Here is a 57,671-nt window from a genome sequence, read left to right on the forward strand (position 1 = left end):
CTCGGACGCCCGTCCGGTGCCGCACGTCGTGCGGCGCGGGGCGGGCGTCCCGCTGCTCCTCGTCCACGGCAACGGCGTCGACCACCGGATCCTGCTCGAGCTCGACGAGGTCCTCGCCGACGGCTGGGAGCGGCTCTACGTCGACCTGCCCGGCTTCGGGCGTACCCCCGGGCTGCCCGGGCGCGGGGGCCTGTCGGACCTGCTCGACTGGCTCGACGGGTGGGTCGAGGACGTGGTCGGCCGGGCCCCCTTCGCCGTCGTCGGCAACTCGATGGGCGGTCTGCTGGCCGCCCACCTCGCCGCTCGCCGTGGCGCCCAGTGTCTGGGCGCGGCGCTCCTGGCGCCCGTCGTGCAGACCCGGCACGACGTGCGCACCCTGCCGACGGCGGAGGTCACGCGCGACCCGGAGCTGCTGGCCGGGCTCGACCCGGCTGACGCCGACGAGTACGCGGCCGTTGCCGTGGACCAGGGGCCCGAGTCGTGGGCGCGCTTTCGCCGGGCCGTGCTGCCCGGCCTGCGCGCCGGTGACCCGCAGGCGATGCGACGGCTCGGTGCCGCCTACGAGCTGCCGGCTCCGGACGCGGCGGGACTCACCGGGCCGACCCTCGTGGTCACCGGACGCCAGGACACGATCGTCGGGTTCGCCGACCAGTGGGCGTGGGCCGACGGCCTCGCGCGCGGGACCTTCGCCGCCCTGGACCGGGCGGGACACAATGTCCACCTCGACCAGCCAGCGACCGTCGCGGCGCTGCTCACGGCCTGGGCTGAGCGGGTGCGAGCGCGCTGACGGACCCCCTCGTTACCTTGGACCCCGTGCGCGTCGCCCAGGTCCTCGTCGACTCGGGGCTGGTCCATCTCGACCGGCCCTTCGAGTACCTCGTGCCCGAGGAGCTCGACGCGAGCGCGCAGCCCGGCGTGCGCGTCAAGGCGCGCTTCGCAGGGCGCGACCTCGCCGGGTACGTCGTCGAGCGCAGCGACGTCGCCGAGCACACTGGCCGCCTCGCCCCGATCCGCACCGTCGTCTCGCCGGAGAGGGTGCTCACCCCCCAGGTCCTCGAGCTGGCCCGTCGGATCTCGCGCCACCAGGCCGGCACGGTCATGGACGTGCTCCGGCTCGCCGTCCCGCCGCGCCACGCCCGGGCGGAGAAGGCGCTGCCGTTGGACCCGCCCGAGCCGAGCGAGCAGGCGGCTCAGGTCGGGTCGGGCCAGGACGAAGGGGAGAGCCCGCCTGCATCGGCGGACGCGCCGGACGCGCCTGCCCAGCCGGACGCGCCGGACGTGTGGTCCGGCTACCGGGCCGGGTCCGCCTGGTGGTCCCGCGTCGCCGCCGGTGAGTCACCGCGGGCCGCCTGGCTGGCGGCACCCTCACGACCCGTCGAGCAGGACTGGCCACGGGCGTTGGCCGAGGCCGCACGGGGCGCGTTGCTGTCCGGGCGGGGCAGCGTCCTGGTCGTGCCCGACCAGCGGGACGTCGGCCGCGTCGATGCCGCGCTCACCGAGGTGCTCGGTCCGGGGCAGCACGTGCGGCTGACGGCCGACCAGGGTCCGCAGGCCCGATACACCGCCTGGCTCAAGGTGCTGCGCGGTCACGTCCGGGTCGTCGTGGGGACCCGGGCCGCCGCCTACGCCCCGGTCCGCGATCTCGGGCTCGTCGCCTGGTGGGACGACGGCGACGACCTGCACGAGGAGCCACGCGCTCCGTACGCGCACGTGCGCGAGGTCCTCGCCACCCGCGCCGACATCGAGGACGCCGCCCTGCTCGTCGGCGGGCTCGCGATGTCCACCGACGTCGGCGCCCTCGTTGACGCCGGGCGCGTGCACCTCGTCGGCGGAGGTGCCTCCCGGCGCGAGGCCCCCCGCGTGCTCATCGCCGGCGAGGGCACCGACGAGGAACGCGACGGACCGGGGGCCCGGGCGCACATCCCTTCGTCCGCCCACCGGGCCGCCTCCGCAGCGCTGCGCGACGGCCCGGTCCTGCTGCAGGTGCCCCGCCGCGGCTACCTGCCCGCGATGTCGTGTGCGTCCTGCCGTGCCCCCGCCCGGTGCCCCGAGTGCCGTGGGCCGCTCGCGCTGCCCGCTCCCGACCGGGCTCCCGAGTGCGGCTGGTGCGGCCGCTCGCCCCGTGGGTTCGCCTGCCCCCACTGCGACGGGGACCGGCTGCGCGCCGGGATCATCGGCGCCCGCCGCACCGCGGAGGAGATCGGCCGGTCCTTCCCCGGCACCCAGGTCATCACCTCGGGTGCCGGCGAGGTCCGTGAGCGGGTCGGCCCCGACCCGGCGATCGTCGTCGCGACCCCGGGCGCCGAGCCGGTGGCCGAAGGGGGCTACGCCGCCGTCCTGCTGCTCGACGCCTGGGCGAGCCTGGACCGCCCCGACCTGAGGGCGGCGGAGGAGGCCGTGCGGCGGTGGTTCGCCGCAGCCGGGCTCGGCCGCACGTGGACCGACGGGGGAGTGGTCGTGCTCTGCGGCGCGCCCTCGCACGTGACGATCCCTGCCGTCGAGGCGCTCGTGAGGTGGGACCCCGAGTGGTTCGCCGCTCGGGAGCTCGCGGAGCGCGCCGAACTGGCCCTGCCCCCGACGACCTGGACGGCCGAGGTCGTCACGGACCGACGCCGGGTGGAGGCCATCGACCACGCGGTCCGGGCGGCTGCACCCAGCGCCCAGCTGCTCGGCCCACTGCCCGTCACCGGGGCCGAGGACCGGCGGCGGGTCGTGGTGACGGCTCCCTTCGCCGACGGCCCGCTCGTCGCTGCGGCACTCAAGGACGTGCGTGCCGGGGAGAGCGCGCGCAAGGTCCGCGACCTGACCTCCGTCGTGGTGGGGCGCCTGAGCGTCGGGTGATCGGCATCTAGACTCGCGCAGGTGCGACTGATCTTTGCCGGGACCCCACAGGTCGCCGTCCCCTCCCTGCGTGCCCTGCTCGACTCCGACCACGAGGTCGTCGCCGTCGTGACCCGACCCGACGCCCGCGTCGGACGCGGACGCCACCTCGAGCCGTCGCCGGTCAAGGTCGTCGCCGAGGAGGCCGGCCTGGAGGTGCTGACTCCGGCCAGTCCCAAGGCCCCTGACTTCGTCGCCCGGATCACCGAGCTGGCGCCGGACTGCTGCCCGGTCGTCGCCTACGGAGCACTCCTGCCGGCAGAGGTCCTCGACATCCCGGTCCACGGGTGGGTCAACCTGCACTTCTCGCTGCTGCCGGCGTGGCGCGGCGCCGCCCCCGCGCAGCGGGCACTGATGGCCGGGGACGAGATCACCGGCGCGAGCACCTTCGTCATCGAGACGGGCCTCGACACCGGTCCGGTCCTCGGCACGATGACCGAGAGGATCCGACCCGACGACACCTCGGGCACGCTGCTCGACCGGCTCGCCGATGCCGGCGCACCGCTGCTCGTCGCGACGATGGACGGCCTCGCCGGCGGCGACCTCGAGCCGCAGCCGCAGCCGAGTGACGGGGTCAGCCACGCGCCCAAGATCACCGTCGACGACGCGCGCGTGGAGTGGGCCCACCCGGCGCTGGCCGTCGACCGGCTCGTCCGCGGCTGCACCCCGGCTCCGGGCGCGTGGACGACCTTCCGCGGGGAGCGGCTCAAGCTGGGCCCGGTGACGATCACCGACGAAGCGCTGCCCGCCGGGATGATCGACGCCCGCAAGCGCGAGGTGCTCGTCGGCACGGCCGACCGGGCCGTGCGGCTGGGCGACGTGACGCCACTGGGCAAGCGGCCCATGCCGGCCTCCGACTGGGCCCGCGGCGTGCGCATCGGCGACGGCGAGCAGCTGGGAGAGGAGAGCGCGTGAGCGAGCAGCGACGAGGCGACGGCGGACACCGAGGACAGGGTGGGCAGGGCGGACACCGGGGCCCGCGGCAGCGCTCCCGCACCGCTCCCTCCGCGCGCGCCCGCCGGGCCGACGTGCCCCGGTCGACCGCGCACCAGGTGCTGCGGGCGGTCTCGCAGGACGGTGCCTACGCCAACCTCGAGCTGCCCCGCGCGCTGCGCCGGGCGCGGCTCAGCGGGCGCGACGCCGCCTTCGCCACCGAGCTGACCTACGGGACCCTGCGCATGCAGGGCCTCTATGACGCGATCATCGCCGAGGCCGCCCAGCGACCCGTGGGGCGCCTCGACGGGGGAGTGCTCGACGTGCTGCGCATGGGGGCCCACCAGGTCCTCGGCATGCGGGTGCCCGAGCACGCGGCCGCCGACCAGTCGGTGGCGCTCGCCCGATCCGCCGCCGGCCAGGGTGCCGCCGGCCTCGTCAATGCCGTCATGCGGCGCATCGGCGAGCGCAGCCGCGAGGAGTGGCTCGACCTCGTCACCCCCGGTGAGCCGGTCGTCGAGCGACTGGCCGTCTCTCGCTCGCACCCCGTGTGGGTCGTCAAGGCGCTGCGGCAGGCGCTGCTCGGCCACGGGGCCGCGACCAAGGACGACGTCGACACCGTGCTCGAGCAGCTGCTCGAGGCCCACAACGTGCCGGCAGAGGTCTCGCTCGTCGCCCGACCGGGTCTCGCGGAGGTCGACGAGCTCCTCGAGGCCGGTGCGCAGCCCGGGCGGTGGTCCCCCTTCGCTGCGGAACTCGCCGGAGGCGACCCCGGCAGCATCGACGCCGTCCGCGACGGTCGGGCCGCGGTCCAGGACGAAGGGAGCCAGCTGCTCGCCCTGGCGCTCGCCGCCGTACCGGTGGACGGTCGAGGCGTCGGTGCACCCGAGCGATGGTTGGACCTGTGTGCCGGACCCGGCGGCAAGGCCGGTCTGCTCGCGGCCCTCGCGCTGCGTCATGGCGCCGACCTCGTGGCCAACGAGGTGAGCGAGCACCGCACCGAGCTCGTCCGGCAGAGCCTGCGCGCCGCCAGTGAGGCGGCGGGCGCGGCCGGACGGGAGATCGTCGTGCGGCAGGGCGACGGGCGTGAGGTCGGTGACGAGGAGCCCGCGACCTACGACCGGGTGCTCGTCGACGCCCCGTGCACGGGTCTGGGAGCGCTGCGGCGCCGGCCGGAGGCCCGGTGGCGCCGTCAGCCCGGCGACCTCGTCGGACTCGGTCCGCTGCAGCGGGACCTGCTCGCCTCCGGCATCGACGCCACCCGCCCGGGCGGCGTCATCGCTTACGCGACGTGCAGCCCGCACCTGCCGGAGACGACCTTCGTCGTGCGCGACGTGCTCAAGAAGCGCGAGGACGTCGAGGTGCTCGACGCCCGCGAGCTGCTGGCAGGCAGCGCCACCGCGACCCTCGACGGCCTGGGCGACGGGCCGCACGCCCAGCTGTGGCCGCACCTGCACGGGACCGACGGCATGTTCCTCGCCCTGCTGAGGAAGAAGGACTGAGATGCGCGTCATCGTCACCGGGGTACACGTCACCGACCCGCACCGCGCCCACGCCTTCTACACCGAGGTCCTCGGGATGCGGGACGTCGTCGTCGTGCCCGAGCACGAGCTCTTCATCGTCGGCCCGAGCACCGGCTGGGAGCAGGGCTGCCAGATCGTGCTCGAGCGCATCGAGGACCCCGTCGTGCAGGCGTACTGCGAGCGTCAGCACCGTGAGGGCAACTCGACGCTCATGCTCGGTGTGCCCGACGCGGAGCTCGAGTACCGCCGGCTCAAGGAGCGCGGCGACATCGTCTTCCACGAGGAGCTGACCAAGGACATCCTCGGTCTGCACTTCCAGATCGACGACACCGTCGGCAACATCCTGTCCATCCACACCGCCTGAACCCGACTCTCCCGCAAGGATCCCCGTGCAGATCTCCCCGAGCATCCTGTCCGCAGACTTCGCCAACCTCCAGTCCGAGCTCGACGCGATCGCCACGGCCGACTGGGCGCACGTCGACGTCATGGACGCCCACTTCGTCCCCAACCTCACGCTCGGTCTGCCGATCGTCGAGTCCCTGCTCAAGGTCAGTCCGATACCGATCGACTGCCACCTGATGATCGAGGACCCCGACCGCTGGGCGCCGCCCTACGCGGAGGCCGGGGCCAAGAGCGTGACCTTCCACATCGAGGCGGCCAAGGATCCGGTGACGCTCGCCCGCGACATCCGTGCCCAGGGCGCCCGGGCGAGCATGGCGATCAAGCCCGGTACCCCCTTCGCTCCCTACGAGGAGCTGCTGCCCGAGCTCGACATGGTGCTCGTCATGACCGTCGAGCCCGGCTTCGGCGGGCAGTCCTTCATGGCCGACCAGATGCCCAAGGTCGCCCAGGTGCGCGAGGCCGTGAAGAAGCACGGCGGCGACATCTGGGTCCAGGTCGACGGCGGCGTCTCGGCGAAGACGATCGAGCAGTGCGCTGAGGCCGGTGCCGATGTCTTCGTCGCCGGGTCGGCGGTCTACGGGGCCGAGTCGGCGGCCGCGGCCGTCGACGAGCTGCGGGAGCTCGCGCTGCGGCACCGCCACTGAGGCCGGGATCGCCACCGCGGGCCGGGAAACCTGCCGCGGGCCGGGAAGGCCACGGCGGGCCGGGTCGTGAGCCGGTCATCCCGGGGTTTCCCGGCCCGGACCAGGCAACCTGGTCCCCGTGGGCGGGACGAACTGGACTGGTCCCCGTGGGCGGGGACCAACTGGTGCCCGTGTCGCGCATCACGGGACCGCCGAATTGCCGCGCGGTCCCTCCCTTCGCACAATGTCCGTGCACGTGCCACGTGACGCGGTGGAACTCCGCACCGGCGGTGAGAGCCCGCGACCCGGACGCCTCGGCGGACGGTGAACTCCGGTCCAGACTCCGGGGCCGACGGTGACAGTCCGGACGGGAGAGGCACGCGCGGACGGGACCACGCATGTCCATCATCGAATGGATCTACGGGGCCGGTGTCGAGATCGCCGGTCACCGACTCTCGCTCATGGAGGTCATCGGGATCTCCTTCGGGCTGGCCTCCGCGGTCGGCGGGATGCTCCGCAAGGTCTGGGCCTGGCCCATCGGGATCGTCGGCAACGCGATCCTCTTCCTCGTCTACATCGGGGTGACCCTCGGGGTCGACGACAAGGCGCCGCTCTTCGGCCAGTCGGCGCGCCAGATCTTCTTCATCGCGACCTCGCTGTACGGCTGGTACCGCTGGCGCCAGGTCAAGCAGACGCGTCACGCCGGGGACGAGCACGCGATCACCCCGCGCTGGGCGAAGGGGGGAGAGCGCCTCGGCCTGGCCGTCACCGCGGTCATCGGCGTGGTCGTCGTCCAGCAGGTCTTCGCCACGCTCGGGGCCGGCTGGCCCGCGCCGCGGTGGTACTTCTGGGCGGACGCGTGGATCTTCATGGGCTCGCTGCTCGCGACCTACGCGATGGCGCGGGGGTGGAACGAGTTCTGGCTGGTGTGGATCGGGGTCGACCTCGTCGGGGTGCCCCTGCTGTGGCACAGCGGGTATCTGCCCACGGCCGTCCTGTACGCCGTCTACGCCGGGTTCGTCCTGTACGGGTTCTTCGTGTGGCTGCGGGCCTCGCGCACCGAGCGTCCGGACGATGAACCCGCGGACGGTGTGACAGCGGTCGCGAACTAGGCTGGTCCCTCGTGAAGACCTTCGAGACCCTCTTCGACGAACTCTCGCGCAAGGCCGCCGAGCGGCCCGAGGGGTCGGGCACCGTGGCGCAGCTCGACGCGGGGACCCATGCCATCGGCAAGAAGATCGTCGAGGAGGCCGCCGAGGTCTGGATGGCGGCCGAGTACCAGAGCAAGGAGGAGCTGGCCGAGGAGATCAGCCAGCTGCTCTACCACCTGCAGGTGCTGATGATCGACGGTGGCCTGACCGTCGAGGACGTCTACACCCACCTCTGAGAGGACCGCTGTGCGCATCGCCGTGCCCAACAAGGGCTCCCTGTCCGAACCCGCCGTCGAGATGCTCCGCGAGGCGGGCTACCGCGTCCGCCGCGACAGCAAGGAGCTGATCGTCGCCGACCCCGACAACGACGTCGAGTTCTTCTACCTGCGTCCCCGTGACGTCGCCGTCTACGTCGGCAAGGGCCAGGTCGACGCCGGCATCACCGGCCGCGACCTGCTGCTCGACTCCGGCTCGGCCGCCACCGAGGTCATGGGCCTGGGCTTCGCGCGGTCGACCTTCCGCTTCGCCGGCCGGCCCGGTGAGGCGAGCGGCGCCGCCGACCTCGACGGTCGCCGGGTCGCCACCTCCTACGCCGGCCTCGTGCGCTCGCACCTGGAGGCGAAGGGGGTCACCGCCGACGTCGTCCGCCTGGACGGCGCCGTCGAGACCGCCATCACGCTCGGCGTCGCCGACGCGATCGCCGACGTCGTCGAGACCGGGACGACCCTGCGCCAGCAGGGTCTCGAGGTCTTCGGCGAGCCGATCCTGCGCAGCGAGGCCGTGCTGATCCGCCGCGCTGACGCCAGCGAGGCGGGCGTCGACGTGCTGCACCGCCGGCTGACCGGAGTGGTGACCGCGCGGGAGTACGTGCTGCTCGACTACGACTGCCCCGCCGAGCTCGTCGAGCGCGCGGTGCAGCTGACGCCGGGCCTGGAGTCGCCGACCGTCAGCACCCTGCACGACGAGACGTGGTGCGCCGTGCGTGCGATGGTCCCGCGCGGCCGGACCAATCGGATCATGGACGAGCTCTACGACCTCGGGGCCCGGGCCATCCTCGTCACCGAGATCTCCGCGTGCCGGCTGTGAGCGCCCCCGACCGTGCCGACGCCGCCGTCTTCCGCCCCCGGCGGGGGAGGGTGGTCTCCACGGTCATCGGTGCCGCGATCCTCGTCGGGTCGATCGTGCTGGCGATCGCGCTGCCCGAGCGCTTCGAGATCATGGACCGGCTCACGTGTGCGGGCATCGGCGTCGCGGTCGCGGTCTTCATGTCCCGGTACGCGACCATCCACGCCGCGCCGAGGGCCGACGGGCTGTGGGTGCGCAACCTCGGCCCGGGCGAGCTCGTCCCGTGGGAGGAGATGACCGCGCTGCGCTTCTCCCAAGGGATGCCGTGGCCGCGCATCGACCTCGCCGACGGCATGGACGTGGCGGTCATGGCGATCCAGCGCTCGGACGGGCCGCGGTCTCTCGAGGAGGCGCAGCGGCTCGCCGACCTCATCGGTCGGTAGGCCGGGACGCCTCCCCGGATCTCTCAGGCCGGGCCCTCCGCCTCGGCCATCCCGAAGGTCAGGTGTGCCCGCTCACGGGTGCGGTCCGCGGCGAAGACCGCGGCCTCCTGCTCGGCCCACATCTCCCAGTGCTCCTCGAAGACGGCCCCGTCGCGCGCGATCGCGCGCTGCCGGCGCAGGTCGGCCGGGCCGTCGAGCCAGACCCGGGTGCCCGCAAGCCCGCCCGCCTGCCCGGCCGTCGCGCCGCACCCCTCGACGACGAGCCGGTCGTCGACCGCCAGGGGCAGGACCGGGCCGGGGCGCTCCGCCAGCCAGTCCCACGTCGGGACGGCCGGTTGGTCGCCACGCGCGAGTGGGTGCAGGACGTGCTCGAGCAAGAGCCCCGGGGCCGCCGCGAGCCCGGACCAGCCGGGGTAGATCGAGTCCATGGACACCAGGGGCGAGTCCCAGGCGTGCGCGACCTCGCGGGCCAGTGACGTCTTGCCCGACCCACTCCGCCCGTCGATGGCGATGACCCGCACGCTGCCGCACGACGGCGGCGCCGTGGCGGCGTGGGCGAGGACCTGCTCGAGGGGCGACATCGCGCCGAAGCGTAACCGGCGGCTGGGTAGGCTGCCCGCGTGTCTCTCGCCGTGCGTGTCATCCCCTGCCTCGACGTCGACGCCGGACGGGTCGTCAAGGGCGTCAACTTCGAGAACCTGCGCGACGCCGGTGACCCGGTCGAGCTCGCCCGCCGGTACGGGCGCGAGGGCGCCGACGAGCTGACCTTCCTCGACGTCACCGCGAGCAGCTCCGACCGGGCGACGACCTATGACGTCGTGACCCGCACCGCCGAGCAGGTCTTCATCCCGCTCACCGTCGGCGGGGGAGTGCGCAGCGTCGACGACGTCGACCGGTTGCTGCGGTGCGGCGCCGACAAGGTCGGCGTCAACACCGCGGCGATCAACCGTCCCGAGCTCATCAGCGAGGTCGCGGACCGCTTCGGGGCGCAGGTCCTCGTGCTGTCCGCGGACGTGCGCCGGCGCACGGGCGAGGACGGGAGCCCTACGGGAGGCTTCGAGGTGACGACGCACGGCGGTCGCACCCGCACGGGCATCGACGCGATCGAGTGGTGTGCCCGGGCCGCCGAGCTGGGCGCCGGGGAGATCCTGCTCAACTCGATGGACGCCGACGGGACCAAGGCCGGCTTCGACCTCGAGCTCATCCGGGCGGTGCGCGCCGAGGTGAGCATCCCGGTCATCGCCAGCGGTGGGGCCGGCGCCGCCGCCCACATGCCCCCGGCCGTGGAGGCCGGAGCCGACGCCGTGCTGGCGGCGAGCATCTTCCACTTCGGTGAGGTCTCGATCGGCGAGGTCAAGGATGCGCTCGACGGTGCCGGGCTGCCCGTCCGGCGCGGTCGCGCCGACTGAGGCCACTCGCCCGGCACCTCATCCCGAGGTGTCCCCGGTGACCGGACGAGCAGCCGGCGAAGGGGGAGTCAGAGCCCGTAGGCGGTGGTGCGCACGGTCTCCACGGCGTCGGGAGGACCGATGAGCTCGACCTCGGCCACGGCCTGACGACCGAACCCGAAGAGCAGGATCTCGCCCGGACGGCCGTGGATCTCCACGACCGGACCCTTGCCGGAGGAGACGCGCGTGCGCCGCTTGGCGGTGACGAGCTCGATGTCCGCGTCGGCCACGCGGCGGAAGAGGAGCTTGGCCATGACGGCCAGGCGGTCACCCAGCGCGGAGATCATCGCCGGGTCGAGGGATCGGCGCGGTGCGCCGAGCCCGGCACGCAGCACGTCCTCGTGGTGGACGAACATCTCGACGAGGTTGGTCTGCTCGTCGACGAAGGGCACGGATGCCGGGTGCCACCGGGCAGGACCCCGGCGCAGCCGCTCCACGAGCGTCTCGAAGTCGTTGTCCTCCAGCAGCCCGGCCATCGCCTTCTCGGTGCGTCCTGCCAGCTTCGGGGTGAGGATGCCGGCCGCCCGGTCGGGGCGCCCCTCCCGCACGATGAGGTGGGCCAGCAGCTGGGCCGTCGTCCAGTCGCCGCAGAGGGTCGGTGCATCCGGTCCCACCTGCAGGAAGGTGTCGCACAGCGAGGCTCGCTCGGCGCGGGCGTGGCGGATCATGGGGCCTCCGGGGCGGTGGGCGGAATCGTGCGTATGACGCGCCAGCGTAACCCCGGGCACGCCGGTCGGCGATGTGGCGTAGCGCGGTCGCACCGTGGGCGGTGCGTCGGCCGGGGCCGCCCGGGTGCCAGAATGCGAAGGGTGTCCACCCCTTCGTCCTCGCCCCTGCCCGACGACCTCGCCGCCCGGCTGCGCCGCGACCCGGCGGGCCTGGTCGCCGCGATCGTCCAGCAGCACGACACCGGTGAGGTGCTCATGCTCGGCTGGATGGACGACGAGGCGCTGCACCGCACGCTGACGTCAGGCCGGGTGACCTTCTGGTCCCGCAGCCGGCAGGAGTACTGGCGCAAGGGGGACACGTCCGGCCACGTGCAGCACGTGCGCTCCGTCGCCGTGGACTGCGACGGTGACGCACTGCTCGTGCGGGTCGACCAGGTCGGCGCGGCGTGCCACACCGGGGACCACACGTGCTTCGACGCCGGTGACCTCGGGGCGGTCGTGGGGGAGACCCGATGACGGCGCCGGCGGCGGTGCCGGACCTGACCCCCGGCCGCACGTGGCCGGAGCTCGACACCTTCCAGGTGCTCGCCCGTGACCGCCGCGTCGTGCCCGTCGTGCGGCGCCTGGTCGCCGACGGCGAGACCCCGGTGGGCGTCTACCGCAAGCTGGCCGGGGACGCTCCCGGCACCTTCCTGCTCGAGTCCGCCGAGCACGGCGGCGTCTGGTCGCGCTGGTCGATCATCGGCGCGCAGAGCCGGGCCACGCTCACCGAGCAGGACGGGCAGGCGCACTGGATCGGGCAGCCGCCGGTGGGTGTCCCGACCGACGGCGACCCCACGGCGGCGCTGCGGGCGACCCTCGAGGCGCTCTCGACCGAGCCCATCGACGGACTGCCGCCGCTCACGGGCGGCATGGTCGGCGCGATCACCTACGACGCCGTGCGCCGCTGGGAAAAGGTCCCGAGCGTCCTGCCGGACGTCCTCGGTGTCCCGGAGATCGGGATGGTGCTCGCCACCGACGTCGCGGTCCTCGACCACAGCGACGGGTCCCTGCTGCTCGTCGCCAACGCGATCAACTACGACGACACCGACGAGCGGGTCGAGGAGGCCTGGCAGGACGCCGTCGCGCGGCTGGACGCCATGGCCGAACGCCTCGCCGCGCCCGCGCCGAGCACGGTCGCGACCGTCGACCCCGAGGTGGCGGCAGCCGCGCGAGCCGACGTGACCAGCGACGTGACCGTGGAGCGCTTCGAGGAGATCGTCGAGCAGGCGAAGGAGGACATCCGCGCCGGTGAGGTCTTCCAGGTCGTGCTCTCCCAGCGCTTCTCGACGCCCTGCCCCGTCGATGCCCTCGAGGTCTACCGGGCCCTGCGCCGCAGCAACCCCAGCCCGTACATGTACTTCGTCCGGCTGCCGCACCCCGACGGGTCGGTGTACGAGGTCGTCGGCTCCTCGCCGGAGGCGCTGGTCAAGGTGACCGGCCGCCGAGCCATCACCCACCCGATCGCCGGCACGCGACCGCGCGGCAAGACGCCCGAGCAGGACCTGCAGCTCGAGGAGGACCTCATCGGCGACCCCAAGGAGCGCGCCGAGCACCTCATGCTCGTCGACCTGGGCCGCAACGACCTCCAGCGGGTCTGCACCGCCGGCACCGTGGACTGCGTCGAGTTCATGAACCTGCGGCGCTACAGCCACGTCATCCACCTCGAGTCGACGGTCGTCGGCGAGATGGCGAAGGGGGCCGACGCGTTCGACGTGCTCGTCGCCACCTTCCCCGCCGGGACCCTCTCCGGGGCACCGAAGCCCCGGGCCCTGCAGCTCATCGAGCAGTACGAGCGCAGCCGGCGCGGCGTGTACGGCGGCGTCGTCGGCTATCTCGACTTCCACGGGGACATGGACATGGCGATCGCCATCCGCACCGCACTCGTCAAGGACGGTGTCGCCCACGTGCAGGCCGGCGCAGGCATCGTCGCCGACTCCGTGCCGAGCCTCGAGCAGGAGGAGACGGTGCACAAGGCCGGCAGCGCCCTCGCGGCCGTCGCGGCCGCGCGGGCCGTCCGACCCGTCGGTGGTGCGCGATGAGGGTGCTCGGACGCAAGGTCGTCGTCGTCCTGCTCGCGATCCTCGCGGGCATCATCATGCTCGCCGCCGGCCGCGCGGAGTGGATCACCGGCACGGTCAACGACGTGGCCGGACCCGTGCGCACCGCCGCGGTGGGCACGGAGGCCGCTCCGGGGTTGGCCGGTCTCGCCCTGGTGGCGATGGCCGCGGCGATCGCGGCCACCACCTCGGGGCGGATCGCCCGGTGGATCTGCCTCACGGTGCTCGGCCTCGTGGCCGCCGGCGTCGCGGCCCTGTCCGTGCGCGCCATCGTCGATGCGCCCCAGGTGCTCGGGTCCGTCGCAGCGACGCACTCCGGCGGAACGGCGACCCTCGAGGCCACCGGGTCCGCGACCATCTGGCCGTGGGTCGCCATCGCGGCCTGCCTCGTGCTGCTCGTGGCGCTCGTCGGCGGCATCATCGGGGGCCGTGGCTGGGGAGGCCTCGGCCGCAAGTACGAGCGACCCGGCGGCGACCCCGAGGCCGGGTCGGTGAGCGGGTCCCGGGGTGAGCGGGTCGACTCCGACTGGGACCGGGTCACGCTCGGGGACGACCCGAGCGTCGACTAGCCTGTGGCCATGCCAAGCGTCCTCGACCAGATCATCGACGGAGTCCGTGAGGACCTCGCCGGACGCGAGGCCATCACCTCGCTCGAGCGGCTCCAGCGCCGGTGCGACGGGATGCCCGCGCCCCGCGACGCGGAGGCCGTCCTCCGTCGCCCCGGCCTGTCGGTCATCGCCGAGGTCAAGCGCACGAGCCCCAGCAAGGGCGCGCTCGCCGAGATCCCCGACCCCGCCGCGCTCGCGGCCGCCTACGCCGAGGGCGGCGCCAGCGCGATCTCCGTGCTCACCGAGCAGCGCCGCTTCGACGGCAGCCTCGACGACCTCGACGCCGTGCGTGCAGCAGTCGACCTCCCGGTGCTGCGCAAGGACTTCATGGTGAGCGAGTACCAGGTGTGGGAGGCGCGCGCTCACGGCGCCGACATCATCCTGCTCATCGTCGCCGCCCTCGACGACCGCCGGCTGGCCGACCTCATGGCCCTCGCCGGCTCGCTCGGCCTCACCTGCCTCGTCGAGGTCCACGACGAGGCCGAGACCACTCGCGCGGTCGACCTGGGCGCGACGGTCATCGGCGTCAACAACCGCAACCTGCGCACGCTCGACGTCGACATCGACACTTTTGCCCGGCTCGCTCCGCTCATCCCGCCGGAGTGCGTGCGGGTCGCCGAGTCCGGCGTGCGCGGCCCCGACGAGGCGGCCCTCTTCACCCGGGCCGGAGCCGACGCGATCCTCGTCGGTGAGGCACTCGTCGTCGGCGGGGACCCCGCGGCCGGCGTCCGCTCGATGATCGAGGCGGCGAGCCGGGCATGAGCGACGAGGACCTCACGACCGACCGTGACGACGACGCCACACCGCCCACCCCGGGCCGGTTCGGCGCCTTCGGTGGGCGGTACGTGCCCGAGGCGCTCGTGCCGGCGCTCGAGGAGCTCGACGAGGCCCGGCAGAAGGCGCTCGTCGACCCGGAGTTCATCGACGAGCTCGCCGCGCTGCACCGCACGTACACGGGCCGCCCGAGCATCATCACCGAGGTGCCCCGGTTCGCCGAGCACGCCGGCGGCGCCCGGATCATCCTCAAGCGCGAGGACCTCAACCACACGGGCAGCCACAAGATCAACAACGTGCTCGCGCAGGCCCTGCTCACCAAGCGGATGGGCAAGAGCCGGGTCATCGCCGAGACGGGTGCCGGCCAGCACGGCGTGGCCACGGCCACCGCGGCCGCGCTCATGGGGCTGGAGTGCACCGTCTACATGGGGCGGGTCGACACCGAGCGCCAGGCCCTCAACGTCGCCCGGATGAAGATCCTCGGTGCCGAGGTCGTCGCGGTCGAGCACGGCAGCGCGACCCTCAAGGACGCCATCAACGAGGCCATGCGCGACTGGGTGACCAATGTCGAGCACACGCACTACGTGCTCGGCACGGTGACCGGGCCGCACCCCTTCCCGGAGATGGTCCGTGACTTCCACAAGATCATCGGCGAGGAGGCCCGCGCCCAGGTCCTCGAGCTGACCGGACGCCTGCCCGATGCCGTCATCGCCTGCGTCGGTGGTGGGTCCAATGCCATGGGCATCTTCCACCGCTTCGTCCCCGACACCGGCGTCCGGCTGATCGGCGTCGAGGCCGGCGGCGAAGGGGTCGAGACCGGTCGTCACGCCGCGCGCTTTGCCACGGCCGAGCCGGGCGTGCTCCACGGCGCGATGAGCTACCTCATGCAAGACGACCAGGGCCAGACCCTCGAGACGCACTCGATCTCTGCGGGTCTGGACTACCCGAGCGTCGGTCCCGAGCACTCGTACCTGCGCGACACCGGGCGGGCGGAGTACCGCTACGCCACCGACGAGCAGGTCATGCACGCCTTCCAGCTGCTCTGCCGCACCGAGGGGATCATCCCCGCGCTGGAGTCCTCGCACGCCCTGGCCGCCGCGCTGGACGTGGGCCGCGAGGTCGGGCCCGACGGGCTCGTCCTGGTCAACCTCTCCGGGCGCGGCGACAAGGACATGCACACGGCCGCCGCGTGGTTCGGTCTGGTCGACGACGAGGACGGTCAGGCATGAGCCGGTTGGACGAGGTCTTCGCCCGCTGCCGCGCCGAGGGGCGCGCCGCGCTCATCGGCTACCTGCCCGTCGGGTTCCCCGACGTCGAGGGGTCGCTCGCGGCCATGACCGCGCTCGCCGAGGCGGGCGCCGACATCGTCGAGGTCGGCATGCCCTACAGCGACCCGGTGATGGACGGTCCCGTCATCCAGCGCGCCGCCACCGAGGCCCTGGCGAAGGGGGTGCACGTCGACGACGTCTTCCGCGCCACCGCAGCGGTCAGCGACGCGGGCGCGGTGCCCGTCGTCATGTCCTACTGGAACCTCGTGCTGCGTCGCGGTGTCGACCGGTACGCCGCCGACCTCGCCGCGGCGGGAGGCGCCGGGATGATCACGCCCGACCTCATCCCGGAGGAGGCGGGGGAGTGGCGCGAGGCGAGCGAGCGGCACGGTCTCGATCGGATCTTCCTCGTGGCCCCCAGCTCGACCCCGGAGCGCATCTCCGTCGTCACGCAGGCCTGCACCGGGTTCGTCTACACCGCCTCGACGATGGGCGTGACCGGCACGCGCGGCAGCGTGGGCAGCAGCGCGCCGGAGCTGGTCTCCCGGGTCCGCGAGGCCACCGACCTGCCCCTGTGCGTGGGGCTCGGTGTGAGCGATGGCGCCCAGGCCGCCGAGGTCGCGACCTTCGCCGACGGCGTCATCGTGGGCTCGGCCCTCGTGGCCACGCTCCTCGACCGGGGCCGCGACGAGGGTCTCACCGCGCTGCGTGAGCTCACCGCTGCGCTCGCGGAGGGCGTGCGGGGGAGGGCGTGAGCCCGCGCGTGCGGGACCACGTCGGCCTGCTCGCCCGGCTCGTCCTGGGTGTCGTGCTCGTCGTCGCAGGAGCGCTCAAGATCGGCAATCCCCTCGGGGCAGCCCGGGCGGTCCAGGCCTACGAGGTCATGCCCTTCGAGGTCGCACGCTGGGTCGGCTACGCCCTGCCGTGGATCGAGATCGTCGTCGGCGTGCTCCTGGTCCTCGGACTCTTCACCCGGACCTCGGCCCTGCTGGGCACCGTGCTCATGCTCGCCTTCGTCATCGGCATCGCCCAGGCCTGGGCCCGCGGGCTGACGATCGACTGCGGCTGCTTCGGTGGCGGCGGCCAGGTCGACGCCGACCAGACCCGGTACGGCAGCGAGATCCTGCGCGACCTCGGGCTGGCGCTGTGCGGCGCCTGGCTCGTCGCGCGCCCTTCGTCCACCCTCAGCCTCGACCGCGCCCTCTTCGGAGCCGACAAGGAGCGTCCATGAGCACCAACGACCGCAAGGCCAAGGCCCAGGCCGCCGCCAAGGGCGCGAAAGGCGGCGCCAACACCATCGTCGTCGCCGGCATCGTCGTCGTGCTGGCCATGGCCCTGATCATCGGTGGCGTCATCTGGGCCTCCCGCGACACCGGCAGCGCGGGTGGTGCCAGCCAGCTGCCCGACGGCGTGACCAAGGGCGCCCCCCTCGAACCCTTCGCCGATGCGGAGCCCGCGGCCGACGCCCCCGTCGTCGACGTCTACGAGGACTTCCGGTGCCCCGTCTGCACGACCTTCGAGCAGACGATGGGCGACACGGTCGAGCAGCTGGCCAAGGACGGCAAGATCCGCCTGCGGGTGCACCTGAAGACGGTCATCGACAGCATGACCGGAGGCGAGTCCTCGGCCGTGGCCGGTTCCAGCGCGGTCTGCGCGGCCGACCAGGGCGTGTGGTCCGAGTACCACTCGGCCCTCTTCGCCCTCCAGCCCGCGACCGAGACGCGGGACGGGTTCGCCGAGGAGGCCTACACGCAGGCGGCCAAGGACGCCGGCCTGTCCGGTGACGCGCTCGACGCCTGGCAGCAGTGCACCGACGACGGGACCTATGTCGACTACGTCAAGAGCGTCGACGACGCGAGCACCAAGGACGGGATCAAGGGCACCCCGACCGTCGTGGTCGACGACACCCAGCTGAACTGGGGCGGGCTGTTGAACCCCCAGACGCGAGAGGCCGACACCGCTCGGCTCGAGGAGATCCTCACCACGGGCGAGGTCCCCCAGGACCTGGTGTCGACCCAGTGATGCCGACCGTCCTCCCTTCGCCCACCGTCGGGGTCCTCGAGATCGGACCCCTGACGATCCACGCCTACGCCCTGTGCATCCTCGCGGGGATCTTCGTCGCCGTCTGGATGGGCGACCGGCGCCTGCGTGACCGCGGGGGAGACGAGGGGGTCGTGCTCGACGTGGCCATGTGGGCCGTGCCCTTCGGCATCGTCGGCGGCCGGCTCTACCACGTCATCACCACCCCCCAGCCGTACTTCGGCGAGGGCGGGTCGCCCATCGACGCCCTGAAGATCTGGCAGGGCGGTCTCGGGATCTGGGGTGCGGTGGCCCTCGGCGCGCTCGGCGCGTGGATCGCCTGCCGGCGCTACGAGGTGTCCTTTCTCACCTTCGCCGACGCGGTCGTCCCGGGCATCCTCGTCGCCCAGGCCATCGGGCGCTGGGGCAACTGGTTCAACAACGAGATCTACGGACCGGCCACCGACCTGCCGTGGGGCCTGGAGATCCACGAGTGGGACAGCGGTGCCGGTCGGGCCGCGGTCGACGCGGCCGGTGACCCGATCGTGCTCGGCACCTTCCACCCGACCTTCCTCTACGAGTCCCTCTTCCTCCTCGCGCTCGCGGTGCTGCTGCTCGTCCTCGACCGACGCGTGCGGTTCGCCCCGGGCCAGGTCATGGCGCTGTACATCGCGGGCTACCCCGTGGGGCGCATCGTCATCGAGTCGATCCGCACCGACGCGGCCAACACCATCCTCGGACTGCGCGTCAACATCTGGACAAGCGTCGTCGTCTTCGTCCTCGGTGTGGTTCTCTACATCTCCCTGGGTCGCCGAGCGGCCCGGTCGAAGGAGACGTACGTCTCAGATGGTGAGAACTCAACTCTCACTAGGTAAGACAGGGCGCTGTTATACTTCAGCGCACCGCGGCCGTCGACGTCCGCACCCCCCTGACGAAGTACCCGGTGCCATCTGATGGTGTCGGGTACTTTTCCGAATCCACCCACCGAGGACGGTGACCCGACGTGACCCATGTGTCCTTCTCCCCCTACGAGCGCTGGTCGGCCCTTCCTCCTGACACCGGTCTGTACCGCCGTGACACCGAAAAGGACGCCTGCGGCGTCGCGATGGTGGCCACGATGCGCGGTCACGCCGGTCACGACATCGTCGACCACGCCCTTCTCGCCCTGACCAACCTCGAGCACCGCGGCGCCACGGGCGCCGACCCGCTCGTCGGCGACGGGGCCGGCATCCTCTCGCAGGTGCCCGACCGTTTCTTCCGCGAGGTCGTCGACTTCACCCTGCCCGAGGCGGGGCACTACGCCGTCGGCACCGCCTACGTGCCGACCGACGCCGCCGAGCGCGAGGCGATGACCCAGCGCATCGAGGAGATTGCCAAGGAGGAGGGCCTGCAGGTCCTCGGCTGGCGGCAGGTCCCCGTGGAGCGGCAGATCGTCGGCCAGATGGCCCGCGACTGCATGCCGGACTTCTGGCAGCTCTTCGTCGCCGCCCCCGGTGGCGAGGTCTCGGGCATGACCCTGGAGCGGCTCGCCTTCGTCACCCGCAAGCGCGCCGAGCGCGAGACCGGGGTGTACTTCGCCTCGCTGTCGGCCCGCACCATCGCGTACAAGGGCATGCTGACGACCGCGCAGCTGGAGCCGTTCTACCCGGACCTGTCCGACGAGCGCTTCGAGAGCGAGCTGGCCCTGGTCCACTCGCGCTTCTCCACCAACACCTTCCCGAGCTGGCCGCTCAGCCACCCCTTCCGCTTCATCGCCCACAACGGCGAGATCAACACGGTCAAGGGCAACCGCAACTGGATGCGGGCGCGCGAGTCCCTGCTCTCCAGCGACATCATCCCCGGCGACCTCCAGCGCGTCATGCCGATCTGCACGCCCGAGGCGTCGGACTCCGCGTCCTTCGACGAGGTGCTCGAGCTGCTGCACCTGGGCGGTCGCTCCCTCCCGCACTCGGTGCTGATGATGATCCCCGAGGCGTGGGAGAACCACGCGACGATGCCCCAGGAGCTCAAGGACTTCTACGAGTTCCACTCCATGTTCATGGAGCCCTGGGACGGGCCCGCCTGCGTCACCTTCACCGACGGCAGCCTCGTCGGCGCGGTCCTCGACCGCAACGGCCTGCGTCCCGGTCGCTACTGGGTCACCGACGATGGCCTCGTGGTCCTCGCCTCCGAGTCCGGGGTCCTCGACCTCGAGCCGGAGCACGTGGTGCAGAAGGGCCGCCTGACCCCCGGTCGGATGTTCCTCGTGGACACGGCGGCGGGTCGGATCGTCGAGGACGAGGAGATCAAGGGCAGCCTCGCCGCCGAGCACCCCTACGGTGAGTGGCTCGACGAGGGCCGGATCATGCTCGGCGACCTGCCCCCGCGCGAGCACATCATGCACACGCCCGCCTCCGTGGCCCGGCGCCAGCAGACCTTCGGCTACACGCAGGAGGAGCTGAAGATCTTGCTGACGCCGATGGCGACCAAGGCGATGGAGGCCCTCGGCTCGATGGGCACCGACACCCCGGTGGCGGTCCTGTCGGAGAAGCCGCGCCTGGTCTTCGACTACTTCACCCAGATGTTCGCCCAGGTGACCAACCCGCCCCTGGACGCCATCCGCGAGGAGCTCGTCACCGCGCTCGGGACGGCCATCGGCCCCGAGGGCAATGTCCTGGCCGCCGACCCCGAGCACGCTCGCCAGGTCGTCCTGCCCTTCCCCGTCATCGACAACGACGAGCTGGCCAAGATCGTGCACATCGACGCCGACCGCGCCAGCGCGGGGCGCGTGAGTCACGTCGTGCGTGGTCTCTACGACGTCACCGGTGGCGAGGAGGCCCTCCGTGCGCGGCTGAGCCTCATCTGCTCCGAGGTGTCCGAGGCGATCGCGGCCGGAGCCCGGTTCATCGTGCTGTCCGACCGTGACTCGGGCCGCGACCTGGCGCCGATCCCGTCGCTGCTGCTCACCTCCGCGGTGCACCACCACCTCATCCGGGAGAAGACCCGGACCCAGGTCGGGCTCATCGTCGAGGCCGGCGACGTCCGCGAGGTCCACCACGTGGCCCTGCTCATCGGCTACGGCGCCGCGGCGGTCAACCCGTACCTCGCCATGGAGTCGGTCGAGGACATGGTCCGCCGTGAGGTCATCACCGAGGTCGACGAGGAGACCGCGGTCCGCAACCTCATCAAGGCCCTCGGCAAGGGCGTGCTCAAGGTGATGTCCAAGATGGGCATCTCCACGGTCGCCTCGTACCGCGGGGCCCAGGTCTTCGAGGCCCTCGGCCTGAGCCAGGAGCTCGTGGACGAGTACTTCACGGGCACCGTCAGCCAGCTCGGCGGCGTCGGGCTGGACGTCATCGCTGCCGAGACGGCCGCACGGCACGCCACGGCGTACCCGCCTGCCGGGATGCGTCCGCCGCACCGCAACCTCGAGGTCGGTGGCGAGTACAAGTGGCGAAGGGAGGGGGAGCCGCACCTCTTCGACCCGGAGACGGTCTTCCGTCTCCAGCACTCCACGCGGGCTCGGCGCTACGACATCTTCAAGCAGTACACCGCCCGGGTCAACGAGCAGTCCGAGCGGCTGATGACGCTGCGTGGGCTCTTCGCCCTCGCCGACGGCGAGGAGCGGCCCTCGGTCCCGCTGGAGGAGGTCGAGCCGGTCAGCGAGATCGTCAAGCGGTTCTCCACCGGCGCGATGAGCTACGGCTCGATCAGCCAGGAGGCGCACGAGACGCTCGCCGTCGCGATGAACCGACTCGGCGCCCGCTCCAACACGGGTGAGGGCGGCGAGGACCTCGACCGCCTCATGGACCCCGTGCGTCGCAGCTCGATCAAGCAGGTGGCCTCGGGACGCTTCGGCGTCACGTCGACCTACCTGACGAACAGCGACGACATCCAGATCAAGATGGCCCAGGGCGCCAAGCCCGGCGAAGGGGGGCAGCTGCCCGGCCCGAAGGTCTACCCCTGGGTGGCCCGCACCCGGCACTCGACGCCGGGCGTCGGCCTCATCAGCCCGCCGCCGCACCACGACATCTACTCGATCGAGGACCTGGCGCAGCTGATCCACGACCTGAAGAACGCCAACCCGCAGGCGCGCGTGCACGTCAAGCTCGTCAGCGAGGTCGGAGTCGGCACGGTCGCGGCGGGCGTGAGCAAGGCGCACGCCGACGTGGTGCTCATCTCCGGGCACGACGGCGGCACGGGCGCCTCGCCGCTCACCTCGCTCAAGCACGCGGGCGGTCCCTGGGAGCTCGGTCTGGCCTCGACCCAGCAGACCCTCGTGCTCAACGGGCTGCGCGACCGGATCGTCGTGCAGGTCGACGGCCAGATCAAGACCGGTCGCGACGTGATCATCGGTGCGCTGCTCGGTGCCGAGGAGTTCGGCTTCGCCACGGCCCCGCTCGTCGTGAGCGGCTGCATCCTCATGCGCGTGTGCCACCTGGACACCTGCCCGGTCGGCATCGCGACGCAGAACCCCGAGCTGCGCTCGCGCTACTCGGGCCAGCCGGAGTTCGTCGAGACCTTCTTCGAGTACATCGCCGAGGAGGTGCGTGAGCTGCTCGCCGAGCTCGGCTTCCGCACCCTCGACGAGGCGGTCGGGCGGGTCGACCTGCTCGACACCCGCAAGGCGATCGACCACTGGAAGGCCTCCGGCCTCGACCTCGGGCCGATCTTCGCCCGGGTCAGCTCCTTCGACGGGTCCGGTGTCCGGCACGCCAAGGCGCAGGAGCACGGGCTCGAGGCGGCGCTCGACCACCAGCTCATCGAGTTGGCGGCTCCGGCGCTCGAGGACGGCAGCCACGTCACGGGCGAGTTCCCGGTGCGCAACGTCAACCGGACCCTGGGCACGATGCTCGGCCACGAGGTGACCAAGCGTCACCCCGAGGGGCTGCCGGACGGCACGATCGAGCTGACGCTCACCGGTTCGGCGGGGCAGAGCCTCGGGGCCTTCCTGCCCCGCGGGATCACCCTGACGATGGTCGGTGACGCCAACGACTACGTCGGCAAGGGCCTGTCCGGAGGACGGGTCGTCGTCCGCCCGCCGGAGGACGCTCCCTTCGTCGCCGAGGACAACGTCATCGCCGGCAACGTCATCGGCTACGGCGCGACCTCGGGCCAGCTCTTCCTGCGCGGTGTCGTCGGTGAGCGCTTCTGCGTGCGCAACTCCGGCGCCTCCGCGGTCGTCGAGGGGGTGGGTGACCACGGGTGCGAGTACATGACCGGTGGCACCGTCCTCGTCCTCGGACCCACCGGGCGCAACTTCGCCGCCGGCATGTCCGGTGGCAACGCCTTCGTCCTCGACCTCGACGAGTCGCTCGTCAACCGCGAGCTCGTCGACGTCACCCCCCTTCGCACCGGCGACCGCGAGGTCGTGCGCGAGCTGCTGACCCAGCACCTCGAGCACACCGGCTCCGCGGTGGCCCGGCGCCTGCTCGACGAGGGGGACGCGGCGTACGACCGCATCTCGCTCGTCCTGCCCCGCGACTACCAGCGCGTCCTCGACGTGCGTGCCGACGCCGAGGCCGAGGGTCTCGACCTCGACGGCGCGCAGGTCTGGGACCGGATCATGGAGGCCTCCCGTGGCTGACCCGCATGGATTCCTGACCACCCGCGAGCGCGAGCTGCCCGCCCGTCGACCCGTCGACGTGCGCATCCGTGACTGGAAGGAGGTGTACGAGGAGCAGCAGGCAGGCCAGCTGCAGCGTCAGGCCGGCCGGTGCATGGACTGCGGCATCCCGTTCTGCCACTCCGGCTGCCCCCTCGGCAACCTCATCCCCGAGTGGAACGACCTCGCCTGGCGCGGTCACTGGCACGACGCCATCGAGCGGCTGCACGCGACGAACAACTTCCCGGAGTTCACCGGTCGGCTCTGCCCGGCCCCCTGCGAGACCGCGTGCGTGCTCGGCATCAACCAGCCGGCCGTGACGATCAAGCAGGTCGAGGTGACGACGATCGAGGAGGCCTTCGGCCGCGGCGACGTCCCGCCGCAGATCCCGGACCGCCTGACCGGCAAGACCGTCGCGGTCGTCGGCTCCGGCCCGGCCGGCCTCGCCGCCGCCCAGCAGCTGACCCGTGCCGGTCACACCGTGGCCGTCTACGAGCGCGCGGACAAGCCCGGTGGGCTGCTGCGGTACGGCATCCCCGAGTTCAAGATGGAGAAGCGGATCGTCGACCGCCGCATCCAGCAGATGAAGGCCGAGGGCACCCGCTTCCGCTCCGGCGTCGACATCGGCACCGAGATCACCGGCCAGCAGCTGCGCGACCGGTACGACGCGGTCGTCCTCGCCGTCGGCGCCACCGTGCCCCGGGACCTGCCGGTGCCGGGCCGCGAGCTCGACGGCATCGTCCAGGCGATGGACTTCCTCCCGCCGGCCAACCGGGTCGCGCTCGGCGAGGAGGTCGAGGACCAGGTCACCGCGGAGGGCAAGGACGTCATCATCATCGGTGGTGGTGACACCGGCGCCGACTGCATCGGTACCTCGATCCGGCAGGGCGCGAAGTCGGTGACCAGCCTCGAGATCATGCCGCAGCCCGGCAACGAGCGACCGGGCAACCAGCCCTGGCCGACCTACCCGATGCTCTTCCGCGTCGCCTCCGCGCACGAGGAGGGTGGCGACCGGGTCTACGCGGTCTCCACCACCGAGATCCTCGGTGACGAGGACGGCAAGGTGAGCGGGCTGCGCCTCACCGAGGTCGAGCGGACCGACGCCGGCTTCGAGCCGGTCGAGGGCACCGAGCGGGTCCTGCCGGCGCAGCTCGTGCTGCTCGCCATGGGCTTCCTCGGCCCGGAGCCGGACGGCGTTGTCGCCCAGCTCGGCCTCGAGACCGACGAGCGCTCCAACATCGTGCGCGGCCGCGACTACCAGACCTCCGTGCCGGGCGTCTTCGTCGCCGGCGACGCCGGTCGCGGGCAGTCGCTCATCGTCTGGGCCATCGCGGAGGGTCGCGCGGCCGCCCATGGGGTCGACGCGCACCTCATGGGCAGCTCGCAGCTGCCCCGGCCGATCAACCCGACCGATCGTCCGCTCGTGGTCTGACGGACCACCCACGACGAAGGGGGGATCGCCACACGGTGGCGATCCCCCTTCGTCGGCGTCATAGGGTGGAGCCATGCGTCGCGCCAAGATCGTCTCGACCCTCGGCCCGTCAACCTCCACCCCCGAGCGCATACGTGAGCTCGTCCAGGCCGGCATGGACGTGGCCAGGCTCAACCTCTCCCACGGCGAGTACGCCGTCCACGAGGCCAACTACCGCAGCGTCCGGGAGGCGAGCGACGCGACCGGCCACGCGGTCGGCGTGCTCGTCGACCTGCAGGGCCCCAAGATCCGGACCGGACGTTTCGCGGACGGCCCGATCGTCCTCACGGCCGGTGAGCACTTCACGATCACCACCCGTGACGTCCCGGGCGACCAGCAGGTCGTCGGGACGACCTACCCGGGGCTCGCCGGTGACGTGCAGGCGGGCGACACGATCCTCGTCGACGACGGCAAGATCACCCTCGCCGTCCACGACGTCGACGAGACCGACGTGCGCTGTGTGGTCGTCTACGGCGGTCCGCTCTCGGACAACAAGGGGATCAACCTGCCCGGCGCCGCCGTGAGCGCGCCCGCCCTGTCGGACAAGGACGAGCAGGACCTGCGGTGGGCCCTCGGGCTGCGGGCGGACTACATCGCCCTGAGCTTCGTGCGGTCCGCGCGGGACATCGCGCGCGTCCACGAGATCATGGACGAGGCCGGGGTACGCCTGCCGGTCATCGCCAAGATCGAGAAGCCCCAGGCCGTCGACGCCCTCGAGGAGATCATCGACGCCTTCGACGGGATCATGGTCGCGCGGGGCGACCTCGGCGTCGAGCTGCCCCTGGAGCAGGTGCCGCTCGTGCAGAAGCGGGCCGTCGAGCTGTGCCGGCAGAAGGCCAAGCCGGTGATCGTCGCCACGCAGGTGCTCGAGTCGATGATCGACAACTCCCGACCCACCCGCGCCGAGGCCAGCGACGCCGCCAACGCCGTCCTCGACGGCGCCGACGCGCTCATGCTCTCCGGCGAGACCGCCGTCGGGAAGTTCCCCATCGAGGTCGTCAAGACGATGTCGAAGATCATCGAGGCGACCGAGGAGCAGGGCCTGAGTCGCATGCGCGACCTCATGGGGCCGCCGACGACCCAGGGCGGGGTCATCGCGGCAGCCGCGGCGGAGACGGGGGAGGCCCTCGGGGTCAAGTACCTCATCGCGTTCACCCAGCTCGGCGGATCGGCACGGCGACTGGCCCAGGTGCGCTCCGGTCTGCCGATGCTCGCCTTCTCTCCCGTGCAGGACACCCGCTCGCAGCTCTCGCTCGTGTGGGGGATGCAGACCTTCCTCACACCCCCGGTGACCCACACCGACCAGTACGCCCTGATGGTCGACGAGCAACTGCTCGAGCTCGGCTGGGTCGAGGAGGGGGACCGGGTGGTCATCGTGGCCGGCTCACCCCCGGGCGTGCCCGGGTCGACCAATGCCCTGCGGGTGCACCGCATCGGTGACGCACGCAACAAGACGACCGTCGCCTACGGCGAGGGCGCGGGCGAGGTGCCCGACGGTTCGACCGGGGCGCTGCCCGGAGGGATGGGCTGAGTCGGGGGCACCCCCCTTCGGTCGGTATGCTTGCGGCGCACTCCGGCCGGGGTGGTGGAATGGCAGACACGGAGCACTCAAAATGCTTTGCCCGCAAGGGCGTGCGGGTTCAAGTCCCGCCCTCGGCACCCCACACACCAACGACGGAGGATGGACCATGACGGCGGAGACCGAGAGCCAGCAGGGCCTGCGGGTGCTGCTCGCCGAGGACGAGGCGCTCATCCGCCTCGACCTGGCGGAGATGCTCACCGACGCCGGTTACGAGGTGGTCGGACAGGCCAGCAACGGTGAAGAGGCCGTCTCGCTCGCCGACTCGCTGCGTCCCGACCTGATCATCATGGACGTCAAGATGCCCGTGATGGACGGACTGACGGCGGCGGAGACCATCGGCGAGAAGCGGATCTGCCCGGTCATCATGCTCACGGCCTTCTCCCAGAAGGAGCTCGTCGAGCGGGCCCGCGATGCCGGTGTCATGGCCTACATCGTCAAGCCCTTCACCGTCTCCGACGTCACGCCCGCCATCGAGGTCGCGACCTCGCGCTGGGCCGAGCTCAAGGCACTCGAGTCCGAGGTGGCCGACCTCGGCGAGCGGCTCGAGACGCGCAAGGCCGTCGAAAAGGCCAAGGGCGTGCTGATGAAGAAGCTGAAGATCACCGAGGCCGAGGCCTTCCGCTGGATCCAGAAGACGGCGATGGACCGTCGTCTGGGCATGCGCGAGGTCGCCGACGCCGTCGTCGCCGGGATGGACAAGGCCTGAGGCCGGCGCAGCCGGTCGTCAACCCAGCGCGACGACCAGCTGGGTGAGCAGGGGAGCGACGACCAGGGCGGGCAGCATGTCCCCGACGGGGATCTGACGGATCTGCAGCAACCGCAACGCGATCCCCACGAGGATCAGCCCGCCTGTGGCGGTCAGGGCGGCGATGTGCGCCTCGGGCAGCACGGCGCCCAGCCCCACGCCCACGAGGGTCAGCGTCCCCTGCACGACCGCCACGGTCACCGCGGAGAGCAGCACCCCGACGCCGAAGGTCGAGGCGAAGGCCAGGGCGGCGAAGCCGTCGAGAACGGACTTGAGCGCCAGCTTGTCGATGCCGCGTCCGAGCCCGTCGTCGAGGGACCCGAGGATCGTCAGCGGGCCGACGCAGAAGAGCAGGCTGGCGGTGAGCCATCCCTCGATGAACCGCTCGCGGCCCGCGGAGTCGTCGCGGCGGCCGACGACGGCCTGGACGCGACCGGCGAGGGTGCCCAGCCAGCGCTCGATGCCCAGGAGCGAGCCGACGATGCTGCCGACGAGCAGTGACCCCAGGACGATGAGCACGGGCGCGCCGGAACCGACCGCGCCGGTGAGGGCCGGCGAGGTGACGTCGATGACCGACAGTGCGGCCATGAGCAGCGTGACCAGCCCGAGGCAGTCGGTGACCACATCACGCGTGTGCTGCGGCAGGCGGCCACCGATGGCCATGCCGAGGAGCGCGCCCGCGACCACCGTGAGCACGTTGAGCACGGTCCCCGCCCCGATGAAGTCCACTCATCGCTCCCTTCGTCAGTCGGCGAGGTCACGATAGACGCCGAGCTCGCCCTCGCGGTGCTGCATGGGGATCGTGCCGACGTGCTGGGCCGACGCGGAGATGTCCTTGATGAGCTCCGGCTGCGTGCTGTCGGTGACGTAGAGCCGGTCCGAGCCCTCGGGAGCCGTCTCGATCCACAGGTGCTCGGCGTCCTCCGGGAAGGGCCAGGTCGTGAGCACGTGGGGCTGCCATCCCTGCCGGTGGGCCTGCCACGCGATCGCCGGCGCCGCGCCCAGGGTCGGGGTGAACCCGAGACCGTTGACCTGGACGTGGCGCCCGTCGCCGGGGCCGAGGTCGTCACCGGTCGTGCGGGCGACCTGCGTCATCGAGTCGATCTCGCTCCATGCGGGAGGCAGGGCCAGGGTCGCCGCGGCCGCGCCACCGGCGAGCAGCCCGCCACCGAGGGGCAGGGCGACCCCGGCGGGCAGGTGCGGGCTGGCGTTCTCGAGGTAGGCCAGCCCGCGCCAGATCAGGGCGGCCCAGGTGAAGGCCGCGACCGGCAGCCAGGTGATGACCCAGTACGGCGCCAGTGGCCACTCCGGCAGTCGGGATGCGGTGAGCAGCATCCCCAGGTTGGCGACGAGGGCCACCCGCGCGGGCCAGGCGCTGCTGGCGCGTCCCCGCGGCACCCGGTAGCCCGTCGCGATCGCCGCGAGCAGGAGCAGGATGAGGACGCCGAGGACGGTGGCCGGGCCGGTGCCGGCGACGAGGAGATCCTCCGTGGAGCGGCGGAACCCACCCGGGCCGGGGGCGATGAGGTTGAGGTAGGTCGCCCCCTTCGCAAAGCCGATCGGGTCGCCGGTCCCGGACGTCGCCCACCTGACGAGCTGGGTCAGGTTGTTGGGCTGGTGGACGAAGAGCTCCGCGATGCTCGGCAGCCAGACGAGCCCACCGACCCCGAGCGCCCACCGCTCCGCTCGGGTGTCGTGGCGGGCACGCACCCGCCGGGTCCGGGTGAGCCGTGGCCACAGCAGCAGGACGGTGGCCATGACGGCCAGCGCGGCCGCGAGCGGGAGGAAGGCCAGGTTGGACTGGGCGATGAGCGAGACCGCCACGACGAAGGGGGGCAGTGCCCGGCGGTCGTCCCGGGCCAGCGCCCAGAGCAGGACGAGCGACAGGTAGGTCGGCAGCAGCGGGGCGAAGGGGTTGAACGGGCGGAACAGCGCGTCGGTCCCGATCGCCCACTGCGTGAGCAGCGCCCCGCCCGTGAAGACCACGACCGCCAGGGCACCTCCGAGACGGCGGGACCACACGACGCTCAGGACGGATGCGACGGAGGCGATGAGGGTCCCGCCGACGGCGATACCCGCCGCGGAGCCGCCGGCGAGCGCCAACGGGATGACGAGCAGGTAGAACTGCAGCGGCCCCAGGTGGTGGGTCGAGAGGTCCTGGTCCACGCCGTCACCCGAGGTGCTGCGCATCCCGGTGACCGGCAGGTGCCCGTCGAGGATGCCGGCGGTCCGCAGCGCGATCGTCGCGTCGTCGCCGTTCGGCTGCCAGCCGTGGGCTAGGGCCTGGACGAGCGCCACCACGGGGGCGATGAGGACCGCGAGGACCGCGAGGGCGACCAAGCGGTCGGTCGTCGTCCAGTCGCGGGGGTCTGCTCGTCGGAGCAGCGAGGGCAGGTCAGGGCGTCGTGCGGTGCGTCCCACTCAGGCGCCGGGAGGCTGCTCGCGCAGGATGCAGGTGATGCGGGAGGTGCAGGTGCGACGGCCTTCGTCGTCGGCGATCGTCACCTCGTAGCAGGCGACGCTGCCGCCGAGGGTGACGGGCACCGCGGTGCCGGTGACCCAACCCGACCGCGCTCCGCGGTGGTGCGTCGCGTTGATGTCGAGGCCGACGGCGATCTTGCCGATCGACTGCGCGTGCATGGCCGAGCCGATCGACCCGAGGGTCTCGGCGAGGACGACGCTCGCGCCTCCGTGGAGCAGTCCGTACGGCTGGGTGTTGCCCTCGACGGGCATGCGCGCCACGACCCGGTCGGTGCTCGCCTCGAGCAGCTCGATGCCCATGCGCTCCGCGAGCGCGCCCCGGAAGGCGTTGAGCTGGTCCAGCGACGCGGTGGTCGGGTCGGTCATGAGGTCTCCTGCGGGTGTGGTTCGGTCAGGGCCAGCCTGCCACGACGAGGTGCTGTCGGCACGAACGCCTAGGCTGTCGCGCGTGAGTCGACTACTGCTGCTGGACGGACACTCCCTGGCCTACCGGGCCTTCTTCGCGCTCCCTGCGGAGAACTTCTCGACGAGCACGGGGCAGCACACCAATGGCGTCTACGGCTTCGTCGCGATGCTCATCAACGTCCTGCGCGACGAGGACCCGACCCACGTCGCGGTGGCCTTCGACGTGTCGCGCGCGACCTTCCGCAGCGAGGAGTACGCGGAGTACAAGGCGGGGCGCAGTGCCACCCCCGATGCCTTCGCCGGGCAGATCCCGCTGCTCCAGGAGGTCCTCGACGCGCTGAACATCACCCACGTCCAGCTCGAGGGCTACGAGGCCGACGACATCATCGCCACCCTCGCCACCCAGGGGCGGGAGGCCGGCATGGAGGTGCTCATCTGCTCCGGCGACCGGGACACCCTGCAGCTCGTGGGGGAGCGCACGACCGTCCTCTACCCCAAGAAGGGGGTCTCCGACCTCGCGCGCATGACGCCCGATGCCGTCATGGACAAGTACGGCGTGGGTCCCGAGCGCTACAGCGACCTCGCCGCGCTCGTGGGCGAGCAGAGCGACAACCTCCCCGGCGTCCCCGGCGTCGGGCCCAAGACCGCGGCCAAGTGGATCACCGCGCACGGTGACCTGCAGGGCATCGTCGCCGCCGTCGACCAGATCGGCGGCAAGGCCGGTCAGTCCCTGCGTGACCACCTCGACCAGGTGCTGCGCAACCGGCGACTCAACGCGCTCGTCGTCGACGCGCCCGTCCCCGTGGGGCTCGACGACGTCGCGCGACGTGAGTGGGACCGCGAAAAGGTCCACACGCTCTTCGACAGCCTCGAGTTCCGGGTCCTGCGCGAGCGACTCTTCACCACCTTCGACACCGCGGAGTCCGAGGTGACCGGTGGCCTCGAGGTCGACGGGCGTCCGCTCGGTGCCGACGAGGTGGGTCCCTGGCTCGCCGAGCACGCCACGGGGCGGCTGGGCGTCGACGTCGTCGGCGACTGGGGGAGGGGCCGCGGGGAGGTCACCGGTCTGGGGCTGGCGACCGCCGAGGGCGAGGCGGCCTACGTCGACCTCGCATCCCTCGCGGGCGACGACGAGGCCGCGTTGCGCACCTGGCTGGCCGACCCGGACCGCGGCAAGGTGCTGCACGACGCCAAGGGACCGATGCTCGCGCTCGCCTCGTCCGGGCTGCCGCTCGAGGGGCTCGTCGTCGACACGGCGATCGCGGCCTACCTCGTGCGCCCTGACCAGCGCTCCTACGACCTGGCGGATCTCGCCGTGCGCCACCTGGGGCGTGACCTGTCCGGTGGTGACGAGCCGGCCGACCAGGGGATGCTCGACTTCTCCGCGGACGACTCGGAGGTCGGCCGTGCCGCGATGATCCGGGCAGCCGCGACCGCCGAGCTCGCGCCGGTCCTCGAGGGCCTGGTCGAGGAGACGGGGGGCAGCACCCTCATGCGCGAGGTGGAGCTGCCGGTCGTCCGGGTCCTGGCCCAGATGGAGACGGCGGGCATCGCCGTCGACACCGAGGCCCTGACCGGGCTCGAGGCCGACTTCGCCGACAAGGTGGCGACCGCCCAGGCCGATGCGTGGGCGGCGATCGGTGACGAGCAGATCAACCTCGGCTCGCCCAAGCAGCTCCAGACGGTGCTCTTCGACACCCTCGGCCTGCCCAAGACGCGCAAGACCAAGACGGGGTACACGACCGACGCCGACGCGCTGGCCGACCTCTACGCCAAGACCGAGCACCCCTTCCTCGAGGCGCTGCTGCGGCACCGTGACGCCACCCGTCTGCGGGTCACCGTCGAGGGGCTCATCAAGTCGGTCGCGGACGACGGCCGGATCCACACGACCTACCAGCAGACGATCGCCGCGACGGGACGCCTGTCCTCGACCGACCCCAACCTGCAGAACATCCCGATCCGCACCGAGGAGGGGCGCCGCATCCGCGAGGTCTTCGTCGTCGGGTCCGGGTACGAGTCGCTCATGTCGGCCGACTACAGCCAGATCGAGATGCGCGTCATGGCCCACCTGTCGGGCGACGAGGGACTCATCGAGGCCTTCCGCACGGGTGAGGACCTGCACCGGTTCGTCGGTGCACGTGTCTTCGGGGTCGAGCCCGAGGGGGTCACGGCGGAGATGCGCAGCAAGGTCAAGGCGATGTCCTACGGCCTGGCCTACGGCCTGAGCGCCTTCGGCCTGAGCAAGCAGCTGGGCATCTCCACCGGGGAGGCGACCGACCTGATGGAGGAGTACTTCCAGCGATTCGGCGGGGTGCGCGACTACCTCGAGGAGGTCGTCGACCGGGCCCGGGCGACGGGCTACACCGAGACGATGCTCGGCAGGCGCCGGTACCTTCCGGACCTGACGAGTGACAACCGGCAGCGGCGCCAGATGGCCGAGCGGATGGCGCTCAACGCCCCCATCCAGGGCTCGGCGGCCGACATCATGAAGCTGGCGATGCTCCGGGTCGACCGGGCGCTCGCGCAGGAGGCGCTGGCCTCCCGGGTGCTGCTGCAGGTCCACGACGAGCTCGTCATCGAGGTGGCCACGCGTGAGGACGAGGCGGTCGAGGCGCTCGTGCGGCGCGAGATGGGCAGTGCCGTCGAGATGGACGTGCCCCTCGACGTCTCCGTCGGGCGCGGGCGCAGCTGGCACGAGGCGGCGCACTGAGGCCGCGTCGGCCGGTCAGCTCGCCGACCGCACCCCGGTTGATCAGCGCTGCAGTGCGATGAGCACGTCCTGGCAGATGGGGTCCTCGACCACGCCCAGGGGCCGTCCGAAACGGACGATGCGGGCCGTCGGCACGAGCTCGCGCACGAGCGCCAGGGCTTCGAGGTTGGCCCCACTGGCCTCACGCCCGAGCCCGACCTCGATGAGCAGGTAGCGGGTGCGCTGCAGCGTCTCACGGGCCCCGCGCAATGCCTCGACCTCGAAGCCCTCGACGTCGATCTTCAGCAGGTCCACGCGTTCGAGGTCAGCCGTCAGCTCGTCGATCGGGACCACGTCGACCTCGACGGTGAGGTCCGGGTCGTAGTCCTCGATGTCGCTCGGCCGGAGCGTGGCCATGACGGACACGTGGTGCCGGTGGAGGGTCAGGACCTCGCGACGCTCACCGACGGCGACCTGGTGGCAGCGGGCGCCGCCCATGGCCCCGAGGTTGTGGGCGAGCTTGGCGTGGGTCTGCGGGTCGGGCTCGACGGAGACGATGCGGGCGCCGGGGACGAAGGTGCGGATCGCCGCGGCGAACTGGCCGACATTGGCCCCGACGTCGACGACGACGGGCGCCTCGATCCCGTCGAGCACCCCGCCCACCACGATCTCGTCGTGCACGTCGAGCAGGCACGACTGGAAGGTCCCCAGGTCGACCGCGCTCGTCGCCCGGAAGAGCACGTCGCCGGCGCGCACGTCGGCCGGACGCCCGGCCTGGATCGCCGGGAGCGCCGCCGTCTTGCTCGCGATGAAGGCAGCCCGCTCACGGGCCGGCCACCGGCGCAGCCGCAGTGTCTCCGCATCGAGGCTGACCGAACGTCCGACGTAGAAGCGCAACCAGAGCGCGGCGCGGCCCCACCGGGTCCGGGGGGTGGTGGTCATGGCGAGCTGCTCCCTTCGTCGTGGCCGTCGGCCGTGTCCCCACGTGGGACGTGCGCCCCGTCGGCGATCGCCCTGTGCCGCACGACGGCCCCGTCGGCGACGGTGACACCCTCGCCCAGGACGCTGTCGACGACGACCGCCCCGGTGCCCACCCGGACGTCCGCGAGCAGGATCGAGCCGCGCACGAGCGCCGACCCACCGACGCGGGCGCCGGCACCCACCGTGCTGGCCTCGAGCTGCGCGCCCTCGTCGATGACGGCATCGGGGTCGATGGCCCGTCGCGGGTCGTAGTCCGTGGGCAGTGCGGGCCGCGCGGTCCCGTCGAGGGCGGCGCGGGTGGCGGTCAGCAGGGCGTCGGGGGACCCGATGTCGGCGAACCACGCGTCGTCGCGGTGGGCGAGCACGACCGCTCCGTCCGCGATGAGCACCGGGAGGATCTCTCGCTCCCACGACTGCTCCTCGCCGGTCGCGCGCTCCCGCAGGATCCCGGCCCGCACGACGTAGGTGCCGGCATTGACGAGGGTCCCGGGCGGGCCGGGCACCTTTTCCCGGAAGTCCACGACACGCCGCCCGTCCACCGCGACGTCCACGGTGCCGAAGGGGGTCGGGTCGTCGACCGCACGGACGTGCAGGACGATGTCGGTGCCGGGGGAGCAGGCGGCCACCTGGGCGCGCAGGTCGTGCCCGGTCAGCAGGTCGCCGTTGACGACGACCACGGGTTCGTCGTCGGGCGCGTCCAGGACCTCGAGGGCGGCGAGCAGGCCGCCACCGGTGCCCAGGGGAGTGCCCTCGTCGCTGAGGAGCACGTCGAGGCCCTCGACCGGATGACTCGCCACGTGGCCGGCGACCTGCTCGGCGTGGCGGGCCGTCGCCAGGACGACCCGGCTGACCCCGACCTCGTGCAGGCGTCGCAGCTGCAGGTCCAGGACGGGGACACCTCCCACGGGCAGGAGGTGCTTGGGACGGGTGAGCGTGAGCGGGTGCATGCGCGTCCCGAGACCTCCGACGAGGAGGACCGCGGCGCGAGGAGGCGTCACGACGGCTGCGGGTCGCCGTTGGCGGCGTCCCGCACGCGCGGGGCGAGCCACGACCAGACCTCGCGCCCGGAGTCCCTCGTCACGTGGAGGTAGTCCTCGTAGAGGGGCGTGCCGTTGAGGCCGTCGTGGAACCCGTCACCGCAGAGGAAGGAGTTCTGGTCGATGACGGCCACGTCGTTGGCCTCGGCCCACGAGGCCGCCAGCTCGTTGACCCGGGCGACATTGATGTCGTCGTTGAAGCGGGTCACCTCCTCGTCGACCCCGAAGTCCGGCACCCGGTGGCAAGCCAGGTTGACCAGCGCCATCCGGTGGTCGCCGGGGGCGGCGTCGATGCGCTCCTGGAGCCGGTCGAAACCGCGATCCAGGTACTCCTCGTACGCGGGCGAGTCGAACTCCAGCCGCTGGCCATCGACCTGCCGGTCCGCCACCAGGCTCTGGCTGACGAAGACGACGACGACATCCGGCTGGTCGCGCTCGATCGTGTCGGTCAGCCCGTCACGCCAGCCCTCGCAGTCAGGGTTGACGGGGTCGGGGCGATCGCCGCGGTAGCGGGCCTCGGGGAAGAGGTCGCAGCCAGGGTTGGTGTAGTGGCCCACCGTGAGGTCCGGGTAGGCGCCCTTGGGGTAGTGCTTGGCGTAGCTCGCGGGGATCGAGTTGCCGATGAGCAGCGCCCGGTTGGTGCTGTCCCCGGAGACGTAGGGCGGCGGCGTGTAGGTGATGTTGGACAGCACCTCGCCGCTCACGACGTCGCGGGCGGCGCCCACCGGCAGGGCGACGGCGCCGGCGAGGACCGCGACGGCACCGAGTGCACCCGCGACGACCGAGACGCGCGGCATCCTGGGCAGCAGGGCCTTGAGCCCGTGTCGCCGGACGGGTTGCTCGATGAGCAGGTAGGAGAGCGTGGCCACGACGAAGGACAGGACGACCTGCACGTAGACCCGCACGATCGGGTCGACGTCGACGAGCAGCTGGTTGGAGTAGACGATGATCGGCCAGTGCCACAGGTAGAGGCCGTAGCTCATCAGGCCGACACGACGCAGCGGCTCCCAGGCCAGCACGCGTTGGACGGGGTTGGCCTCCCAGCTCGCCGCCGCCACGACCACGACCGCCACGAGCACGCACAGCACGAGCAGACCGCCCCTGAAGAGCAGGTCCGGTTGGTCGCCGGCAGCGACGAGCGCCACGAGGACGAGGACGAGGGCGAAGGGGGCGAGCGCCCGGCTCGTGCGGTCGGTGAGCTCGGAGACGGCGGCGGGCCCACGGGCGGTCCCGCTGCGCAGCACGAGGACGCCGGCGACGGCGCCGACCAGCAGTTCGAAGGCACGGGTGTCCGTGCCGTAGTAGACGCGTGAGGGTTCGTGCCCGGGCGTGTACAGGACGGCCATGAGGACGGCGGACAGGACCGCCAGCCCACCGAGGGCCATCGCCAGCCGGTTGCGCTTGCGCACCACCGCGAGCAGCCCGAGGAGCAGGAGGGGGTAGATGATGTAGAACTGCTCCTCCACCGACAGGGACCAGGCGTGGCGCAGCGGCGACGGGGTGGCCAGCGTCGCGAAGTAGGCCTCGTCGCTGAAGTACATGCGCCAGTTGGCGACGTAGAAGAGGGTGCTGAGGATGTCGGCGCTCACCGCCTCGCGCCGCGCGGGCAGGCCGATGAACCGGGCGGCCAGCGTCACGGCCGCCAGGACGAGGAAGACGGCGGGCAGCAGCCGCCGGGCACGGGCCAGCCAAAAACCGAGGAGGTCGATGCGTCCGGTGCTCGTGCGCTCGCGCAGCAGCAGGCTGGTGATGAGGAAGCCGGAGATGACGAAGAACACATCGACACCCAGCCACCCGCCCGGCAGCCAGGCCTCGTTGGCGTGGCCGATGATGACGGCGACGACCGCGATGGCCCGCAGCCCGTCGATGGCCGGCCGGTAGGTGAGCGGGATGTGCCCCTCCGCCTTGCGCGGAGAAGGCCTCACGCCTCGCGCGGGGGGCGTCGCGCCGGGGCGCCTGCGTCGGAGCGAGCGGAGGTCAGGAGTTCTCATGGGGGGGACATCTCGGTGTGCTGCACCCGACAGATCAGAACACAACTCGTGAGTAGCATGGGCGCATGGTGACTGACACTACCCTCAAGGGTCCCGAGCCGCTGCGCGTCGTGCGCGGTCTCGTCCTGCTCCTCGCAGCACTGCTGCTCGTCGCGGCCGTCTACTACTACTTCGTGCCGGTTCACGTCGCCTCCAAGGAGGGCGTCTTCGGGTGCGGCAGCGCCTCGAACCCGCCGAGTGCCGACAAGGACGGGTTCCAGTTCGGCGCCTGCCAGAAGTCGGCCGTCGTCAACCAGTTCCGGACCTACGCGCTCCTCGCGGGTGCCGTGCTCACCGCGCTCGCCGGCTTCCTGCTCTTCCGCACCCCTCGACCCGACGACTGGGACGAGGACGTCGACCTCTCCGACCGCGACGTCACCCGACGCGGAGATCGGCGCGCCGACCGCGCTGACCGTGTGTCCCGCGGCGCCCGCGCCGAGCGCGCGGATGACTCCCGGGAGCTGCGTGGCGTCCGTCGAGAGGACACCTCGCGACGCGGGGCCGTCGACGAGGCGCCGCGCGAGACCCGCCGTGACTCCGTCGACGAGGCACCGCGCGAGACCCGTCGTGACTCCGTCGACGACTGGGACGACGCGGTGGCCGACGAGCCCGTGAGCCGGTCCTCGCGGCGTGGCGACGACTTCCTCGACGACGAGATCCAGGACGCTCCCCGGCGCAGCCGGCGTCGGCGCGACGACGACTTCTGAGGTCACGACCGGTCGGGTCACGGCACCGTGGACCCGGTCGGCGCAGCCGTGGTGACAGCGCCCGGTTCCCCTCGTGAGAGGAGGAACCGGGCGCTGCCGATGAGGGCGACGACGAGCGCGACCGCTGCGTACGTCGCGACGATGCCGCCGGCGGTCCGTGTGTCCGTGACGAGCACCACGAGAGCACCCGCGGCGGTCGCGACGAGCGCGATGACCGTCAGGGCCCGGTGACCGCGCGCCATCTCCGCGAAGAGGAGCACCTGGCACAGCGCCCACAGCGTGCCCAGGCCGGTGAAGGCGAGGAGCAATCCGGCCGCGTCGAGGTACTCGGTGCCGCCGAGCAGTCGCACGAGCTGCTCCGGCACGGCGGCGACGACCGCCGAGCCGAGGAGTCCCATGCCGAGGACGAGCCCCAGTGCTCCCATGACGGGGCGGCGACCGCCTCCGCGGCTCGCCACGGGGACGAGCGTGAGGGCGACGAACTGCGTTCCCCAGAACACGACCTTGCCGAAGAGGCCGGCGAAGGCGTAGGCGCCGGCGTCGTGCGCCGTCAGCAGGTGGCGGGCGAGCAGGACGTCGGTGCTCGTCATCGCCAGGAGCACGGCGAGCGTGCCGTTGGAGGTCAACAGCTCCTGGACCAGCCCGAGCTCGAAGCGGCGCCACCGCTGCACGTGCCGACGGGCGAGCCACAGCGAGAGCAGGGCCGGCGCCCAGGCGGCCACGAGGAGCCAGGCGAAGACGCCGACCACACCAGCGCCCAGGGCGGCGGCCACGAGGGCGGACAGCACCCGGGCCCCCGAGATGGCGAGGTAGACGCAGGCCAGCGCCGGCAGCCGTCGGTGCCCGAGGAGCAGGCCCTGGGCCGCCCCGGTGAGCGTGTAGGCCGGCATCATCAGCGCGACGAGCAGCACCGCCAGGGGCGAGCCGAGGTGGAACAACGCTGCGATGACCGGCGACAGCACCGCCGTGAGCAGGGCCAGGCCGCCACCGACGAGCAGGGCGAGGCCGATGCCCGAGCGATGGGCGTGACCGCGGGCCTGGTGCGCGGCGACGACCACCTGGAAGGCGCTGGCGGGCAGCGACAGGAACATCGCCGTGTTGTTGACGGCGGAGAAGGCGCCGAAGTCCGCCGGCCCGAGGGACCGGGAGACGATGAGGACGAAGGCGTAGCCCAGGACATTGCTCAGGCCCATGCAGGCACCGAGCACCCAGCCACCCGAGCCCACCGGGCTCGTCCTCTCCGCCGCCGAGGCGCTCACATCCGTCCCCTTCCGCTGCGGACGCCAGAACCCTACCTGTGAGTACGGTGACATCCGCTCGGATGAGAAGGACCTCACCTCGCGCGTTAGGCTGCACGCCACGGACGCGCTCCGCGTCCCCCGATGTCCCCTGCCCGATGGAGAGCCTGTGCGTTCACGGTTGACCGCGCTCGGCGTGGCCCGCCTCGTGGCTCTGGCGGTGCTGGTACTCGTCGTCTTCGGCAACGCGTTCGGCCACTTCCACACGGACATCAAGCCCGAGGTCTACGTCGCCCCGGGACGGATGCTGCAGCAGTACCTGTCGTCGTGGAGCTCCACGCCGTACCTCGGCGCGGCGAACTTCAACGTCGGACTCGTCCCCGTCCTGCTGTGGACCGCGCTGCTCCGGCTGATCGGCCTGTCGCCGGAGATGACCTTCAAGGTCTTCCACCTCGTCCTGTGGATCATCGGTGCCTCGGGTGCCGGCCGACTGCTGCGCGAGCTGCTGCCCAGGGTCTCGCCGTGGTCCGCCTTCGCCACGAGCGTGGTCTTCCTCGCCAACCCGTACACGATCACCGGCGGCTCGACCCTGGCCATCGCGCTGCCGATGTGCCTGCTGCCCTGGATGCTCATCGCCCTCATCAAGGCACTGCGCGAGCCGACGAGCTGGGTGTGGCCGGCAGCCGTCGGCGTCACCTTCTTCGCCATGAGCGGGATGAACGTCGCGGTCGTCCCCATCTACCAGCTGCTCATGGCCATCCCGGTGGTCCTCGTGCTGCGCCGGGCCTGGTCCCTCCCATGGTCGTCGGTCGCACGCGTCGTGGTGCGGTGCGGGCTCTTCTGCATCGGCCTGTCCCTCTACTGGCTGCTGCCGAGCTTTGCCGCCCGCGCCACCGGGGCACAGGTCGTCCAGGGCTCGGAGACCCTCGACGGGATCGCCAAGGTCAGCTCCTACCTCGAGGTCCTGCGGGGCCTGGGCATGTGGACCCTCTACGGACGATCCGACGCCGGCCCGTGGGTGCCGCAGTACGCGATCTACATCACCGTCGCCTTCGTCGTCCTGCTCACCGTGCTGTGGCCGGCGCTCGCGCTGTGGTCGATGCGGTGGACCCCGCCGACGGTCAGCCGCATCGGCGCGGTGAGCGTCGCCATCGCGGCGGTCATCATGGTCGGGCTCTTCCCCGGCGACCCCGCCGCGCCGGCGGGTGCGGTCATGGAGTGGGCCTTCGAGCACGTCCCCGGGACCGTGGCCTTCCGCACGTCCAACAAGATCGGTGCGGTCCTCACGCTGGCCTTCGCCCTGACGATCGGTGTCGGCGCCCACCACATCGCGCAGCGCGTCCGGTCGCGCCCCGGCGTGCGCCAGTTCTCCGCGGCAGCCGCCTTCGTCCTCGTCATCGCATGGGCGGCGCCGGCCTTCACCAACAACCTCTACATCTCCGAGTTCGACGTGCCCGACTACTGGCAGGAGGCGGCCGACCGGGTCAACGAGAACCCGCAGAGCCAGCGCGTCCTGCTGTTGCCCGGCCAGGTGCGCTCCCACTACCGGTGGAGCCAGGAGCGACCCGACGACGTGAGCAACTCGCTCATCACCCGCGACACCGTGATCCCGGAGACCACGTCCAGCACCTCGGCCGGGGGTGCGAACCTGCTGGCCGCGCTCGACGACACCCTGCAGAGCGAGACCAGCGTCGACAGCGCCATCTCGACCTTCGCCCGGTACCTCGGGGTCGACCAGATCCTGCTCCGTCACGACACCGTCTGGGAGGACACCGGCGGCGCCCGCCCCGGAGCCACGGCCCGCGTTCTCGCGGCGGACCCGGGGCTCTTCGGCCAGGCCAACTTCGGTGAGTCCGGTCGCAACATCCTCCCGCCCAACGTCCCGCCCGAGGACTTCCGCGAGGGGCTCCTCAGCCCGGTCCAGCTCTACGACGTCAGGGAGCCGGTGCCCACGGTCCGGGTCGAGCCCGTGCGCGGGTCCTTGCTCGTCGCCGGGGACGCGTGGTCCATCCCGCCGATGGCCCGAGAGGGGTTGCTGCGCAACACGCCGCTCTTCCGGTACACGAGCGACCTGGACGACGAGTCCTACGGGTCGGCGATCGACGACGCCGGACGGATCGTGCTCACCGACACCAACCGACGGCGTGCGTCGATCACCAACCGGCTGACCTCGGGCAACGGCGCCCTCCTCACCGAGGACGAGACCCCCGACCTCACGCGGGCCCTGGGCGAGCCCGATGACCAGACGGTCCTGCGCCGCTCGGGCATCCTCGCCGAGGCGAGCGAGGAGGGTGCGACCTTCTTCGAGATGCCCAATGCCGTGGCCGAGCACGCCATCGACGGCGACCCCGGCACCGCGTGGATCTTTGGTGACTTCCGCCGTGCCGAGGGCATGCAGCTCGACCTCACGCTGCCGGAGGCGGAGCGGCTCGACGAGGTGACCATCGACCAGGCCGATCTCGGCCCGGTGGACATCGACGAGGTCGAGCTGACCGCCGGTGACCGGACCGTGACGGGCAGCTTCTCCGACCAAGGGAAGGCCCGCCTCGATCTCGGTGGCGTCACCGCGTCCGAGGTGACGCTGCGCGTCAAGAGCCTGCGCGGCGACGGCTTCAACCTCGTCGGCATCTCCGAGGTCGACCTAGGCGTCGACGCCACCGCGGAGCGGACCGCCCGTCTCCCGCGCAGCATCGACCGGATGTACAGCGGCCTCACCTCCCAGGAACGCCGCCAGTTCGCCAAGGTCCCCCTCGACGTCTACCTGACCCGCGTGATCAACACCCCGTCCGGCCGGGACGACAGCGAGGCCGACCTGCGGCGTGACTTCAGCCTGCCGGACGACCGGCGGATGCAGAGCTCTGCCCGGGTGCGTCTCACGGGTGACTGGGAGTCCACCTACGACGAGCTCGCCGGGGTGCGCGGCGGCCCGAGCTTCCGTTCGGCCAGCGTCTTCTTCAACAACGCGGACCTGCGGGCATCCCGAGCCGCCGACGGCGACGCCGACACGGCCTGGGTGCCGGGTGGCGGCATGGAGGGGGAGTGGTGGGAGGCGCGCTCCTCCTCGCCCACGACCTTCGACGAGGTGACGATCACCCAGTCCGACGGCTTCGGTGCTGATGCCGACGGCACGCGCTTCGCCGCTGAGGTCGAGATCTCGGTCGACGGCACCACCGTCGGCAGCGGCACCGTGGGACGAGGGACGAGCACGGTCTCCCTCGACGAGCCGGTGACCGGGGAGCGCATCCGCGTCGAGGTCACCGACACGCGCGGCGGCGACACCGCGACCAATGCGCGCTTCACGACGATCGATCCGGGACTGGCCCAGTCCGAGCCGTCAGGCTCGTCCGATGGCTGCCTGACGGTCGCCACCGTCGACGGTGATCCCGTGCGCATGCGCCCGGCGGACTCCTCGGCGGTGGCCGTCGCCGACTCCGTCGGCGCGGCCTGGGTCGGTTGCGAGCGCATGGACCTCAGCTGGGGTGAGCACCGACTGCGTCCGGTTGCCGACGTGACGCTCGACAGCCTCTCCTTCCGCGATGTCGAGGGACTGGAGCCCACCCGAGCTGCTGCGGCACCAACCGCCCAGGTGGACGGTACGGCCGGAGGTGGGGCGCACATCCGCACCGGTGCTGCGCAGGCCCCCTACGCGATCGTGCTCGGTCAGGGGCACGACCCGAGGTGGACGGCGACGATGGACGGCGAGGACCTCGGTCCGCCGGTACGGCTGGACGGCTATTCGGTCGGCTGGGTCATCGAGGACGTGTCCTCGCCGCACGAGATCGAGATCTCCTTCGGGCCGCAGCGCACGGCGACGATCGCGCTGCTGGCGTCGACGACCGTCCTCGTGGTGGCCCTTTATCTCCTCGGAGCGCATTGGCTCTCGATGCGGCGGGCCCGCACCGACGAGGAGGACGTGGCCGCCGAGGTGCCGTCCGAGGACGCGGCCGAGGCGACGTCGGATGACGGCGTCGTGTCGCCGGCCGGTGCCGTCGCCACGAGCACCCCCGCCACGAGCACCTCCGCCACCGTGACCCCCGACGCGGATCCCGACGAGGAGGACCCCGCCGGCGATCCGCTCGCCGCGGCGCCGAGGGCGTCGCGTCACGGCCGCCGCCGCAGGCGTCTCCTCGTCGAGGTGCTGACGGTCCTGTGCGCGGGCCTGCTCGTCGGCTGGAGCGGCCTCGTGGTCGCGACGGCTGCGGTCGCCCTCCTGAGGTGGCGATCGGTCCGACCCGAGCGACTCATCGACGCGGGCGTCGTCCTCATCGTGCTGGCGGCGGTCTGGTTCGTCGTCGGCCCCGGCAACACCGGCGGACAGGTGAGTGCGGACGCGATCGCCGCCAGCCTGTGGCCCCACCGACTCGCCGGCGGTGGTCTCGTCCTGGCCGTGCTCGGAGCCTTGGTGCGCTCCGAGCAACAACTGCAGTCACTCACCCTCAAGGAGCGTCATGACAGGCCCTGACCCGGACTCGGTGACCGTCGTCGTCCCGACCCGCAACAACATCCGCACGATCGAGGCATGCCTGCGGTCGGTGACCGAGCAGACGCACCCGGGGGTCGAGCTCATCGTCGTCGACAACCACAGCACCGACGGCACCCCGCAGGTGGCGCAGAGGTATGCCGACCGGGTCATCACGGCCGGCCCCGAGCGCTCGGCGCAACGCAACACCGGCATCGAGGCGGCGAGCTCCGAGTGGGTGCTGTGGTTGGACAGCGACATGGTGCTCCCGCCGCGGACGGTGGCCCTGGCACTGGAGACCGCCCGGGCCACCGGAGCGACCGGGATCGCCCTGCCGGAGAGGACGGTCGGTGAGGGCTTCTGGACCGCCTGCCGGGCCCTCGAGCGTGAGTGCTACCTCGACGACCCGTGGCTGCACAATCCGCGTCTCGTCCGGCGCGACTACCTGCTCGGCGACGGCGCCTTCCACACCGACATGTCCGGCCCGGAGGATGCCGACCTGCGGATGAAGATGCGCCAGTCGGGGGCCGGGATCGAGCTGGCCCCGATCATCATCGACCACGACGAGGGGCGGTTGACCGTCCGCGACGTCATGAGCAAGCGCTACTACTACGGGCGCAGCATCCCGGCGTTCGCCGAGCAGCACGAGGGCGCAGTGGGAGCGCAGGGCAAGGCGGTCCTCAGGTCCTACCTGCGCAACCACCGTCGCCTCCTCAAGGACCCGGCCCACGCCGCCGGGATGGTCGTCCTCCGCGCGATGGAGGCCGGGGGTTACGCGGCCGGCGCGCGGCGCGGCCGCAAGGACCGGGCATCAGCATGAGTGAGGACCTGCTGCGTCGCCTCCTGTGGGTCTCCCTGCCCGACCAGCGTGCCCGCCGCGAGCTGTACTGGATGTCGCGCATGCCGGGGACCCGCGTGCGTGCGATGGCCCAGCAGGAGCCGGTCGGCTCCATCGACTGGATCCCCAGCACCTACCGGCGGCCGGTCAAGAGGTTCGTCGAGGCCGGGGCCCTCGCCTGGGTCCGCGGACTGGACGAGCAGGACCCCGCGGAGTTCGACTGGGTGGCCTCGCTCGAGCTGTGCTCACTCGTCACCGGCCAGGCCTCGCGCTGGCGACGGGCCGCACGTCGGGACGGCGGCCGCCGACCACTGCAGGCCGTCATCACGTGGGAGAACCTCCCCGACCAGCCGCTGTACAAGGTCCCGCCGTACCGCCAGGCGCTCAATTCGTGTCGCGATGCCGACCTGCTCCTGTGCATGGTCGACGCCGCGCGGGACCACCTGCTGGCCAACGACTTCGACGACGAGCTCATCCGGGTCGTCAAGCCGGGCGTCGACACCGAGCTCTTCCACCCGGCGGCCGAGCCGGTGGACGAGCCGGTCGTGGTCTTCGCCTCGCCCCTCGCCGACAACAAGGGCATCGACCGGGTCCTGGACGCCATGGCGATCGTCCGTCGCGAGATCCCGCAGGCCCGGCTCAAGGTGGCCGGTCGCGGACCTCTCGAGCACCTCGTCCGGGCAGCGGCCGAGCAGCCGGGGTCGGGGGTCGAGCTGATGGGCTCCCTCGACACCGGGGGCGTGGCGGACCTCATGCGGTCGGCAGCTGTCTTCACCACGGCGCCGCGGCCGACGTGGAAGTGGACCGAGCAGCTGGGCCTGGCCTACCTCGAGGCCCTCGCCTGCGGTCTGCCCATCGTCACCACCCGGTGCGGGACCAACGACGAGGCCGTGCAGCCGCCCAACCGTCTCGTGGACGACGACGCAGAGGCGCTCGCCGACTCCCTGCTGCACTTCCTGCGCGACCCCGCCCTTCGGGCAGAGGTCGGTGCCACCAACCGGAGGTACGCGCTGACCCACCACGACCTGCCCACGCAGTGCGCCGCCATGGGTGCAGCCTTCGCCGAGGTCGAAGCCCTCCACCGGGTGTGACGTGTCGCTGACGAAGGGGGTCGCGCGCCCCGGGACCGTCGGTGCGGCCGTCGGGGGCCTGCTGGGTCTGCTCGTCCTCGGCCCCTCCCTGGCGCCCGGCTACACCCTCCACTACGACCTCGTCTTCGTCCCCGACCTCCCGCTGTCGGCGCGGACGCTCGGCGCCGACGGGAGCGTGCCTCGGGCCGTGCCCAACGACCTCGTCGTCGCGCTGCTCGGGTTGCTGCTGCCCGGGTGGCTGGTGCAGAAGCTCGTCCTGCTCGGTGCCTTCGTCATCGGCGGGGCAGGAGCCGGTCGGTTGGCCCGGTCGCTGCCCGGTGCCGCAGCCGCCGCGGCGCTGTGGTCGTGGAACCCCTGGGTGGGCGAGCGGCTGGGCATCGGCCATTGGGGTTACCTCGTGGGTGCAGCGCTCCTGCCGTGGGTGCTGCAGGGGGCCGCGCGCACCGACGAGCGGCGAGGGAGGGCCCTGCTCGTGGCATCCCTGACCGCCGCGGCACTGGGCGGCTCGACACCCGGCGTGCTGGCGGCCCTCCTGGCCGGCGTCACCGTCCTCGTCGCCACCCGCCCAGCGGCACGCCGCGTCAGGGACGTCGCCCTCGTGGGCGGCGTGGCGCTGCTGGCCAATGCTGCGTGGTGGTGGCCCTTCCTGCGGGCTGCCTCCCGCTCGGCGGACGCCGGGGGAGCCGCGGCGTTCGCGTCCGGGGCGGACACCCCCTTCGGCGTCGTCGGATCGCTCGTCCTCGGAGGCGGGCTGTGGAACGACCGCACCTGGTTCGTCGAGCGCACGACCTGGCCGCTGGCGACCGCGGCCCTGATCGCCGTCGCACTCGTCCTGGTCCTCGCACTGCGTCGCCCCGAGTGGTGGCAGGCCCCACTCACCCGGGGCGCCACCGTCGCCGGCTGCGTCGGACTGCTCCTTGCGGCACTCGCGGCCCTGCCCGGGGGGCGCGGGCTCGTCGAGACGGTCGTCGTGCACGTCCCGGGCGGTGGCCTGCTGCGTGACGGGCAGAAGTTCGTCGTGCTGTGGGTCCTGCTGCTCGTCGTCGCCACCGCGGTCGTCGTCGACCGGGCGGTGGAGCGGGGCCTGCCCCGCCTGCCGCTCGTGCTGGCCGCCCTGTGGCCGGTGGCCACCCTCCCTTCGCTCGCCTGGGGCCACGCCGGTGCCTGGGGGAGCGTCGACTACCCGCCGGAGGTGCGCACCGTGAGCGACCGGCTCGCCGCGTCCGGCGAGGCCGTGGCCGTCTTCCCGTGGTCGACCTACCGGCGATACGAGTGGAACGACGACCGGGTCGTCCTCGACGCGTGGAACCGCCTCCTGCCACAGCGGGTGGTCTCCGACGACCGACTGGCCCTGCGCGAGCGCACCGTCGCCGGCGAGGACCCGGCAGCCGCGCGGGTGACCCGCTCCCTCGCCGACGACGGGGACACCCTCGCTGTGCTGCGCTCGCTCGGCGTGCGGTGGGTGGTCGTCCAGCTGGACCAGCCCGCTCCGCCGGGGACCGTCCCCGATCTGTCCGGGACACCGTCGAGAACCGTCGGTGACCTGGCCGTGCACGACCTCGGTCCGGTCGCCATCTCCCAGCCGCCGCCGGACCGGCTGCGCGCGCTCGGTCTCCTCGGCACCGGGCTGGCGGTGGTGGTGTCGATCGTCCTGGCCCTGCGCAGCCGTCGCGGGTGAGACGTACGCGACACGGGGGACCGACTCGCCCCAAGTGACCGGCCGGTATAGAGTGGTCCCGACCCGAATCCGCTCATGGAGGACAGCCAGTGAACAACGACGGCTCGAAGAAGATCGCCTACAACGTCGGCGGTACCGTCCTCGGCGCGCTCCTGGCCGGTCTGGCCATCTTCGGCATCGTGCAGGTGCAGAGTGGCGCCGAGATGCCCCAGGAGAACCAGCAGGTCATCAACTACAACAGCTGACCTGCCCACGACCCCACGAAGGGGGCGTCCGCTCGATCGAGCGGACGCCCCCTTCGTCGTACCCGGGGCCGGGTGTCAGGAGGCGACGGCCTCGAGCTCGTCCTCACGTTCGGTCGGCGCGGCGTCCGCGCGCGAGGCGATGAGTGCGTCGAGGTCGATGACGTCGTCGCGGTAGCGGTCGGTGAGGCCCAGGACGGAGCGGATGACCGACTCCAGACGGTGGCCGGCCCGGACCCAGTCGAAGGAGCTCGCGTACAGACGGGCGGTCCGCCCGAGGGAGCGCCGCAGCACGGCGTCGTCGACGAGGGTGATGACGTGCTCCTCGAACTCGCGGGCGGAGTCGGCGAGCAGACCGGTGCGGCCGTGCACGATCGACTCGCTGGGGCCCCCGGCGAAGCTGTAGGCGACGGCCGGCGTGGCGTGGAGCCCGGCCTCCACGATCGTCAGCCCCCAGCCCTCCTTGTGCGAGGGCATGACGACGACCCAGGCGCGGGCGAGCAGCTCGTGCTTGCGCGCCTCCTCGACGAACCCGTGCAGGTGGACACGGTCAGCGACGCCCCTGGCCTGCGCGTGCTGCGCGATGGCGTCCTCCCAGTAGCCACCGCCGACGACGTGCAGCTCCAGGTCGGGGTGGCTCGCGGCGCGGGAGGCGAGGATGTCGACGGCCTGCTCGACGTGCTTGTGCGGCACGAGCCGACCGAGGAAGAGCATCGTCGGCGTCTCGGTGCGCTCGAGGCGGGCGTAGTGGTCGAGATCATCGGGCCGGTCATTGCCCGAGTAGACGAGGTCCACGCGCTCGGGGTCGACACCCAGCTCCTCGAGCTCGGAGCGGGTCGACTTCGAGACCGTGACGTAGCGGCTGCGCCGGTAGACGAAGGGGGCCACCCGTGACTCGAGGAACCAGCCCAGACGGGCGATCCTGCGCCCGAAGACCGCACCCCACTGGTCGCGGTGCACGTGGTGGACGATGTTGATGACGGGCACCCGGCTGACGAGCGGCGACCAGAAGGGCACGCCGTTCTGCACGTCGAGGACGATGTCGTAGTCACGACTGTGGCGCAGGACGTGCCACATGCCGTGGAGGTAGACGCTGAACTTCGAGCCCCGTCGCACCACCTGCACGTCGCCGTGCTGCGTGCGCGGGCTGGCACCCGGGTAGGAGGCGGTGAAGATCGTCACCTCGTGACCTGCCTGGGTCAGGACCTCGGAGGTCCGCTCGGTGAAGGTCTCGGCGCCGCCGGCCTCCGGGTTCTCGCGGTCGCGCCACGACAGGTAGAGCACCCGAAGGCTGTCCGTCGGGGTGGACGTGCCCTGAGTCATTCGTCACTCCTCGCCGGCGCCGCGGATGTCGCGGCACCGACGGATAGGGTAGCGCCGTGAGTTACCGAACGGTAGGACAGGCGCCCGACATCACATGTGAGGTGTGTGGAGCCGTGGTCCGCGGGCAGGCGATCCGGGGTGGGTGCGTCGTGGAGCGGTGCGAGCGCTGCGGCCATCTCGAGCGGGACCTCGAGCGGTGTCCGGCCGACCACCGCGACCTGGCCTACGGCGGCGAGCCCACTCTCGACCGCATCCGCCTGGGGCTGACCTATCGGGAGCTCGTCCGCGATGGTGTCCCGGGGCGCGTCTTCGAGGTCGGCTACGGCAGCGGCTCGATGCTGCGACGGTTCCTCGACGACGGTGCCCGGGTGGCCGGCGTGGACCCGGACCAGCTCGGCATCGGGGTCGACGAGGTCGTCCGGGAGCGTGGCGACCTGCGGGTCGGGGGGATCGAGGACACGTCGGGGCTGCCTGGCGACCAGGACCTCGTCTACGGCATCCACGTCCTGGAGCACGTGGTCGACCCGCACGCCGCCCTGCGCTCCTCGCTCGAGCTGCTGCGCCCCGGGGGCACCGCCAGCTTCCTGACGCCGGCCGGCGACAGCAGCGGGGTCGAGCGGTACGGGGCGGCCTGGTGGATGCTCGAGGACCCGACCCACGTGCGCTTCTTCACCGCCGACTCCCTGGCCAGGGCGGCGGAGGCGGCCGGCTTCGTCGACGTCGAGGTCCGCCGGCTGCTCCTGGACAGCCTGAGCGTCGATGCCGCGAGCGTGGCCCGCGCGGTGCGGCCGGGACCGCGTCCGCGCGGGGTGTTGGCCTCACGGGCGGTCCTCGCCGGGGCGGTGGCGAGCATCCCGGTCGTCCTCGCCGAGCGGGCGCTGCGCCCCCGCAGCCGACCCACGCTGCAGCTGCTGGCCCGTCGTCCATGATGGTGGGGTGCAGCCGATGATCCGCGACGAGCCCGGCCGCCGCGGCATCCGCCGATCGGTGCGGCTCTTCAGGTCTTTCCTCGTCGAGCAGACGGACCCGGAGCGGTTCTACTCCGAGCTCGCGGGTGACTCGATCGACCTGCTGCGGGAGCACACGCCCTTGGCGGGGCGGACGGTCTTGGACGTGGGGGCGGGGCCGAGCGAGTTCGCCCGCGCCTTTCGGTCCGCGGGCGCGCACTACGTCCCGGTCGACCACGACGCCACCGTGGCGTCGGTCCGGGACGGGGGCGTCGTCGGCGACGCGCTGCGCCTGCCCTTCGCCGACGGCAGCGTCGACGTCGTCTTCTCCAGCAACATGTGGGAGCACGTGGCCGACCCGGAGGCGGTGGCCGACGAGCTCCTGCGGGTCACCCGCCCCGGAGGTCTGCTCTTCCTCTCGTACACCAACTGGCTCTCGCCGTGGGGCGGCCACGAGACCTCGCCGTGGCACTGGCTCGGTGGGGAGCGCGCCATCGCGCGGTACGAGCGCACGCACGGCCACCCGCCGAAGAACCGGGTCGGCGAGACCCTCCACAAGGTGAGCGTGCGCCAGGGCCTGGACTGGGCGAAGGGGGCCGACGCGGAGGTCCTCGCGGCCCGTCCGCGGTATCTCCCCGACGTCGCCGCGCACGTCCTGCGTGTCCCCGGCCTGCGTGAGGTCGTCACCTGGAACCTGCTGCTGATCCTGCGGCGGCGATGACGGGCGGCACCGACGAGCGCCCGCTCCAGGCCGCGGTCGAGCAGGCCCGGCAGCGGCTGCAGCGGCTCGCGGCCACCCTGCTCGTGGCCGTCATCCCGTGGCTCGTCGCCCCGGGGCTGCTCCAGCCGGACACCAAGAGCGACCTGGTCATCTCGCCGGGGCGCTACCTCGGTCGGGCGCTGTGGGCGTGGAACGACCACACCGGCATCGGTGAGCTGCAGAACCAGGCCTACGGCTACCTCTGGCCGATGGGCCCGCTCTTCCTCGCCGGCGACGCGGCCGGCGTGCCCGGCTGGGTGACCCAGCGGGTCTGGTGGATGCTCATCCTCGTCGTCGCCTTCGTCGGCGCCGAGCGGCTGGCCCGTCGCGTCGGCGGGTTGCCCACGATCCCGGCGCTGCTCGTCGGTGCCGTCTTCGCCCTCTCGCCACGGGTCCTCACCGTGCTGTCCGAGATCTCGGTCGAGGTCTGGCCCCAGGCGCTCGCGCCCTGGCTGGTCCTCCTCGCGGCGAAGGGAGTGGCGGCCGACGCCGGTCCCGCCGACCGGCGCCGGATGGCGGTCGGTACCGGTCTGCTCGCCGCCTGCCTGGGTGGGGTCAACGCGACCGTCTCCCTCGTGGCGCTCGTCCCGGCCGCCGCGTGGATCCTGCTCGCTCCGGCCGGCCGCCGCCGGTGGCGGACCTTCGCCTGGTGGTGCGTGGGTGCCGCCGCGGGCGCGGCGTGGTGGTTGGGGCCGCTCCTGGTCCTCGGCCGCTACTCCTATCCCTTCCTCGACCACATCGAGCTCGCCTCGACGACGACCGCGGTCGCCTCGGTCACCAATGTGCTGCGGGGGGCCAACCACTGGATCGCCTACATCCTCACCGCCGGTGACCACCCGACGTGGCAGAGCGGATGGCTGCTCGCCCAGTCGGTCACCGGGATCCTCGCGACGACCACGGTGGCGGGCCTGGGCCTCGCGGGCCTCGTGCGACGGCGGTCGGCGCCGCAGGACGAAGGGGGAGACCCGGCCACCGGGGCCGGCCGCCACCTGACGCGCTGGGCGCTGCTGCTCGTCGTCGTGGGTGTCGTCGTGATGGCCGTGGGCCGCAGCGGGTCGGCCTCGGGCCCCTTGGCGCCGACGGTGCAGGCATGGCTTGATGGGCCGTTGGCCCCCTTCCGCAACGTGCACAAGGCCGACCTGCTCATCCGTTTGCCCCTGGCGCTGGGCGTCGGGCTGCTCGCCCACTGGGCGACGCGCATCGTCGACGGCGCGGGTGCCGTGGCTCGCCAGGTCGTCGTCACGACGACCGTGCTGGCGCTCATGGGCTCCCTCTCCCCGCTGTGGGCGTCGCGCGTGGGCGATGCCTGGGCGGCCGATGCCGTGCCCACGGCATGGCGTGGGGTCGCGGCCGAGGTCGACGAGCTGGCCGCCGCGGATGGCGGGACGACCCTCGTGCTCCCGGGCGCCCGCAGCGCGGACTTCACCTGGGGGCGTCTCACCGACGAGCCCCTGAGGGCGCTCGCCGCCTCGCCGGTCCTCGTGCGTGCGGCGGCCCCGCTCGGCCATCCCGGAGCGACCCGGGTCCTCGACCATCTCGACCAGCTGACGGCCAGCGGGCGCAGCCAGCCACAGCTCGCGGCCGGACTGAGACGCCTCGGCGTCTCCCGCGTGGTCGTCCGCGGGGGTCTCGACCCCGATGTGGGCGCGATGGATCCGCAGCGCGTCGCCGCGACGCTCGCCGGCAGCCCCGGGTTCACCCTCACCCACTCGGTGGGAGAGGGGGCGGACCGGGTCAGCGTGTGGCGTCTCGACGAGCCCGCCGAGCCGGTGTCCCTGGTGCCGAGCAGTGGGCTCGTCCCGACCGCGGCAGCTCCGGAGGGGTGGTTCGCGCTCGTCGCGGCCGGGCTGCTCGACCCGGATGCGCTGACCACGACCTCCGACGGCGCCGGGGCGCAGGTGCGCAGCGACACCCTGAGGTGGCAGGCGATGAACTCGGGTCGTCCTGCTGCACGGTCACACGGGCCCACCCTGCCGCCCGAGGACTCGCGGCCGGGTCTCGTGGGCACGCGTGACCTGGCGCCCGGCGGCGACGCCACCATCGGCAGGACCACGCGCTTCCTCGACGGACTCGACGCGATCACGACGAGCTCGAGCGCGGCGGACCCCTTCGCCGTCCACTGGCGCGGTGCCGGGCACGGCCCGGCGGCGATGCTCGACGGCGACCCCCGGACCTCGTGGCTGAGCGGGGACGGGGAGTCCACGCAGACGATCACCCTGGACCTGCCCGCCGGCAGTCGACCCGACGCCGTCCACGTCCACGAGGCCTGGGGCACGGGGATCGGCCGGCTCGCGCAGGTCGAGGCCGCCGGCAGCGAGGGCGAGCGCCCGGAGGGGTCGATGACCTGGCGCGTGCCCCTCGACGGCACGGAGCGTGACCGGATCACGATCACCCTCACGGGTGAGGACGCGGCGCCCGGTGACGACGCCGGGCCGAGCCCGATCGGTGTGCGCGAGGTCGAGCTCGACGGATCGACCCTCGGCACGGGACTGACCGTGCCCGCCGGGCCGGGACCCGTCCTCATGACGCGGGACCCGCGCAGCGTCTCGGGTCCGCAGCTGGGGGAGGACCCGTCCGACCTCGTCCGTCACGTCGGCACCTTGCCGGCGACGCGCGTCTCCGCCACGGTGCGGGCCCGCGCGGACGCGGCCGGTCAGGAGACCGTGGCCGCACCGTGGAGCCTGACCGGCAGCACGCCGCCCGCCGACGCGGATGCCGGACGGGACCTCTCGACCTGGCCGGTGGCCGCGCTCGACGGGGATCCCGACACCCGCTGGCGCCCCTCGGCGGGCACCTCCGAGCCGACCCTGGCCATCGACCTCGGGGAGCCGACCTGGGTGGAGACCATCACCCTCGACCGGGCCGTCGGTGCCGTCACCGTGGCGACCGACTCCGAGCGGCACGTGGTCCCGAGCGGCACGACCCTGCGGATCCCGCGCCAGCGGACCACGCAGCTGACCCTGACCTTCACCCGGCCGCCCGGTCGGGCGGCGTGGTCGGCCCCCGACGTACGCGTCGGTGACCTCGCTGGGCCGGCGGGACCGCTCGAGCTGACGTGCAGCGAGGCCGGGGAGGTCGGACGCGTCGACGGCCGCATCGGGCTGGCCCTCACCACGCCGCGGCAGGCGCTCATCGCCGGCGAGGCGGTGCCGGCCACGGCGTGTGGTGACCTGCCGGCCGGCGACGGTGAGATCACGGCGCGTGCGGTCGCCGGTCTGGTTCCCCAGACGGTCGCCCTCGTCCCGTCGGGATGGGCGGCCGAGGACGTCACCCCTGCGCGGTCGGTGGCGAGCAGCCGCGAGCACGTCGGGCGCTGGACCTTCGACGTGGGGGCCGGAGCCGACGCCGTCCTCGCCCTGTCCCAGGGTGCCAACGCCGGGTGGCAGGCCACCGACGAGGACGGGGCCCGCCTCGAGCCGGTCACCGTGGATGGGTGGCGCCAGGGCTTCGTCGTCCCCGAGGGCGACGCCACCCGCGTCGTCGTCGACTTCGCCCCCAACCGTGCGCACCGCCTGGCGTTGGCGATCGGGGCCGCGCTCGTCGCCCTGCTGCTCCTGTGGTCGGGCCTCGAGCTGCTCCTGCGGCGACGCGATACCGCCCGCGCCGCGGCGCCCTCCGCGGCCGGCGACCCCGCACGGGCCCCCGGTCCGGTGGACGCCCCGGGTGCGGCGACCGCGGAGGCCCCCGGCCCGACGGCGTCGGCCACGACCCCGGGACCCCTTCCCTTCGTCCTCGCCGTGCTCTGCGGTGCGCTCGTCGGTCTCCTCGTCGCCGGGTGGGCCGGGATGGTCGCCGCGGCCGTAGGTGCGCTGCTGCCGGTGCGCCTGCGGGCAGCCGCGGTGGCCGTCGTCCTCACCGGCGCCGGCGTCGCCCTGACGGTGCTCGGCGTCGCCGAACGTCAGTCCTCGGGGGCGCTCGTCTCCCAGCTGCTCGGTGCGGTCACGCTCGGGGTGCTGGTTGCGGCTCTGGTGCGGCCGCGTCGCGGTGCGCCCGATCCAGCACCGGCGACTCCAGCAGGATCCACGACAGGTGACCCAGCCCCACGCTGACGACGGTCACGAGCAGCAGGACGGGAGCGAAGGGCGCCGCGAAGAGCCGCAGGTCGAGCGCGGCGAAGACCACCTGCAGCACGAGGACGTGCCAGAGGAAGACGGCGTAGGAGATGTCGCCCAGCCACCGCGCCGCACCCGCGAGCGGCGAGGCGGCGATGGCCTCGGTGACGCCCGGGGAGACCGCGGCCAGCAGGAGGCAGCCGGCGACGACCCCGTAGAGCAGCTCGGCGACGAGGGACTCCGCGGCCGACGAGGGCTCGATGCCCCGCGGTCCCGCGACGGGGGTCGATGCGATGAGCCACACGACGAGCGCGAGCACGACGAGGGTCCCCGGACTGGTCCGCAGGACCGTGAGGAGCGGTTGAGCGCTCACCCGGACACCGAGCCGCTCGGCCTCGACGAGCACGGTCACGGCCACACCGACGGCGAACCAGGCCGCGTGCCCGGCCGCGCTCGTGGTGAGCGCCCCGGACCACTGCGGGTCGGGGACCAACGCGGACAGCGACTGCACTGCGAGCCCGGCGACCGCCACCCCGGCGCACAGCAGGAGCAGACGCCGGGCCGCCACCCGTGGCTCGGCCGACCGCACGAGCGGGGCGACTGCCAGCGCGAGTACGGGCAGGAGCAGGTAGAACGTCACCTCCGTCGTCAGGCTCCAGGTCTGGGTGAACGACTGGAAGGTCCGGCCGGTCCACCCCTGGCCGATGACGAGGTGGACGAGGACGGTCGGTGCGTCGAGCACGCTGGCCGCTGCGCCGCCGAGGTACGCGGCGACGGCGAGCACCCCGGCCAGGGCGAGCAGGTAGGCGGGCAGGATGCGGGCCGCGCGGCGCACGAGGTAGCGGCCGACGGACCAGCGCGCGGATCCGCCGAGCGCGCGCCGGACGAAGGGGGCGGACAGCAGGAACGCGGACAGCGCGAAGAAGACCGCCACGCCGAGCTCGCCGCGGACGGCCAGGCCGCCCACGGTCCCGTGGGCACCCGCTCCGGTCCAGAAGGCCACGTGCGAGAGCAGCACGAGCCAGGCCGCCACGGCGCGCAGGGGGTCAAGCCCCGGGATCCGCGCCGGACGAGCCGCTACCGTGCCCATGTCGTCACCTACCATGCAGTAATAATCGCTGATCCCACCTTGCGGAGAGGACTTCCATGACGGTGCGTCCCGTCCTACGAGCACGCGCGCCCCTGCGGGTCAGTTTCGCCGGTGGCGGGACGGATGTCGCCCCCTTCCCCGAGCGCGAAGGGGGAGCGGTGCTCAGCGCGACGATCGGCAGCTACGCCTACGCGACCTTGCGGCCGCGCGACGACGGCCGCATCACCGTCGAGTCACACGACTACGGCACCTCCATCGGCTACGAGGTCGGCACACCCCTCGTGCTCGACGGCACCCTCGACCTGCCGAAGGCGGCCATCGCACGCATCATGATGCTCGAGGGGGCCATCCGCTCCGACGGGTTCGACCTCTTCCTCCACACCAACGCGCCGCCCGGCTCGGGGCTCGGCAGTTCCAGCGCCGTCATGGTGGCGGTCATCGACCTCGTGGCGCGCCACTGCGGGCTCGACCTGGGGCCGCACGCGATCGCCGAGCTGGCCTACCGGCTCGAGCGGGAAGACCTGCAGATCCCCGGCGGGTACCAGGACCAGTACGCGGCCGCGTTCGGTGGGTTCAACTTCATGGAGTTCCGTCGCGACGGGGCGGTGGTCGTCAACCCGCTGCGGGTGCGCCCGGACACCGTCCACGAGCTCGAGCACAACATGCTGCTCGCCTACACCGGTCGCACCCGGGTGAGCGACCACATCATCGAGGACCAGGTCTCCAGGTACGAGACGGGCAACGAGGACGCGGTGGCCGGGCTGAGGGCGCAGCGCGACCTGGCCGACGCCATGCGGGTCGCCCTGCTGCGCGGCCGAGTGGATGAGATCGGTCACCTCCTCGGCCAGGCGTGGCAGGAGAAGCAGAGGATGTCCTCGCGCATCACCACCCCGCTGATCTCCGAGGCGGTCGACGTCGCCCTGGGGTGCGGTGCCCTCGGCGGCAAGGTCACCGGGGCGGGCGGTGGTGGGCACATGATCTTCATCTGCGAGTTCGAGAAGCGGCACCTCGTCGCCGACGAGCTCATCCGCCTCGGGCTCTCCGTCTCCGAGTTCACCTTCACCAAGCACGGCGTCACGACCTGGAAGGGCCAGCCATGACCTCCACGCAGACCGACCTCGTCACCCGGCAGCTCGACGCCGGGATCGCGGCGTGGGCGACCCTGGCCGAGCAGATCGCCGCCCCGGAGATGCGCGGCGGCGTCGAGGCCGCGGGCCGTATGGTCGTCGACGCCTTGCTCTCCGGCGGCACCCTGCTCGTCGCCGGCAATGGTGGCTCTGCCGCCATCGCCAGCCACGTGGCCGCGGAGTTCCTCGGCAAGTGCATCCAGGACCGGCACCCGCTGCCTGCCATCAGCCTCGCGGAGTCGCACTCGTCGCTCACGGCCATCGGCAACGACTACGGCTTCGACCAGGTCTTCCTGCGTGGGGTCCAGGCCTTCGGCCGTCCCGGGGACGTGCTGCTGGCCATGTCGACCTCGGGGACGAGCCCCAATGTCGTCGCCGGGCTCGCCGAGGCCCGGCGCCGGGGCCTGGCGACGATCCTCATGACAGGGGCGAAGGGGGCCGGTCAGGGCGACCTGGCCGATCACCTCCTCGTCGTCCCGTCGAGCGAGACCCCCCGGATCCAGGAGGTCCACATGCTCTGGGCCCACGCATGGTGCGAGGCCGTGGACCTGGCAGCGCAGGAGCGGAACTGACCCCGCGACCGTGGTGGTTCGGACCGGACGTCCTGCCCGCGGCCGCGGCGGACGCCCCCTTCGACCTCGTCCTGCTCGACCGTGACGGGACGCTCAACGTGCGCATCGAGGGCGGGTACGTCACCCGGCCCGACGACCTCGTCCTGCTGCCCGGGGTCACCACCGCGGTCGCCGACCTCTCCGGGATCGGTGCTCCCGTGGTGCTCGTCACCAACCAGCGGGGGATCGCCCGCGGTCTGATGGACCGGGACGACCTCGTGGACGTCCACGCACGCCTCACCGAGCTGCTCGCCCCCGCCGGGGGGCGCATCGACGCCGTCGTGGTCTGCCCCCACGACCGGGACGAGTGCTCCTGCCGCAAGCCGCTTGACGGGCTCTTCCGCGAGGTGCTCGCCCGGGCGCCGTGGGCCGACCCGCGGCGCAGCGTGATGATCGGCGACATGCCCACCGACCTGGATCCCGCGTCGCGTCTCGGGATGCGGGCAGAGCGGGTCGGGCCGCAGTCACCGGTCGACCGCGTCGTCGCGCGACTTCTCGCTCCGTACCGGGCGAGTCCCGGACCGGCCGATGTCCGACGTGGGGAAGGCCACGTCCCCTAGGCTGCTCTCGAACGGAGGCGCCGCTCACGAGGTGCTACT

At 72.5% G+C, this 57,671-nt stretch carries 48 protein-coding genes, 1 tRNA gene and 1 riboswitch; of the genes, 38 read left to right on the plus strand and 11 right to left on the minus strand.

Annotated elements, in window-relative coordinates; all coding sequences use genetic code 11:
* The 10 genes from JAN01S_RS03260 to JAN01S_RS03305 form a co-directional block, all read left to right on the plus strand.
* Window positions 1-787 (plus strand): alpha/beta fold hydrolase (locus JAN01S_RS03260; protein WP_306305634.1); only part of this gene is annotated, 787 nt, incomplete at its 5' end.
* 26 nt (window positions 788-813) lie between these two features.
* Window positions 814-2,841, plus strand: coding sequence for a primosomal protein N' family DNA-binding protein (locus JAN01S_RS03265; RefSeq protein ID WP_068313610.1), 2,028 nt, complete (start codon window positions 814-816; stop codon window positions 2,839-2,841).
* Between the two features lie 21 nt (window positions 2,842-2,862).
* Window positions 2,863-3,795 carry a methionyl-tRNA formyltransferase gene (gene fmt / locus JAN01S_RS03270; protein ID WP_068313614.1) on the plus strand — a complete coding sequence of 311 codons (933 nt, stop codon included), beginning with the start codon at window positions 2,863-2,865 and terminating at the stop codon, window positions 3,793-3,795.
* Window positions 3,792-5,315 carry an RsmB/NOP family class I SAM-dependent RNA methyltransferase gene (locus tag JAN01S_RS03275; protein WP_068313618.1) on the plus strand — a complete coding sequence of 508 codons (1,524 nt, stop codon included), beginning with the start codon at window positions 3,792-3,794 and terminating at the stop codon, window positions 5,313-5,315. Before fmt ends, JAN01S_RS03275 begins: the two co-directional genes overlap by 4 nt.
* Before the next feature lies 1 nt (window position 5,316).
* Window positions 5,317-5,700 carry a VOC family protein gene (locus JAN01S_RS03280; RefSeq protein ID WP_068313622.1) on the plus strand — a complete coding sequence of 128 codons (384 nt, stop codon included), beginning with the start codon at window positions 5,317-5,319 and terminating at the stop codon, window positions 5,698-5,700.
* A gap of 25 nt (window positions 5,701-5,725) precedes the next feature.
* Complete coding sequence (rpe, locus tag JAN01S_RS03285; RefSeq protein WP_068313625.1) at window positions 5,726-6,382, plus strand: ribulose-phosphate 3-epimerase; 657 nt, start codon at window positions 5,726-5,728, stop codon at window positions 6,380-6,382.
* A gap of 232 nt (window positions 6,383-6,614) precedes the next feature.
* Window positions 6,615-6,744, plus strand: a riboswitch (FMN riboswitch).
* A gap of 15 nt (window positions 6,745-6,759) precedes the next feature.
* On the plus strand, window positions 6,760-7,473 hold the full coding sequence (pnuC, locus tag JAN01S_RS03290; RefSeq protein WP_068313628.1) for a nicotinamide riboside transporter PnuC: 714 nt from the start codon (window positions 6,760-6,762) through the stop codon (window positions 7,471-7,473).
* Between the two features lie 11 nt (window positions 7,474-7,484).
* On the plus strand, window positions 7,485-7,748 hold the full coding sequence (locus tag JAN01S_RS03295; protein ID WP_068313632.1) for a phosphoribosyl-ATP diphosphatase: 264 nt from the start codon (window positions 7,485-7,487) through the stop codon (window positions 7,746-7,748).
* 10 nt (window positions 7,749-7,758) lie between these two features.
* Window positions 7,759-8,598: an ATP phosphoribosyltransferase gene (gene hisG / locus JAN01S_RS03300; protein ID WP_084359995.1), complete on the plus strand. Its 840-nt coding sequence runs from the start codon at window positions 7,759-7,761 to the stop codon at window positions 8,596-8,598.
* Entirely contained in the window at window positions 8,586-9,020 is a 435-nt protein-coding gene (locus JAN01S_RS03305; protein ID WP_157075575.1) for a PH domain-containing protein, read from the plus strand. The genes hisG and JAN01S_RS03305 overlap by 13 nt, the downstream gene beginning before the upstream one ends.
* Before the next feature lie 23 nt (window positions 9,021-9,043).
* On the opposite strand, the gene JAN01S_RS03310 is transcribed toward JAN01S_RS03305, so the two are convergent.
* Window positions 9,044-9,601 (minus strand): nucleoside/nucleotide kinase family protein, encoded by a 558-nt coding sequence (locus JAN01S_RS03310; protein WP_068313639.1) that lies wholly within the window; start codon window positions 9,599-9,601, stop codon window positions 9,044-9,046.
* 39 nt (window positions 9,602-9,640) lie between these two features.
* On the opposite strand from JAN01S_RS03310, the gene hisF reads away from it, so the two are divergent.
* A complete protein-coding gene (hisF, locus tag JAN01S_RS03315; RefSeq protein ID WP_068313642.1) occupies window positions 9,641-10,429 on the plus strand; it encodes an imidazole glycerol phosphate synthase subunit HisF in 789 nt (262 codons plus the stop codon).
* Window positions 10,430-10,497: 68 nt separating this feature from the next.
* Here hisF and JAN01S_RS03320 read toward each other — a convergent pair whose 3' ends face one another.
* Complete coding sequence (locus JAN01S_RS03320) at window positions 10,498-11,136, minus strand: TIGR03085 family metal-binding protein (RefSeq protein WP_068313645.1); 639 nt, start codon at window positions 11,134-11,136, stop codon at window positions 10,498-10,500.
* 132 nt (window positions 11,137-11,268) lie between these two features.
* On the opposite strand from JAN01S_RS03320, the gene hisI reads away from it, so the two are divergent.
* From hisI to JAN01S_RS03390, 14 genes are all read left to right on the plus strand, one after another.
* Window positions 11,269-11,652, plus strand: coding sequence for a phosphoribosyl-AMP cyclohydrolase (gene hisI, locus JAN01S_RS03325; protein ID WP_068313648.1), 384 nt, complete (start codon window positions 11,269-11,271; stop codon window positions 11,650-11,652).
* Window positions 11,649-13,217 (plus strand): anthranilate synthase component I, encoded by a 1,569-nt coding sequence (locus JAN01S_RS03330; protein WP_068313651.1) that lies wholly within the window; start codon window positions 11,649-11,651, stop codon window positions 13,215-13,217. The genes hisI and JAN01S_RS03330 overlap by 4 nt, the downstream gene beginning before the upstream one ends.
* The gene (locus JAN01S_RS03335) at window positions 13,214-13,804 is read left to right on the plus strand and encodes a Trp biosynthesis-associated membrane protein (protein WP_084359996.1); all 591 of its coding nucleotides are present in this window, start codon (window positions 13,214-13,216) and stop codon (window positions 13,802-13,804) included. Before JAN01S_RS03330 ends, JAN01S_RS03335 begins: the two co-directional genes overlap by 4 nt.
* A gap of 9 nt (window positions 13,805-13,813) precedes the next feature.
* A complete protein-coding gene (trpC, locus tag JAN01S_RS03340) occupies window positions 13,814-14,605 on the plus strand; it encodes an indole-3-glycerol phosphate synthase TrpC (protein WP_068313793.1) in 792 nt (263 codons plus the stop codon).
* Window positions 14,602-15,846: a tryptophan synthase subunit beta gene (gene trpB / locus JAN01S_RS03345; RefSeq protein WP_068313658.1), complete on the plus strand. Its 1,245-nt coding sequence runs from the start codon at window positions 14,602-14,604 to the stop codon at window positions 15,844-15,846. The genes trpC and trpB overlap by 4 nt, the downstream gene beginning before the upstream one ends.
* On the plus strand, window positions 15,843-16,640 hold the full coding sequence (gene trpA, locus JAN01S_RS03350) for a tryptophan synthase subunit alpha (protein ID WP_068313661.1): 798 nt from the start codon (window positions 15,843-15,845) through the stop codon (window positions 16,638-16,640). The genes trpB and trpA overlap by 4 nt, the downstream gene beginning before the upstream one ends.
* Window positions 16,637-17,116, plus strand: a complete 480-nt coding sequence (locus tag JAN01S_RS03355; RefSeq protein WP_068313664.1) for a MauE/DoxX family redox-associated membrane protein — start codon at window positions 16,637-16,639, stop codon at window positions 17,114-17,116. Before trpA ends, JAN01S_RS03355 begins: the two co-directional genes overlap by 4 nt.
* A complete protein-coding gene (locus tag JAN01S_RS03360) occupies window positions 17,113-17,907 on the plus strand; it encodes a DsbA family protein (protein WP_068313668.1) in 795 nt (264 codons plus the stop codon). The genes JAN01S_RS03355 and JAN01S_RS03360 overlap by 4 nt, the downstream gene beginning before the upstream one ends.
* Entirely contained in the window at window positions 17,907-18,779 is an 873-nt protein-coding gene (gene lgt / locus JAN01S_RS03365; RefSeq protein ID WP_169797155.1) for a prolipoprotein diacylglyceryl transferase, read from the plus strand. The genes JAN01S_RS03360 and lgt overlap by 1 nt, the downstream gene beginning before the upstream one ends.
* Before the next feature lie 128 nt (window positions 18,780-18,907).
* On the plus strand, window positions 18,908-23,470 hold the full coding sequence (gltB, locus tag JAN01S_RS03370; RefSeq protein ID WP_244884741.1) for a glutamate synthase large subunit: 4,563 nt from the start codon (window positions 18,908-18,910) through the stop codon (window positions 23,468-23,470).
* A complete protein-coding gene (locus tag JAN01S_RS03375) occupies window positions 23,463-24,920 on the plus strand; it encodes a glutamate synthase subunit beta (protein ID WP_068313678.1) in 1,458 nt (485 codons plus the stop codon). The genes gltB and JAN01S_RS03375 overlap by 8 nt, the downstream gene beginning before the upstream one ends.
* A gap of 73 nt (window positions 24,921-24,993) precedes the next feature.
* A complete protein-coding gene (gene pyk, locus JAN01S_RS03380) occupies window positions 24,994-26,490 on the plus strand; it encodes a pyruvate kinase (RefSeq protein ID WP_068313681.1) in 1,497 nt (498 codons plus the stop codon).
* Window positions 26,491-26,535: 45 nt separating this feature from the next.
* A tRNA-Leu gene (locus JAN01S_RS03385) sits at window positions 26,536-26,618 on the plus strand.
* Between the two features lie 29 nt (window positions 26,619-26,647).
* On the plus strand, window positions 26,648-27,247 hold the full coding sequence (locus JAN01S_RS03390; protein ID WP_068313796.1) for an ANTAR domain-containing response regulator: 600 nt from the start codon (window positions 26,648-26,650) through the stop codon (window positions 27,245-27,247).
* Window positions 27,248-27,265: 18 nt separating this feature from the next.
* Here the strand turns inward: JAN01S_RS03390 and JAN01S_RS03395 are convergent, their stop codons facing one another.
* Genes JAN01S_RS03395 through JAN01S_RS03405 form a run of 3 tightly spaced genes read right to left on the minus strand, consistent with a single transcriptional unit; the run spans window position 27,266 to window position 30,133 of the window.
* Complete coding sequence (locus JAN01S_RS03395; RefSeq protein ID WP_084359997.1) at window positions 27,266-28,015, minus strand: DUF554 domain-containing protein; 750 nt, start codon at window positions 28,013-28,015, stop codon at window positions 27,266-27,268.
* A 15-nt stretch (window positions 28,016-28,030) separates the two neighbouring features.
* Window positions 28,031-29,707, minus strand: coding sequence for a hypothetical protein (locus JAN01S_RS03400; protein ID WP_157075576.1), 1,677 nt, complete (start codon window positions 29,705-29,707; stop codon window positions 28,031-28,033).
* On the minus strand, window positions 29,708-30,133 hold the full coding sequence (locus JAN01S_RS03405) for a PaaI family thioesterase (RefSeq protein ID WP_068313687.1): 426 nt from the start codon (window positions 30,131-30,133) through the stop codon (window positions 29,708-29,710).
* Window positions 30,134-30,215: 82 nt separating this feature from the next.
* Between JAN01S_RS03405 and polA the strand changes: the two genes are divergently transcribed.
* A complete protein-coding gene (gene polA, locus JAN01S_RS03410) occupies window positions 30,216-32,882 on the plus strand; it encodes a DNA polymerase I (RefSeq protein ID WP_068313691.1) in 2,667 nt (888 codons plus the stop codon).
* A gap of 42 nt (window positions 32,883-32,924) precedes the next feature.
* Here polA and JAN01S_RS03415 read toward each other — a convergent pair whose 3' ends face one another.
* From JAN01S_RS03415 to JAN01S_RS03425, 3 genes are read right to left on the minus strand one after another with little or no spacing between them, the layout of a single operon-like run.
* On the minus strand, window positions 32,925-33,803 hold the full coding sequence (locus tag JAN01S_RS03415) for an FkbM family methyltransferase (RefSeq protein ID WP_068313694.1): 879 nt from the start codon (window positions 33,801-33,803) through the stop codon (window positions 32,925-32,927).
* Window positions 33,800-34,840 carry a nucleotidyltransferase family protein gene (locus tag JAN01S_RS03420; protein ID WP_157075577.1) on the minus strand — a complete coding sequence of 347 codons (1,041 nt, stop codon included), beginning with the start codon at window positions 34,838-34,840 and terminating at the stop codon, window positions 33,800-33,802. The genes JAN01S_RS03415 and JAN01S_RS03420 overlap by 4 nt, the downstream gene beginning before the upstream one ends.
* Complete coding sequence (locus JAN01S_RS03425) at window positions 34,837-36,804, minus strand: acyltransferase family protein (protein WP_068313702.1); 1,968 nt, start codon at window positions 36,802-36,804, stop codon at window positions 34,837-34,839. Before JAN01S_RS03425 ends, JAN01S_RS03420 begins: the two co-directional genes overlap by 4 nt.
* Before the next feature lie 131 nt (window positions 36,805-36,935).
* Here JAN01S_RS03425 and JAN01S_RS03430 point away from each other — a divergent pair, with 131 nt between their 5' ends.
* Window positions 36,936-37,616, plus strand: a complete 681-nt coding sequence (locus JAN01S_RS03430) for a hypothetical protein (RefSeq protein ID WP_068313705.1) — start codon at window positions 36,936-36,938, stop codon at window positions 37,614-37,616.
* Between the two features lie 17 nt (window positions 37,617-37,633).
* Here the strand turns inward: JAN01S_RS03430 and JAN01S_RS16495 are convergent, their stop codons facing one another.
* Window positions 37,634-38,875, minus strand: coding sequence for an oligosaccharide flippase family protein (locus JAN01S_RS16495; protein WP_169797157.1), 1,242 nt, complete (start codon window positions 38,873-38,875; stop codon window positions 37,634-37,636).
* A 148-nt stretch (window positions 38,876-39,023) separates the two neighbouring features.
* Between JAN01S_RS16495 and JAN01S_RS03440 the strand changes: the two genes are divergently transcribed.
* From JAN01S_RS03440 to JAN01S_RS16805, 5 genes are all read left to right on the plus strand, one after another.
* On the plus strand, window positions 39,024-43,316 hold the full coding sequence (locus tag JAN01S_RS03440) for an alpha-(1->3)-arabinofuranosyltransferase domain-containing protein (protein WP_169797158.1): 4,293 nt from the start codon (window positions 39,024-39,026) through the stop codon (window positions 43,314-43,316).
* Window positions 43,303-44,133 carry a glycosyltransferase family 2 protein gene (locus JAN01S_RS03445; RefSeq protein ID WP_068313716.1) on the plus strand — a complete coding sequence of 277 codons (831 nt, stop codon included), beginning with the start codon at window positions 43,303-43,305 and terminating at the stop codon, window positions 44,131-44,133. Before JAN01S_RS03440 ends, JAN01S_RS03445 begins: the two co-directional genes overlap by 14 nt.
* On the plus strand, window positions 44,130-45,242 hold the full coding sequence (locus tag JAN01S_RS03450) for a glycosyltransferase (RefSeq protein WP_068313721.1): 1,113 nt from the start codon (window positions 44,130-44,132) through the stop codon (window positions 45,240-45,242). Before JAN01S_RS03445 ends, JAN01S_RS03450 begins: the two co-directional genes overlap by 4 nt.
* A gap of 1 nt (window position 45,243) precedes the next feature.
* Window positions 45,244-46,920, plus strand: coding sequence for an MmpA family trehalose lipid delivery protein (locus JAN01S_RS03455; protein WP_068313725.1), 1,677 nt, complete (start codon window positions 45,244-45,246; stop codon window positions 46,918-46,920).
* 89 nt (window positions 46,921-47,009) lie between these two features.
* Entirely contained in the window at window positions 47,010-47,165 is a 156-nt protein-coding gene (locus JAN01S_RS16805) for a hypothetical protein (RefSeq protein WP_157075579.1), read from the plus strand.
* A 75-nt stretch (window positions 47,166-47,240) separates the two neighbouring features.
* Here JAN01S_RS16805 and JAN01S_RS03460 read toward each other — a convergent pair whose 3' ends face one another.
* The gene (locus JAN01S_RS03460) at window positions 47,241-48,485 is read right to left on the minus strand and encodes a glycosyltransferase family 4 protein (RefSeq protein ID WP_068313728.1); all 1,245 of its coding nucleotides are present in this window, start codon (window positions 48,483-48,485) and stop codon (window positions 47,241-47,243) included.
* Between the two features lie 113 nt (window positions 48,486-48,598).
* Here JAN01S_RS03460 and JAN01S_RS03465 point away from each other — a divergent pair, with 113 nt between their 5' ends.
* The 3 genes from JAN01S_RS03465 to JAN01S_RS03475 are packed head-to-tail and all read left to right on the plus strand — an operon-like array spanning window position 48,599 to window position 54,241.
* Window positions 48,599-49,414 (plus strand): class I SAM-dependent methyltransferase, encoded by an 816-nt coding sequence (locus JAN01S_RS03465; protein WP_244884742.1) that lies wholly within the window; start codon window positions 48,599-48,601, stop codon window positions 49,412-49,414.
* Window positions 49,415-49,430: 16 nt separating this feature from the next.
* A complete protein-coding gene (locus JAN01S_RS03470; protein ID WP_068313802.1) occupies window positions 49,431-50,153 on the plus strand; it encodes a class I SAM-dependent methyltransferase in 723 nt (240 codons plus the stop codon).
* Complete coding sequence (locus JAN01S_RS03475) at window positions 50,150-54,241, plus strand: alpha-(1->3)-arabinofuranosyltransferase domain-containing protein (protein WP_068313734.1); 4,092 nt, start codon at window positions 50,150-50,152, stop codon at window positions 54,239-54,241. Before JAN01S_RS03470 ends, JAN01S_RS03475 begins: the two co-directional genes overlap by 4 nt.
* Here the strand turns inward: JAN01S_RS03475 and JAN01S_RS16500 are convergent.
* Window positions 54,132-55,334, minus strand: a complete 1,203-nt coding sequence (locus tag JAN01S_RS16500) for an acyltransferase family protein (RefSeq protein ID WP_169797159.1) — start codon at window positions 55,332-55,334, stop codon at window positions 54,132-54,134. The two genes, JAN01S_RS03475 and JAN01S_RS16500, sit on opposite strands and share 110 nt — an antisense overlap.
* Window positions 55,335-55,390: 56 nt before the next feature.
* Between JAN01S_RS16500 and JAN01S_RS03485 the strand changes: the two genes are divergently transcribed.
* The 3 genes from JAN01S_RS03485 to JAN01S_RS03495 are packed head-to-tail and all read left to right on the plus strand — an operon-like array spanning window position 55,391 to window position 57,632.
* The gene (locus JAN01S_RS03485) at window positions 55,391-56,434 is read left to right on the plus strand and encodes a GHMP family kinase ATP-binding protein (RefSeq protein ID WP_068313741.1); all 1,044 of its coding nucleotides are present in this window, start codon (window positions 55,391-55,393) and stop codon (window positions 56,432-56,434) included.
* Window positions 56,431-57,033 carry a D-sedoheptulose-7-phosphate isomerase gene (locus JAN01S_RS03490; RefSeq protein WP_068313745.1) on the plus strand — a complete coding sequence of 201 codons (603 nt, stop codon included), beginning with the start codon at window positions 56,431-56,433 and terminating at the stop codon, window positions 57,031-57,033. The genes JAN01S_RS03485 and JAN01S_RS03490 overlap by 4 nt, the downstream gene beginning before the upstream one ends.
* A complete protein-coding gene (locus tag JAN01S_RS03495; protein ID WP_068313748.1) occupies window positions 56,991-57,632 on the plus strand; it encodes a D-glycero-alpha-D-manno-heptose-1,7-bisphosphate 7-phosphatase in 642 nt (213 codons plus the stop codon). The genes JAN01S_RS03490 and JAN01S_RS03495 overlap by 43 nt, the downstream gene beginning before the upstream one ends.
* The last annotated feature ends 39 nt before the right edge of the window (window positions 57,633-57,671 follow it).

This window comes from Janibacter anophelis NBRC 107843, from assembly GCF_001570945.1.
GTDB lineage: Bacteria > Actinomycetota > Actinomycetes > Actinomycetales > Dermatophilaceae > Janibacter > Janibacter anophelis.

Excerpts from the sequence above, each read along its gene's own strand:
- JAN01S_RS03280 (WP_068313622.1), top strand. The coding sequence starts at position 5,317 with ATGCGCGTCATCGTCACCGGGGTACACGTCACCGACCCGCACCGCGCC.
- pnuC (WP_068313628.1), top strand. The coding sequence starts at position 6,760 with ATGTCCATCATCGAATGGATCTACGGGGCCGGTGTCGAGATCGCCGGT.
- JAN01S_RS03310 (WP_068313639.1), bottom strand. The coding sequence starts at position 9,601 with ATGTCGCCCCTCGAGCAGGTCCTCGCCCACGCCGCCACGGCGCCGCCG.
- JAN01S_RS03320 (WP_068313645.1), bottom strand. The coding sequence starts at position 11,136 with ATGATCCGCCACGCCCGCGCCGAGCGAGCCTCGCTGTGCGACACCTTC.
- hisI (WP_068313648.1), top strand. The coding sequence starts at position 11,269 with ATGCGAAGGGTGTCCACCCCTTCGTCCTCGCCCCTGCCCGACGACCTC.
- JAN01S_RS03330 (WP_068313651.1), top strand. The coding sequence starts at position 11,649 with ATGACGGCGCCGGCGGCGGTGCCGGACCTGACCCCCGGCCGCACGTGG.
- JAN01S_RS03335 (WP_084359996.1), top strand. The coding sequence starts at position 13,214 with ATGAGGGTGCTCGGACGCAAGGTCGTCGTCGTCCTGCTCGCGATCCTC.
- trpC (WP_068313793.1), top strand. The coding sequence starts at position 13,814 with ATGCCAAGCGTCCTCGACCAGATCATCGACGGAGTCCGTGAGGACCTC.
- trpB (WP_068313658.1), top strand. The coding sequence starts at position 14,602 with ATGAGCGACGAGGACCTCACGACCGACCGTGACGACGACGCCACACCG.
- trpA (WP_068313661.1), top strand. The coding sequence starts at position 15,843 with ATGAGCCGGTTGGACGAGGTCTTCGCCCGCTGCCGCGCCGAGGGGCGC.
- JAN01S_RS03360 (WP_068313668.1), top strand. The coding sequence starts at position 17,113 with ATGAGCACCAACGACCGCAAGGCCAAGGCCCAGGCCGCCGCCAAGGGC.
- lgt (WP_169797155.1), top strand. The coding sequence starts at position 17,907 with ATGCCGACCGTCCTCCCTTCGCCCACCGTCGGGGTCCTCGAGATCGGA.
- pyk (WP_068313681.1), top strand. The coding sequence starts at position 24,994 with ATGCGTCGCGCCAAGATCGTCTCGACCCTCGGCCCGTCAACCTCCACC.
- JAN01S_RS03390 (WP_068313796.1), top strand. The coding sequence starts at position 26,648 with ATGACGGCGGAGACCGAGAGCCAGCAGGGCCTGCGGGTGCTGCTCGCC.
- JAN01S_RS03405 (WP_068313687.1), bottom strand. The coding sequence starts at position 30,133 with ATGACCGACCCGACCACCGCGTCGCTGGACCAGCTCAACGCCTTCCGG.
- JAN01S_RS03415 (WP_068313694.1), bottom strand. The coding sequence starts at position 33,803 with ATGACCACCACCCCCCGGACCCGGTGGGGCCGCGCCGCGCTCTGGTTG.
- JAN01S_RS03430 (WP_068313705.1), top strand. The coding sequence starts at position 36,936 with ATGGTGACTGACACTACCCTCAAGGGTCCCGAGCCGCTGCGCGTCGTG.
- JAN01S_RS03445 (WP_068313716.1), top strand. The coding sequence starts at position 43,303 with ATGACAGGCCCTGACCCGGACTCGGTGACCGTCGTCGTCCCGACCCGC.
- JAN01S_RS03450 (WP_068313721.1), top strand. The coding sequence starts at position 44,130 with ATGAGTGAGGACCTGCTGCGTCGCCTCCTGTGGGTCTCCCTGCCCGAC.
- JAN01S_RS03460 (WP_068313728.1), bottom strand. The coding sequence starts at position 48,485 with ATGACTCAGGGCACGTCCACCCCGACGGACAGCCTTCGGGTGCTCTAC.
- JAN01S_RS03470 (WP_068313802.1), top strand. The coding sequence starts at position 49,431 with ATGATCCGCGACGAGCCCGGCCGCCGCGGCATCCGCCGATCGGTGCGG.
- JAN01S_RS03475 (WP_068313734.1), top strand. The coding sequence starts at position 50,150 with ATGACGGGCGGCACCGACGAGCGCCCGCTCCAGGCCGCGGTCGAGCAG.
- JAN01S_RS16500 (WP_169797159.1), bottom strand. The coding sequence starts at position 55,334 with ATGGGCACGGTAGCGGCTCGTCCGGCGCGGATCCCGGGGCTTGACCCC.
- JAN01S_RS03485 (WP_068313741.1), top strand. The coding sequence starts at position 55,391 with ATGACGGTGCGTCCCGTCCTACGAGCACGCGCGCCCCTGCGGGTCAGT.
- JAN01S_RS03490 (WP_068313745.1), top strand. The coding sequence starts at position 56,431 with ATGACCTCCACGCAGACCGACCTCGTCACCCGGCAGCTCGACGCCGGG.
- JAN01S_RS03495 (WP_068313748.1), top strand. The coding sequence starts at position 56,991 with ATGGTGCGAGGCCGTGGACCTGGCAGCGCAGGAGCGGAACTGACCCCG.